Source organism: Lactobacillus sp. UMNPBX15, assembly GCF_002553785.1.
Classification (GTDB): Bacteria; Bacillota; Bacilli; order Lactobacillales; family Lactobacillaceae; genus Lactobacillus; species Lactobacillus crispatus.
Genome location: NZ_PCYV01000007.1, coordinates 1 through 57,671 on the forward strand (window position 1 = coordinate 1; position 57,671 = coordinate 57,671).

Here is a 57,671-nt window from a genome sequence, read left to right on the forward strand (position 1 = left end):
AGTCAAAGGCATGCTTATGAGCCATGTGGCTTCAAAAGGCATGCATCGAAGCATGTTTGGCTTGTTTAGAAAGCTTTTAACATATAAATGCGAATGGTATGGTAAAGAACTGATTATTGCCAACAAGCTATATCCATCAACGCAAAGATGCGCAGCATGCGGCTTGGTCAAAAAAGGCGATGAAAAGATCACGCTGCAGGGCAATAAAAAGCATGGCACCAAGCATAACGAGTTTGTCTGTTATAATCCTAACTGTCCTAATTACAATAAAAAGGTTGATCGCGATGAAAATGCCATGGCCAACCTAACGCTGCTAGTAAAGCATCCAGAGTTAAATCGAGCCTTATAAGATAATTGCGGGCGAGGCTACGTCCGAAAAGATGCCAAAAGAGCTAGTCAATGCGATTACTTCTAAATTGAAATATCGGAATACTAGCGTAGACGTTGGTAAGAGAAATGGAAAGCACGAATAGTCCAAAATGTATGAAAATAAAACATAGTCATACATTTGCTTACATTTTTCATAGCAGTACTTATGTACTCCTTTCTGTTACAACAGTCTTTAGTAAAAGACTGAAGCAGCATCTGCCATAGTTTCTATATTCATCAGAGCGAATTTATGCATAATAATCAACAACTTTAATCCATAGCATATTGCTATTTCTGAAATCTGTTAGATTGGCATTGTCTTGAATTACTTCTTAAACAATTCAATAACCATCTTCATCTGTCTCATTCGTGATAATCCTTAAAAAATGGTTTTAACCCAGTGTTCAATATCAAAATAAGTATGCAATAAAATATATCTTAATTCCATGCCAACAAGAGCCATATCTATCAATTAAAAGAGACTTCAAGATTTTGAGTTTGATCAAATCTTATCAACTTGTAAAAAGTATGTTCTTTGCTTTAAATATTCCTCACTTATATTTTTATTAGTGACTTATACACCATAATTTTTAACTCATTTACTTTATTCTCCAAAAGACAATTTTTTATCTATTATACTTGTAAACTTCCTAAAAATTCGGTTCTTAATTGTATTATATGTAACCTCAAGAAAGATTCAAAATCAATAAGAAAAGCCTCTATAATCTTTCTAAAACTATCCTCTAGTAGTAAACAAATCCATGGTGTACTTGAAGCGTTGCGGATCCTCATCTGAGCCATCGCATTCAACAACTAAGAAGTAATTTTTGTTAATATCATATTGTGCGTCTTGAATTGTGATCGTGACGGCGATTGTGCGATCGGCAGCAGAGCCCTTGCGATCGGCTTCTATCGTTACGCTGTTAGAGATCAACTTGCCATCCTCATCAGTGAAGTAAACATGGTATTGCGTTGGTAAAACTACATCGCTGACTGGTGCGGTTTGATTGAACAATAAATTCATCTTCAAGTTATTAATTTTGAAGGTCGTTGCAGCAAGTTTAATTTCTGCTGGCTTAGCAGCGGATCTTCTTGAAGTTGCCTTAATATCAAGTACTGGAATCAGCATTTCTTGAATAGATGAACCACCGTGAACGTAATTTTTACTACCACTTTTGGCAACGAATTCGTTAGGACTTGTCGGATAATAAACATTGGTCTGATCGTTATTGCCCAGACTGACGCCCATTGTGGTGCCTTTCACACCCTTAACGTTAATCTTGTCTGGCGTAATCAAGTATCGTAAGTGAGCATTGCCCTCATAACTTTGATCACTCAAGTCAATCTTATCCGTATCTTGAATTGGTCGCTCTTGATAGATAAAACCATGATCGGCAGTAACGATAATATGGGCTACACCGTTAGTTCTCAGTGATTGAATTGCAGCTTTGATTTCTGCAATTGCCTTTTCAGTGGCATCAACCAACTCTTTGGTTGTCTTTAATTCATGACCTTTTGCGTCAATTTGATTGTGATAAAGATAAATTACTTTTTTCCCAGTAATAAACTGCTTGATTTCCTTGGAGGTCATTTCCAAAATATCTTTTAATTGAGCAGCCGAATTACTGTCATCAACGACCTTCAGAATCTTATCACGGTTAGGCGTTGTTTCCGCATTCTTGCCGTTTACTCTAACCTTGCCAGCTTTGACATCCCAAGTTAAAGCATCATGCGGCAACATCACGTTCATTCCCGTGTAAGTGACCGATGGCAATCCTGTCAAAGCATACTGCATCTTCATTGTTAAACGGTCGTTGCTGTTGAGTTCTTCTTCAAGTTCCTTAGCCACTTCAAAACGTAGCGCATCAGAGAAGATAACAACCACACGCTCACGAACATGTTTGACATAATTATGGTAAAAACGCTCTTGTCTTAATTTGGCAGGCACTTGCGCCAGATCGAAGGTTTCATTCCATTGCTTAACTGAACTGTTAAGTAAACCGTTGCCGTAGTAAAGATCAACCGTCTTCTTAATTTCAGCATATTCATCAGTGTCCGCAATTCTGGTATAAGCTAGCAAGCATTTACGATAAATCGTGTCAATCTGGTACTCATTATCAAGATATTCGCTCAGTTCTTTCTGCCAGTTTTCTACCAATGGCACCCGCAAGTTCAACAATTCAGCGGCATAACGCAAAAACTTATACTCATTCTCAGTACGGTTAGCGAAGTTATTGCGCGTCCGCTTCAGCATCTGATCAATGATCTCCAAAACTTGCTCATAGTCGGTAACTTGATTGCCAACGAATTTACTGCGAATTTTAGCTAAAATCAGATCATTAACTTCATCAAAAATTGTCACTTGCGTTAAATCGCTCAGTGCCTCTTGCACTAAAACGTCGTGCAACTCAAGATCAATCCAGACACGCGTTGACTCATTATCATAATATTCTTGATATTTGTTAGAATCGGCGAAGCGATCAATGAAGATTTGAACGTTGTCTTTATTCTTAAGCACCAATTCTTGCAGCTTGTGTGGCAATTTGCTGCTTAATTCATTAGCCAAATAAGTTACAAAAAGTCGGTTGAACAGGTCAAGAAGGCTAACATTCTCTTCTGTATCATAGCCAAAGTAGCTACCGACCATTTTCCAAAACGGATCCAAAACATTGTATTTAGCAAACGAGAACAAATAGCGATTATTAGAACTACCAGCAGCAATAATCTTCATGAGCAACTCGTTCATGTCTAGCTTTTCAGTCTTTGTAATTGCCGCAATAATGCCCTTTTCTGGATTAGATTCAAAGTCTTCTGACCAATATTTAGTAAAATCACTGCGTCTAGTTTTAGCACCAAAGTATGCGTGATATCGTTTTACAAAAGATAATTTATTCTCAGGTAGATTCAATTCTTCCAGAATAATTTGCGTTGCATCTGCGGTGAAGAGCTTAGAGTAATGCTCCATATCAGTTAAGTAATTCTCTTGGATCTTTGGACGCTTGTATGGAGCGTAGATCAAGTATTTATGTTGTGGATCATCTAAGAGGTTGATCTTAGTTTTAAATTGTTGATCCGCTTGTGCCTTGTAAAGCTTAGCTTCAGTTAATTTGCTAGCAATCTGATCAATGATGTCTTGGAATTGTTGCTTATCGTCATACCAAAAAACGTATTGATAGTCATCAGCGAAATAGTTATTAAGTTCTGAAATAATTTTATCGGTGGTTAATGTGGTCATGCATGTTCACTCCTACTATTGTTAAATAAATTATATCAGTAGGCGAGGATGCAAAAAAGGCAGATTTATCGCATACTAATTGACATTTCTGCCTATTAAGTACTATATGTAGCAGTTAAGTTTGCCGCTTAGTATACATGTTGTGTTTTTACTTGACATAATGATAATTTTGCTGTTGAATGTAATTGTCGATTAATGAAGGAGACATAATAATGGATAACTTAGGCAAGCGAATAAAGGATTTACTAAAGACAAACGGTATAACACAGAAAGATTTAGCAGAAAGAACAGGTTGCACTCAAGCTGCAATTTCGCATTATATCAAAGGTGACCGCACGCCAAGAGCACGCGTAATGACTAAAATTGCGAGTGCATTAAATACCACTTCTGATTATTTAATTGATGGTATTCCTCAAGATCAAAAATCAGAATTAGGTTATGCGAAAAAGCTTATTGCTCGTAACGCTAAAAATATGACTAAAAAAGAGAAAATGGATTTAATTAATATTTTATTAGGAGAAAAAGATGATTGACTATCCTCATAAGTTAACAGATGAAGTATATGAATACATCAAAGGAGAAGCTACACATGTTCTCGTACAAGACCACATTCGTCTTCGGCCTATTTTAGGTCAAGAAATTGCTATGAAAGAACATATTAAATTGATTCCTTATTCAACATTATCTGGAAAAAAACTAGAAGCAATCAAAGCACTTAGCAAAGACGGAGCATTTGAAGAAAACGGTAATGAAGATTGTATTTACTATAATAACTGTGACTGTCCTCAACGACAAAATTGGACAATTCTTCACGAGTTAGGACATTTCTTTTTAGACCATATAGGTAGAACTGATACTGAAGAAAGAGAAGCAGATTTTTTTGCTAAATTTATTATTGCACCACCTATACTTGTTTATAAAATTAAGGCTCAAGATCCTGATGATATATATGAAAATTTTAAAATTAGCAGCGAGGCTTCACAATATTCATTTAATTATTATCAAAAATGGCTACGACATTATAAGCAAAACGGTGAGTTAACCGATTATGAACAGCAACTTTTAGATTTGTATAATTTAGAAATTAATAACTTAATTGCTTCTTGATCGGCAATTAACAGCAAAGGAAGTGATGTCCATACAAATATTCCATTTTAGAAGAAAAATGTCATTTTATTTCGTAATTTGAGCAAAGAAAAAACGTATTAAATTGCTCAGGCAATAGCAATTAATACGTCAGCAAGTGTACGGAAATACAAGCTATATGATTCAGTTGTATTATCGCACATTTAGCTATGTTTCTCAAATATTATTGAAATGTTTCACCTTAAATGGTGTAGAAAGGAGCTAATTATGCCCCTAGCTATTAATAATATCGTAGATATTTGTCGATTTATGCAACAAATGCATGACGAATTAAAAGAGCAAATTGAATTCGATTCCGATGGTTGGCCTATTTTTCAAAGAACGAATTTTGTAAGTGAAGTTCCCGAAGAATTTGTAACTTTTGATTATCGTACCAATTCTTTAATTACTGCGCCTAGGAATAAAACCGTATTAGCTTTCTTTGAGCCCGATAGACGAATTTATCCTCGCTTAAGTAAAATCAAACAGGATTTGCCTATCTATAAGCAATATGCAGGAGTAGTATTCCCTGACATCACCATAACTACAGATATGGATCATGAATTACAAGAAACTCTCATTTTGGCTAATCATTTATTTGCGGCTTATCTTGTCGCCAATGGTGTTAAAGTTGTATTTAATACCCGTACTGCTGATATTACAACACTCGATACCTTTAAAAATATCCCTCAAGGAGTAATGTGTGCCTCTGGATTTTTAGGTTGTAAAAATTCAACTAATTTTTTTGAGGCATCTAAGTACACCAATAAGATTCTTAGAATCCTCCCTGAAACATTGCTTATTTACGGCAAGCATGACAAGAAAATTGACATGCAATTAGATACTTTAGGTATTAATTACTTGTATTTCCAAGATTTTCACAGTAAAAGCAAAATGGAGGTAGTAGCCTAATGAGCGATTATAAGACTAGATACTCCATTGCTTCAAATACTTATATTAAAAAAACGGTACCAGAAAATCATTTAGATCAATAGCGGTATCAAAGAAGTAAAGAACGGGAACGAAAATGGAATAAAGATTGGGTTAAACAAAGCGTGGATTTAAACGAAGTGGTTAATAAATTTATTCCAACCAACGATCCCAATCGACATATTAAAACAAATTCGGGAGTTAAATTTAGCTTTTACGGAACTAGATATATAGTAAAAGCTGACAAAGTTGCAGGTTATCTTAGAATTTATGATAAACAAGCGCGCAAATATTGCAAGATTGACGGTACCCCATCAAATAGTTTGCGATTAACTCACTTTAAAATTAAAAAAAGAAAGGAAAAATAATATGTGGTTACATGTTGCGTTAAATCCTACGGCTGTTAAATGTGATCCAGAATACCCTATCCCTTATGTGGACGGTGAACCATCAGATAATTATTTTTTTGACGAAAAAGTGGCTCAAGCATTAGAAAAGGATGGATTTCTGAGTGAAATGTGGCACAAATTTGATGCTACTTTCGACTGGGGAGATTATGATTACTTCGATTACAAAAAGTGTATTACATTTCGTCAATGGCTTATTGAGCGTCTAAAATCTCCAACAAACACCATTGTAAAACCAGTATATGATACTATGTTAGACTATGCGAATAAGGCTATTAAATATCATACTGGAATAGGTTTTGATTTCTAGAGGTGCTTTATGAAATCTACTTATAAACTATTGTCAATTCAATTAGATGGTCTGCCATTACCCAGTTGTCCTCCAAAGATTGTTTTTAGTCTAGATCTTAATTCAATTGAAGATCTTAATACTAGTTTCAATTTATTTGACTACGATCACTGTATAAGGAGAGTCAATTGTTCATCGTTATTAAAAACGAATTCATTCTCTGAAATTGATGCCGTTGTTAGCAAAGTTCCTGAATGTACTAAGCTAATTTTAGTAGCAGACGAATGCTGGTATGCTAAAGTAATGAATGAGCTTTACATCAGACGTGTTTTACAAGTTTACGCATATCTTGATAAAAAATATCCAAATCTTCAGCTTGAAATATATGTACCAAAAGATTCGACTCAAAAACTCTTTCCTATCCTGAAACAAATGAAATTTTCTTAGAATAAAAAGACGCGTTAATCTCACTGATTGACGCGTCTTTTTTTGGACTCTATAATCTATAACTTCGACAACAACTTCTCGCCTTGTTGCAGCTTATCATGATTTACCAGTACACCATCATCAAGATCTAAGTCGACAGGACTTTGAGACAAGTGATCTAAGATTTGATCGTACTTAACCATTTCTGCCATTTGCTTATTCAGAGTTGAAATTGTCTTACGATACTTGCTCTTGGCACTGGCAGTTTTTTCTTGGTCTAATAGGTTCTGGTCAACGTTGATCAGATCATTCATTGCTGGTTGCAGGTCATGAAGATAATGACGAACCATGGCAAGTTGATCTGGAGTATAGCGGTGCAGATACATTAGAGCTTTGAAACCTTTATTTCTGCCGGAACTGAATTCCCAGTAGATTGGTCTCTTTTGATAGATCTTAGAGTGATCCTTGTAGAAATCATTAAGGAAGTAATCTCTGATGATTTGCTCAGCGTTGGTACCTTTCTCAAATTTCTTTAGATCCAGAGTTTGAGCAATGAAATTCATATTATCTGATAAGTGATCTGGTTTGAAGGTCTTAGACAAGAATTCTTTCAGTCGAACAATGATATCACGACTATCTTCGAAGTATTGACGATCAGTTAAGAGAATAATGTTGTCTTGGTTAGGGATGAAAGTTTGATAATTAGAAGCATTCCAATCACCACCAGCAAATGCAAGACCATCTTTGTATAATGAATATCGACCGAATACACAACCAATGAAGTATGATAAAAACGCTTTGATATCACGGATCTGATCAGCCTTATGCACAGAAACTTCCTTTTCGTCTTCCTCAGGAATTAGTTCATCTTGTAAGCCGTATAGGTCGATGAAGATTTTGTTCAATTCTTCTTCATTTGACTTAAGTTGATTGAAACGATCTAATGACTCTTGGGACCAATTATTGTAGGATTGTTGAAGAGTTGATGCATCAGTAGTTAATAACGGATTACGTTGGAAATCCCATGAGGTTTCGAATGCATCCCAATCCAATTTTGATAGATCAATATTATTTTTAACTATAGGTATAATATTGATTTTACTTTCCTTAAATGGAAAATTGACAAAATTTCCAATTTGAAGACTAATAGTTGGATTTATCATTTTAAAAATATAATTTCCAATTTTCGCATTAACAGTACCTAAAATAATTAATAATTTATCGTTATTATCATTAAAAGCTGACATTCCCTTCACATCATGAATGCTGCCATAAGTACGATATCTTAAAGAAAAAATACCACTATTTACATCCGACCAAGTAATGGCAGGCTTAAAATATGAATCAGTATTTTGAGGACGTGATCTAACTTTTCCCCTATTATCTGTAAAATGTCTAATTTCATATCCATCATTTTGCCAATTTACAACATAGTCATAGTTTCCATACCATTTACGATAGGCACCGCCCTTATTATACGGAAACCATTTTTTCTTAGATTCTACAGATTCTTCGATACTACGAGAACTAAAGCTTATATTATCAATTTGCACTTCAAACCATTGACGTAAGAATCTTTTATTATCAGCTGTAGCTAACCCTTGCTTAGCATCAACTAATTGACCTAATGGTGTTCCCTTTTCAAAGTCTTTAAATAAATTTTGACTTGCCCAATAAGCAATCGGACTACCAGGAATTTTATCAAAATTATTTTGATTAACTTGCGCAAATCTATTTCCTTTAATTGGTAAAGAAACAACTTCATCATTAACAACATCTTTTAATTTTATTTGATTATATGTACCTTTAAATTCAGAATTATATGGTAAATGACTAATAGTAACAGCCGTACCAAACGCAATTCCCATGACGTTATTTTCCATATGCATAAGATTAGAAATAGTATAAGTATTAAGGAAATTTCTACGCATTTTTTCAAAACTAGATAAAAACATCCATGATTGCATAGTTACCATAGAACAATAACCATTCTTGTTAAGATGTTCATTCCAATCCTCCAAGAACATCGCAAATAAATCTGACTTGGAATCAGGAAAATTATCCTTAGCGAAATCAGATAATGCTTTATTCATTCTAGAAGATCCCATATAAGGAGGGTTAGTGACAATAACGTCATATTTTTGTCGTAAAATTTTTGCTATTCTTAAAAATAATCGTAAATATCTAAATATGATTGGCAACTCCAGGGAAGTTACAACTTTATGACTATCCAAGACAGCTTCAATTACATCATAATTAATGTTATTGACTAATTTTAATAATGAACCTTCCTCCTTGCCATGAGTAAATGAATTTATAAGAAGCATAATATTTTGAACTGTATTTTCATCAAAATAACTAGAAAGTACTTCTTTAACCTTTATTCCATGCAGCTCACTAGTAGAAGGAATTGCGTACACATTAATTTTTACATTATTTCTAAAAGCACGACGATTATATTCCCTATATTTCATCATTACTTCAAAATAACCTAATTGATAGGCACGATCATCAATATCTAGGCCATAAAGATTATTTTCAATAATATTCTTAGCTGCATCCCTTGTTGAGAAACCTTCACTTTCATATATTTGAATCATAACATCAAATAAATACGACAAAATGTGACCTGAACCCATTGCGGGATCAATAATTTTTAAGTCTTCTACACGGAAGTTCTCAAGATTTTGATTCTCTTCTTTTAATTGATTGGCTACATCCTCATCTTGCTTAGCATCAAGCATATAATATTTCCAATTAAAACCGGATACTAATTGTTTTTCACTTTTTTCAGGGTGTCTGGCTCTTAATACATTAATCCAAAATTTACCAAGAGAATTTTGAACCATATATTTTACAATCCAATCTGGAGTAAAAATTTGAGTTGCTTCTGCTATTTGTGATGCACGATACTTTTTAGACTTGGGTAACCCAATTACGTAATCCTTAGGCTCACTATTGTAATACTGATAAAGCCAACCAATAATCTGAACTTGACCTTCCTCATTTACGTCAAAGTAACTTTCCGGAATCTCATTAATCAAGTCCTGAATAACTCCGCGATCATAATGCGGTGTAAACAACAGCTTCAAATAATTACGCGTCTTTTCAAAAAGTCCAGGTAAAATTTCACTCAAAGCATCACATTGCTTAATGAACAACATCATGTAGAGTTGATCCATCAACTCTGGCGTCTTATCAGTCAAAGCGTTAGTGATTAACTCTTTTTCCTGATCTGAATAGCCACCAAGATCGTCTTCAATTTCCATTGCTTCATCAACAATGTCAGGTTCAGCCTTACCTTCTTCACTTGTTAACACTCTTACTCGACTTGGCAAGTAATTGTTAACTTCCATGAAGCGAAGCGCAATAATCCGATTAAACCATGTGTAAGCAACTTCTTCAACGAAGTCGTTAAAGGCAGTTTTAGGATCATTATCATAATCACGATTCTTTAATTCATTAACAATATCTCTGCGCCAACCAATTTGTGCGCCTGTTAATGCATTATTTTCGTTATCATCAACGTAATATTTTTTATCGGTGGTTGAGATCGGCAATTCATTGTTAATCTTATCAGCTGTGATGCCTAAGCCAGCTAATTTGACTTCAACCGTATCTCTTAAGTGTTGTCTTGCATTAATTGCAAACTTTTTAATTTTATTTTTGTCCATGAGATATCTCTCCAGTGCTTAATAATACCTGTTAATTATAACAAGAGACTTTCATTATTTGTGTTCCCTAGCAAAAAAGACTGATTTTTCGTCAGTCTTTTTAATATTTGCTTCTTTTATTTAAAATCGACATTCAAGATATCAGTATTTTTTAATTCAGCTTCTAGCTTGGATCTTAATTGTTCAAGATACTTATCGATATCTTTTTCACTTTCAATCTTCCAAGATCCCTCAGTGACTAAATCATTAATGTTTCTAAAGATTGTTCTCTTCGGTTTAACAATCGGTTCAGTTGGTTGCGGTGCAATTGGAGTTACTGATGGTTTAGTATCCTCATCATTCTGAACAGGTTTAGCAGGAATTGGTTGAGTGTTTTGCGTAGGTCTCTCTGCTAATTCACGACTAACTTCAGAAATCCGCTCCTTTAATTCACGATTGATACCATCGATCTTGTTCGTTAAACCAATCAAGTTCAAGTAAGCATCCCCATCATTACTCTCGCTATAGCCTTGTGCTTGAGCTGATAAAGAATCAAATTTATTATCGATCTCGTCATTTAACAACTTGGTTTCTTTTTCTGGGAAGCCAGTCTCCGTTACTTGTTGCTTAAAGACTTGCGTATTTTCCTTAATCTGCGCATCAATTTCGTCATATGCTTTTTGCATATCATCGTTATAACGCTTTGCAAAGGCAGAATTTAATTCACTCAACTTTGGAATTGATTTATTAAATTCATCCATTGCCAAGTATTTATCAAGATCGTTAGCTATATCTTTTAGCTCATTATCATTGACAAAGCCCTTCGCATGCTTGAAGCGATCAAGGTAATCATGTGATCTATTCCAGATTCTCTCTTGGCTGCTCTGTCCTTCAACATCGCCGTAGAACTGCAAGATAGATCGATCATCTATGTCATCACGCCAATCTTCAAAGTCATCTAAATGATCTGAAATAACTTGGAAGACACGATCACTATCATCAACTTTAGTAATTCGGCTTAATTCGTTAATTCCTTTTTGCAATAATTCATAGCCTGGATATGGTGTATTGAAGTTATACTTTTGTGTCTTAAGTAAATTCTCCAGAATGTTTACCGCTACCGCAGTCTTCTTTTGAATTTCATCAGCCATTTGCTCAGAAGTTGCATCCTCAGACAAATTCAATTGTGCTTCAAGAACATCGCTAACGAATTCACGCGCATCTCTCTTTTCACGCATTGAAATTTCTCTAACTGGCTTAATCGTCAATTTAGAGATATTGTTTTTACTAATGAAGTAACGCTGAACTGTCTTGGGATCTTGATGAGCATCATTCAAAGAAATTTGTGAATTATTGAAGTAAAGCTTCAATCTTCCGTCAGCAAAGGCCTCAGCAACCATCCATGCAACATCGATTTGCTTATAACCGTATGGGATATTGTTAAAGTGACTAACCACACTAGCAAAGGAAACATTGTTCATTGAGCCTGCTTGAACGCCAACGTAGTTAACTACTTCATCAACAGCGTGGGCATTTTCCTTAAATAAGGTAACATCACTCTTACCCTTTAAGATATCAAGTACATCTTGATCAGATTTAACTGAAGCTAAGTATTGCAAGTTGCGGTAACTGTTATCAATGATCTCTTTCTTAGCTTGTTCTAAACGAGCTTCAAAGTTACTGCCTTTAGTAAGAACATCATCTAAGACGTAAATATCCGCATCAATTAACCCATCCTTAAGCAACTTCTGTGTAGCTTTTTCAACCTGAATTTCTTCCGCATGGCGACTTGTTGCAATTAAGGTCTTCTTTGTATCAGAATGACTCTCAGGTTTCTGCATGAATTCATTAACTTTTTCGATTTCTCGATAGTTTTCAATATAACGATCATCATCTTTCAAGACAATGATAATATGCTTACCATCACTAGCTTGCTGTTTAAAGTCAATATCACGATAACTGCCCTCAAGTAATGGTGACACAATCTGGATATTGAGGTCATTACGTAATGGATTAAGCCCCATATCATCAATATACATGTTAAATTCAAAGATATATTGATTCTTCATCTTTGGGTACGTGTACTTAGAATCGATCAACCCTGAAGTAAACAAGTAAGCACCAATATCACGTGCAACGCGGCGGTCATCAACTTCAATCGCATTAATTGCTTCGTTAACTTCTTGCTCAGAGTCGGTCAAGAATTCGTAAGTATCCATCTTCTTTTGGATGTAGTTCTGTCTAAGCAAAACGTGAAGAGCATCTTTAACCTTAGCAGTCAATGCTTGACGATCTTCGTTAATATCATCTAAGAGCAGCGTTACGATGTTTTCTAAAGTTGATGGATAATTATCAACATAACGAACCATGAATAAGACGGCTAAAACTTGAATATTAAAGCCGTAATCACCATGATCACCGTTAACATATTTATCGCCAATTGCCTTATCAAATACAACTTGGTGGTCATGACTAAGGAATTCTTTCATCCCAATGAAGAAGGCAGAGAAGGGTACTAACTTACCCAAATTATCATTCTCATATCTTCTAGTAGCTTCTTGGAATGTTGCAAGCATTGAACGCTCACCATCAGACATGTGACTCCCGTTTGCACCCTTTTTACGAACTGCAGACAAGACATCCTTTAATAAACCGAATTGATATGGCACAAATGGGTAATTATCAACGAAAGATTGCGCACTTTCATATTTTTCACGCTTAATCGCATCACTAAAGTTAATCTTATTATTGATGCTGTATTCCTTCTGCGTGAATAAATCTTCTAGTTCTTCCTTAGCTAATGGAGTCTTAGCAAGCAAACGTTTACGAATAACTTCATCAGCGTTAGCAGAACTCATCGTAATTAAAGTATTGAAACGACCTTGAATCTTAGAGAAGTCACGCTCGTGCTTGGAGAAATTACCAGTAACTTCATCCATTTGCTGCTGCGAAGTTACGACAACCCACGCGCGGCCTTGGCATTGAACACCCAATTGTTCAACAATCGTTTGCAAGTTAAGCATACGATTATCATCGTCACCAATGAATTGACCTACTTCATCAGCTAGGAAGACGAAGTGGTGATCGTTACCTTTTTTATCAAGATAATCCTTCACTAAACTGGCAAAGCCAATAGCATCAATACTGAACTTCTTACTTTGCAAGCCATCAACATAATTCTTAGCATCCACTTCATTTAAGGCATCACTATTAATAAGCGCATTTTGAATACGAGTGGTCATAATGGCATAGTTTCTGCGAGTAGCTTCCCAAGTTGAATTATGTTTGATATCAAGTTTCTGGAAAGCTTCCTTAAAGGCTTCATACTTACCTGCATTATCAAGCCAGCGTTCCATATCCGCAATTTCCGCAATCGGTGAGTAACCTAATTGTTCATTGAAGACCTTAAGAAAAACATTAAGGATCGCGTTACTATCATTAGCCGCATTAGAATCAGCTTTTGAATCAATGTTAAACAAAGCCACATCCGTTGGGACACTAGTTGCCTTGTTAATAGAATCAGCTAAATGGTCATCATCAAACTTGCCGTCTTCCAAGAAATAATCAATTGCCTTACGACCAGCAACTGTATCATTTTCTAATAAATAGGAAAGAATCTTTAAGAAGTGAGATTTACCGGAACCGAAGAACCCACTAATCCAGGCGCCTATCTCATCAGTTGGATTATTAATGCTCTTGTCATAAGCATCAAAAAATCTGGTGAAATTATTCTTCAATTCATTAGTTACAACGTATTCTTCTAGTTCTTGCTTCTTGATCGCTTCACTGTCTTGACCAATCTTAATAACTCCGCGGATATCACGATTGATATCTTTTTGGAAGATGTCTTTAATCTGTGTCATATCTATATTCCTTAATCTATTCTGAATGCTCTGTAATAATTTTGATCTTTTACTTCACCGAAGGCTCTTAGGCTCATTTCATCATAATTACCCGGATAGAACATCACAACAGGATTTTTATCTAAAACTTGATGCATCGTGTTGAGAATCTTATGTGCTCTAATAATCGGATAAACTTTGCCCAATCCGTCTAAAAAAACGATGCATTGCTCTGGCAATCTTGACTGGATATATTGAACAATCAAATTATTATTTTCGCTCATTTCAAGAATATTGTTGATTTGTTCAATCAGTACATCAAAACCTTGCTTTTTTTCTATATTTTCAAGAATTGGAATGGGATCAGCACCAGTATATTCTTCTTGCTCTCTGAGTAACTTCATCATGACATCATAAATATCAAAAACACGTAAATTTACTCTAGAGGCTAAAGGACTGTCACTTATTTTGGCAATTTGCTTACGCACTTCCAGCTCTTGATCAGCTGGATAATCGAAGATCCAATAGCCGACTTCATTGGATAATCCTTCATTATGTTGAAACTTAGGATCAACCATTTTTTCCTTCAGATGGCTGAATCTAAGATTGATATCTTCAGTCATTATATTCCTCCTAAAGCAGCCAATTCATAATCTAACTTGGCATTTTTCATAATTAAGGCTACTTGTGTATCAATTAGTGGAAAAAGCAATTTATCTTCTTTTTTATTTTCAGGATTGATTTCCATTAAACCTGCATCCCGCAAAAAAGTTTTGAGTGCACCCTTAAGCCGCTTAAACGTATTCAAGGACCATTTTGCTATTTCAGGACTTTCAATTCGCTTTTGATTAAGAAATGCTTCAACTTCGTAATCCTGCAAAGTAGTTTCGTGCATCGTAACTTTTGGCCGATAAACGTCATAGACAAATTCATCAAGAATCCGACTCGTTAACATCACTGAAATTAATGAAACCAATTTTTGATTAGTAGTATTTAGATGCGGAAAAGCATCGATCATTGGCTCAGGTAAGGCTGTTATCCTGATAGCTAGGTTTCTTGAACAGCGCTTAGCACGCGCTTTTGTCGACATTTGAAAAATATTTTCGTCATCACTAAGTTGCTTTATTTCATTGACACTCTTGCCAGATTGATAAAGCTGAATAAATTGCGTAAATTCTGGCAACCAAATTGCGTATGAAGCAATCCCACCATTATAACTGTGTGACATGATTTTTCCCCATTTTCGTTAATTGCTTACATGTTTATACCAACATGTAATTCTACCTTATTTATTATATATGTTGTTTTATAATAGAAAAGAGAATTATAGTTTTTTCTGTGACTCCTTATCTGACTACATCCAAACAAGAAAAGCCCCGGAAGCACTTAACTTTCGGGGCTTTTCTAACTTAATTTTATCTAGAGGGAGAGAAAATTATTATTTATTAAGTTATTCATCAAAGCCATTATTATCACTCAACTGGCGATACCAATGGCCCGACTTTTTAAGAGTTTTAATTTGGGTATGAATATCATCTCGGATTAAGCCATAACGATTGCGATATGCGTTCATCCATGACCAGCAATCAATTCCTGTCCAGACAAAGTAACCATGACAGTTAGACCCTGCCTCAATTCCTTTGTGCAATTCTAACAGGTGATCTTTGATAAACTTAATCCGATAGTCATCTTGAACAACACCATTTTTGATAAAGCGTTCTTCGCGAGAGACACCCATCCCGTTTTCAGAGACAAACCAATCGATGTTGCCGTAATTATCACGAATGTTGATCGCAATATCGTACAAAGTCTTAGGATAAATCTCCCAGCCCTTATCTACATTCATTACCCGACCTGGCATCTCATAATTATCAAAGTAAATGTCGGGCATCCAGTCTTGCAAGCTCTTCGGAGAAACCTGTGGAGCTTGAACTCTTTCTGGATGATAGAAGTTCACACGCTGCTAAAATTTTAGGCTTAAAACAATACTTGAAGCGTAAGCCTGCTGCTTTATCTGGTGGTCAACGTCAGCGTGTTGCTTTGGGACGTGCTATTGTACGGGATGCTCCAATCTTTTTGATGGATGAACCTTTATCAAACTTGGATGCTAAATTGCGTGTAACCATGCGTGCTGAAATCGCAAAACTACATCAACAATTAAAGACTACTACTATTTACGTAACTCACGATCAGACTGAGGCTATGACCTTAGCCGACAGAATTGTCATTATTAAAGATGGTATCCAGCAACAAGTTGGTACGCCAATGGAGGTCTACAACAAACCTGCTAATATTTTCGTAGCCGGCTTCATCGGCTCACCTGCGATGAACTTCTTCAATGTTACCTTGAAGGATGGTATGATTATCGACAACGATCACCACGATTTTGAGATTCCTGTCCCTGAAGGTAAGCTTAAGATCTTAAAGGACAAAGGCTATGAAGGTAAAAAGCTAGTCTTTGGTATCCGTCCAGAGGATGTGCACACTGAGGAAGTATTTTTACAAAGCTTCCCTAAACAAGTTGTCACAGCTAAAGTTGTTGTTTCTGAACTTCTTGGTGCTGAAACTCAACTCTATTGTAAGGTTGGTGACACCGACTTAGTATCTAAGGTCGACGCACGTGACTTCACTAAGCCAGGTTCTGAGATCAAGATGGGCTTTGAAATGAACAAGGCACACTTCTTCGATCCAGAAACTACTATGACTTTAGATAATTAATTATTCTACCTTCCCCCTCTAAATCAAAATAAAACAAAGAGCGATAGTACCGCAATCGTTGGTACTATCGCTCTTTTTGGTTTATTAACTTTTATTTTTGAATATGTTTCAAAGCATCAGATACGGCTTCTTGAAAGGCATGACTAGTAACAGAAGCACCGGACACAGTATCTACATCAGTAGTATTGTTGGCAATCATTGCTTTGGTTAAAACTGGAATTGCTTTTCCTCCTAATGATGGTGATTCTTTCTGTTGCAGAGTTTCAATCTTTTTAAGTTGATTTTTATCATTAAGTGTTACTCTAACTACAATCGGTAAATCACTTATTCCATTTGAACTGATACCTATACCCTGATTTTTACCAGCATCAAAATTGGCTATCATAGTATGAGCATCGGATTTCAAATCAGCAACTTTAGAGGCACCAGTAACTGCATCTAATCCAACCTCTTGATCCTTGGGCTTAGCAGCATTCTCGCCAGCTATCTTTCCCGAAATTAATAAGTCAGCAATACTATTAGCACCGATATATTTAGTAGCAAAAATATCACCTAATTCACCAGCCTCATATAAATGAGGGATAACTTTGCCATTTAAATCAATTACTTCACAATTTTCATTTCTTTTAGCTCCACCATGAGTATGAAGAATATTATGTCTTACAGGAATTGCATAATATGGTCCTTTTCCAAAACTACGCATAGTATCAATTTTTCGATGAAGAAACATATCTCGCTTTTTTACATCAGTTAAGAAATTAAAGTCTGCAACTTCTTGCTTTAATCTAGGAGCGGATATATTTTCAGCAAGTTCTTCAATCGTATTTGCTTTAATTGCGTAAGAAATTAATTCTTTTATTTGACTTGCCTTCGCAGAAGTATCGTTACTCAATTGCTCATATTGTCTTTGATCCATTACAATATGAGGATGATTTTGGTTAGGAATCATTATCCAATTGCCATGATTATATTTATAACCATGACGATCTTCCTCATCTTCACGGAAATAACGTGTACCATCATCACCCGCCACAAAAATTGAGCCATTAAACAATGATTTCCAATTAATCATATAGGCAAACTTTTCACGTGGGTCGTTCTGTCTTAATGATAAACCGTGCGAATCATAGTTAGACATATGCCATAATCGTGCTCCTGCTTCGACAGCTAAATCAATTCCTTTGCCTTGATTATATAAAGAGCCTATTGGAGCCAAAGATCCTTGACCTAAAAAGTTTTGAATCATCGCTTGATTATTTTCAAAACCACCGCAGCTTAGAACTACACCATTTTTAGCAGCAACCAGTCTTTTATTGCCATTACGATTAATTACTACGCCCATAATAGTCTGATTTTTTGGCGACTGAATCAAATGCTCTACAGGAGAATCAAACCAAATATCAATTCTATCTAATCTTTCATAAACTTTCTTACGTAGCAGCTTCCAGAAACCGCCATTATACATCCCTTGGGTCATACTTTGCGATTGCATTGCATCCCCATGCCGATATTCAGGATATTCACCCTTAGGTCTTCTTCCTGTAGCTTTTGCCTCAATACCAAAATACTTTTTAGAATATTCTTTCATCTTAAGAACATTCTCAACAAAAGCATCTAAATCTTTTTCATCGTATTTAAATGGATAATAAGTTTGTTTGTAGTAATCTTTTAGATCATCAAAATTACTGCCCCAGGCAAAAGCACCACCAGCATATCTGGTATTACCACCTTCGCTACCTTCTGGAGCCGAATCCACTAGTAAAACATGAGCACCGTTATCTGCTGCAAATCTTGCGGCTCCTGCACCGGCACCACCAAAACCCACAACAATTACATCATAGACTTTGTCCCATTTTAACGAAGAATTATATATCATTTTATTCACCTATTTTTACCAGTATCCAATAACTTTAGTCCAAAGCAATCCGCCACCAAGCCAGATAATGTTGAATACCACACCAATAATTGCACTTAACTTCCAGAAGTCCTTATTAGAAATATATCCTGTTGAAGAAACCATTGCAGCAGGGCCCGCAGAATATGTAGAAGTTGAAAGATATACTGTACCACACATTGCTAGCATTAGTGCTGCCATAATTTTTGGCACTCCCGCACCTAGAGCAATTGATAAAAAACCAGCATACAAAGCTGAAATCTGAGTTGATACACTTGGGAACAAATAGTGTAAGTAGAAGTAAACTAACCACAGAACTACTAAAACTAATACCCAATTCATGCCTTTAAGTCCTGCACCCAATGTCTTTGAGAACCATGGGAAAAAGCCTAAAGTCATTAATTTTTGTGACATTAGCATAATAACTGAAAGCCAAGTTAAAATATTCCAAGCAAAACTTTCATTTAGAATATCTTTGGTATTAATTACTCCAGTAATTAAAAGTAATGCTACAGCAATAAAACTAGTTTCAGTCGCATCAATTCCAATATGTGGCCCCACTAACCAGAGCAAAATAGCTACTACAAAGACCACTGACATAATTTTTTCAGCAGCCGTCATTTTACCTAGTTCTGTTAACTTTTTATCTGCCCAAGCATGAGCATTTGGAGTCTCTTTTACTTCTGGTGGATAAACTTTATACAATAAAAATGGCACAACAAGTAAAGAAATCAGTCCAGGGACAATAGCAGCTAGGAACCATTCCATCCAAGAAATTTCAATTCCTTGTGTTTTTGCCAAACCTAACGCTACCATGTTACCTGCCAAACCTGTTAAAAACATACCGGAAGTAACATTGTTGATTTCATATTCATTAAACACTAAGAAAGAACCTAATTTTCTCTGTGTTCCCTTTTCAGGATCAGAACCCATTTCACGAGAAAGACCATCGATAATTGGATACATGATCCCATTAACACGTGCATTGTTGCTTGGAATACCTATTGCCAAAACAGTTTCTACAAATGATAAAGCATAAGCTAAGCCTAAAGTGCTTTTGCCAAAAGTTCTAACAAAAATATATGCAATTCTTTTACCTAAACCTGATTTAATAAATCCAGCTGCTAAAAACATACACATAGCAACCATCCAAGAGGTTGAATTACCAAATCCAGCCGCCACTTCTTTCATGTTAAATATACCGGTTAAGGTTGCTATCACAACTGCAATTAAAGTGGTAGCCATCATTGGTAATGGCTTAGTAATACATGCTGCAATAGTTGCAACAAAGATTGCAAATAAATGCCAAGCTGGCACACTAATATCTGTTGGCTTAAATGGTGTTACAAGCCACAGTACAATTCCAATTACTAAAGGAAGAATCCATTTCTTCCATTGAAATTTATCTAACATTTTTCTACTCCCTAAATTATTAATCAAACTTTGTAAGCACTTATCTTTTGTTGACGATTACAATTTATAACATTATTTCGTTAAATGCTAATTTGAATTTGTGAATAAAATGATTTATTTTTTTGCTTTAAATCTCAATATAATAAGTTTTATAATGATTGTGAAGTTCATAACTTATAATCAAAAAAGATCAATATATAAAATATATTTATAAATGGAGTTTATGATGAATAATCAAGACTTAATGTATTTTTGCAAATTAATAGAAACTGGTAGTTACACTAAAACAGCTACATTTTTTAACGTTACTCAACCAACGATCTCAGCAGCTGTTAAACGTCTAGCTAAGCATTTTAAAGATCCTTTAGTTGAACAGGTTAATCGAAAAGGCAAACTCAACACAACAACTGCTGGAGACTTGCTTTACAATAAATCAGTTAAGCTTCTACATGAAATTAATAGCGTTAATTATGATGTAATGCATGCCAGTGAGAAGAAAATACGAATCTCTTTTTCTGGTGTTGCTGGCAGCATGTATATTCCTGAGGTTATCGCTCAGTTTCATCACGCTAACATAATGTCAATGCTTGACACGCATCTAGAGCGATCAGCAGATATATTCGAAAGTTTAACCAATGGAGATATTGATGTGGCCATTTATTCTTGGATGGTGCCTATTAACGACTCAAATTACTATATTCGTAATTTAAATAAAACAGAATTAGTCATAATAACTGGTCTTAATGATCCTTGGGCTAATAAAGAGCAAGTTAAAATTTCTGAGCTGTCAGAGCGAGACTTTATTGCGCGTTCAGAAGGATATTTGACCAGAGAATGCTTAGATCAAGAAGCAAAATTAGGTAATTTTTCTCCAAAAATAATTTTTACAGCTAGAACTATGCAACTAATGATCGACTTAGTTAGTCAAAATGTAGGTATTGCTTTAGCAATGGAAGATACACTTAAAGATAGAAGAGATTTGCATATTATTCACTTGATACCAGATCAAAGGTTATGGGCTTATATGCAAATTGCTATGCGTAAGAGCTTTATTCCAAATGACTATCAGAAAAAAGGTATTGATATTCTAAGACATTTTCGTGAAAATTAGCTATTTGGCCTTCTTAATTGCTTTATTAACCGCCTCTTCAACTGCTCTAGTAGTCGTTGAAGCACCTGAGACTGCATCAATTTCCGTACTATTAGCCTTAACAATTTCATCAGGTAATTTTTGAATAGCTACTGCTCCAATTCCCTCAGTTTCATGATTTTCAAGCACTTCAACATTCTTAATCTTTTTATCTTTGTAAGTAACTCTAACCACAATTCGACCACCAATACCAGCCTCGGTAGAACCAACATATTGATCTGGACCTAGTTCTATATTGTCAATTTTATCCCCAGCTATTAAATCATTAACCGATGGCACAGCATTTTCTAGTTTAACTTCTTGTGTATCCGACTTCATCTTAGCTGCTTGCTCACCAGCAATCTTACCGAAAATCAAGCATTCAGCGAGATTACCGCCACCTTGATAACGATTGACACACATACCGCCCATTTCACCAGCACTGTATAGGTGAGGAATTGGTTGATCATTGTTATTCAATATTTCAGCTTTTTCGTTATGTTCTGCACCACCCTGAGTGTTCAAAACGGCTGGAGCTAATTTGAGAGCATAAAGTTTGTTAGTACTGATTTCATCCATCGAGTCTGTGGCACGACCAAATTCAAGATCCTTACCATTTTTAGCAAATTCATTGAATTGGTTTATTGTAGCAGTCAAGTTTTTAGCCGGAACATTCATCTTATCAGCTAATTCAGAAACGCTAGTAGCATTAATCATCTTATCAAATAACTTGTTGTAACGAAGCTTACCGCTTTCTTTTTCTTCAACAAATTTTTGGTATTGTTTTTGGTCAAAGACTAACCATGCATTGTCAAAAGCATGAGGCATGTTGTATTCGCCATGATCATAAATGTGACCGTGACGGAACTTAGCATCTTCTTTCATAAATCTTGAACCATCATTAGCAACAGCAATAACTGAACCAGACTTAACATTCTTCCAGCCCCCGATCTGACGACCACGAGTGCCCTCTTCTTCAGCGATCACGTAGCTTGGGATAATTCCAAGTGATTCGTAGTTGCTCATATGCCACATCTTTGCACCAACGCTTTGGACCATCTTTACACCATCGCCACGGTTATATAAAGTACCAAGTGGGGTCAACTTGTGAATATGTAAGTAATCTTGTTGCATTTGTGGATTATTTTCAAAACCACCAGTTGAAACAACTACACCGTTTTTAGCATGGATAAAGTATCTCTTATGGTTACGTTCAACTATTGCACCTACAACTTGATCAGTCTCTGGGTCTTGAATCAGTTCTAAAGCGCGAGAATTAAGCCATACATCGATTTTATCTTTACGATCTGCTACTTCCTTACGAATCTTTTTCCATAGACCAGCGTCAAAGTCGCGGTTATGCACTAAAGCAAAGTCAAAAGTATCTGAACCTTCAAATTCTGGGTATTCACATAAGTGATCCTTGTGATCTAGGGAATCACCTTCTCGGAAGTCATCACCCCAAATAAATGGCTTAATACCAAAATATTTTTCAAAGTATTCGGGCATATTTACAAAACCGTCTAGATAAACATCCATGGTCTTCTTTGAATATGAATATGGTTCTGCTAATTGATCAAAGTACTTACCAATCTTTTCACGATCATGAGCCATGGCTACATGTTGAGCAGAATATCTAGTATTACCACCCTCATGTCCATAAGGAGCTACATCAACTAACAGAACATGAGCATTATTGTCTGCTGCAAATCTAGCAGCAGTACCGCCTGCTCCGCCAAAGCCTAAAACCAATACATCATAACTTGCATTCCACTTAATATTTTTTACATTTTTCATTTTTTGATCTCCCATAAAAATCAACTTGTCGTGTATTAAATATCATGTGAAAAACTAAAGTGCAAGCATTATTTTGTAAGCGCTTTTTCACAAAATAACCTTTTTGTCTTATTTCATAGAGCTTTAGACATGTGAAAAGTAATCTAAAATAATCAAATTTATATTTTTGTGAATTGATGATAAGCGATATATATATTTCGATAAATTATATTTATGGAGTTTAGTTAATGCTATAATCTATAATGTATTTGTGAACGGTTAATTTATATGTCCAATAATAGATATTTATTTAAAAATGGAATTCAGAGATTTAAAGTATTTTCAAAAACTTGTAGAAACTAAAAACTATAATAGAACAGCTGAATTTTTCGGAGTAACTCAACCAGCTATTTCTTCAATGGTTAAGCGACTTGAAAAAGAAATTGGTACCCAACTAATTTTTCAGGCCCACAATCACAAAAGAATGACTATATCACCCGCTGGCTTAGTTGTATACCGTAACGCAAAAGGGCTAATTCAGAAAGAACGATCAATTATTTTAGAAGCCAAAAGAGCAAACGAAAACAGTTTTCGTTTAGGCTATTCTGAGTTAGCTGGTAAAGAATGGCTAGCTTCCGTCATCACTCAACTTAACCAAGGACATTTGCTAGCTTCAGTTGAAACGCATGAAGAAAATTCTCATTATTTAGAACAACATCTTCGTGAAGGAAGATATGATGCCATTGTTTTTTCTCGTCTTGACAATGAAAAACTCCCTGGAATTAAATTAACCACACTTGAAACCTTCCAATACAATCTCGTTGTTCCCAGCAATAATCCGCTCGCAAAGCAAAAAGAAATTGATCTATTTCAAATTGCAGATATTCCTTTAATTATGAGACATAAACGTTTTCTATCTAGAACTGCCCTGGAACAAATTTTTACTAACACAAATTTTAAACCAAAGAAAAAATTAGTTGTTGATAGTATCGATGCTACTTTGCAACTAGTCAAACAAAATATGGGTGTTGGTTTCTTAATGGATATAGCTGCCAAAAACTATCCCGGAGTAAAATCTATTCCATTAATACCCAGCCAGCAGATTTATTGCTACTCTACTTTAGGGATTCGTGAGGATTTTATGCCAAACAAAATTCAAGCAAAATGTCTCTCCATTTTAAAAGGTTTTTAATTTCAAAAAAAGCGATAGTACCGCAATCGTTGGTACTATCGCTATTTTGGTTTATTAGAAGATTAGCTTTGCTTCAAGAAATCCTCTAACTGCTTATCGGAGAAAGTATTGCCATACTTTTGCTTAAGCTGTTGTAAAATATTTTGATTGTCTTCACCATAATCACGCAAAACAGAAATCAAGTTTTGCACTCCGGTGATCAGGCCTTCTTTCTTGCCTTCTTCCATTCCGAGCTGCTTTGCTGCTTCTGCGACTTCTTCCGTGTTCATGACGTGTTTCCTCCATTCTTCGGTTCTGCGATAATTATTCATTGTCTCCTTAACTCGGCTAATGAACTTACCATTTGAAGTTGGCTTGCCTTCAATCAAGCGATAAAGATCGTCAAGACCTGGTTTCACTTTACCTTTGGTTCCCTTGGTGTTTAAGTATATTATCTCAGATCCATCATTTAGTTCAACTGATGGGTCTTCTTTGGCAGTATAAACAAAACTATACCGCTTCAAGCCTTTTCCTTTTGGGTCAAACGGCAAGATGAAGATCACATAAGCCGCATGCAATTCTTCATATTCTTGTCTTCGCCGCAAAAAGCCATCCTCCATTAGCTTAAATAGATACTGTCTGGCGCGCTTATCCATGTCTCTTTTGTTGGCAACCTGCATCTCAACGTTGTAGCGCCTGCCCCGGCTATCGGTGATCAAAACATCAAGAATCGAAACCTTCTCCAGCCATTGAATGCGATCCTTTCCTGCGTGCGGACCGTTAAGTCCTTAATGTCCAAGTGTGGCAGCACCTCATTCAAGAACATACGGCAAATTTCTGGATCCTTCATGACGTTCTGAAACATCAGATCATCAGTAAAGCCCAATACTTCCGCGACATTTAGTTTTTTATCTTTGCTCATGCAAAGTCCTCCTAGAAAAATTTTTTGAGGATGTTTAACCCTCTAATATTTATTACGCAAAAAAGGCGCCAAATTTTTTTAGAAGTTGAAAAAAGGACAAACACCATAAAAATGTTCGTCCTTCGAATATTATTTGAAATTTTTTCATTTTAAAACTGCTTGCAAACCAGCTGCTAAAACACCACCAACAATTGGCCCCACCATTGGCACCCAAGCGTAGCTCCAATTAGCTGACGACTTATTAGGAATAGGTAAAACTGTATATGCTAATCTTGGCGACCAATCACGAGCAGGATTCAATGCGAATCCAGTAGTTCCGCCAAGAGCTTGACCGACAACCATGATCAATAGACCAACCGCAATCGGCTTTAATCCTTTATCAAAATCACCTAAGTTAAGTAACGCAAAAACAAAGATAAAAGTTGCTATCGTTTCACTTAAGAAATTAAATAAATTGTTCTTAATCGCTGGTGCAGTAGCAAAAATCCCAACATTGTTTCCTGCTTCTGATGTTTTAGTGGCCTTAAAATGAGGATAAAACTGAATTGCTACTAAAGCTGCACCGACAAAGGCACCTAAAAATTGACCCAGCAAGTATGGTCCAACTTCGCTCCATGGGAAAAAGCCAAAACTAGCAAAGCCAATGGTAACCGCGGGATTCAAGTGCCCCTGTGAACCAAGACTGGCAGCAACATAAACACCGAATGTAACCGCCATGCCCCAAGCAATAGTTACATAAAGCCAGCTAGCGCCTTTAGCATACGATTTTTGCAAATTAATTGCAGCACCACAACCAGTGCCCAAAACAATTAAGACTAAAGTTCCAAAGAACTCTCCTATGAATCCTGACATAATGCCCTCTTTCTATTAATCTTTAACAATTAGTGGTTTAAGTTGCTTTTCAATATCGTTTAAGCCCACACCTGCTTGAATAAGTGATGCAGCTGTATAAGCTCCCTCGATAAAAGCAGCATCATAGAGATGAACCTTTTTATCAGTCATTTCCATTGCCATCTCAAGGTTCATTTTCGCACTGCCTAAGTCATAAAAAGCTAAAATTTCATCTGCAGTGTTTTCATCAAACGCTGTCATAATCTTTTCCATGCTAGTGCCAATATCATTGTCGTTTGTACCACCTGCGGCAGTAATCGGCACATCCTTTGCTACTTGATTAAGCAATTTAGGTAATCCGTTAGCAATGTCTGGTACATGAGAAACCAAAGTTATACCTAAGCTCATAGCAAGCCCTCCGTCTCAAGCATTGCTTCAAAAAGATACCCGCTTGATTGAGAACCAGGATCAATGTGTCCCTTGGACCGTTCACCTAAATATGACGCTCTACCTTTTTTAGCAATCATATCTTTAGTAGCCTCAACAGCATCTTTGATTTTTTCTTCAGTTAAATTGCCACTCTTAACCTCTGGTACTAAAGTGTTCCAGACATCTACCATGGTCTTATCGCCTGGTTTAGCGCCACCACGCATTTCAATTCCAGCTAGCGCAGCATCAAACAACTCACCAATATCATCAGTTGAGGCACTCTTCTTGGCCATTTCTAGAAAAGCCGTTCCATACAACGGGCCAGATGCACCACCAACTGTTGAAATTAACGCCATGGCAATCGTCTTAAAACCAGAAGTTAAATCAGCTGGTTTAGTAGCTAATTTTTCTTTAACTGCAGTCATCCCGCGATCCATATTAAAGCCATGATCTCCATCACCAATTGGCGTATCAAGATCACTTAAATATTGTTTATTTGTATTAACCTTGTCAGCGAACTTATTCATCCAAATAGTTAGTGTATCAGTAGTTAATGCCATTGTTTTTCCTTTCTACCAAGCAATTGTTTTAACTGGATAATTCAAATAATCTAGCCATTTATCATCCTGAATTTCAAAAAGCGTAAGTGAAATACCGGCCATATCAATTGAAGTCATATAATTACCGACCTTCATAAAACTAGGTTCAATATCAAAAGTTTCTAATTTATTTAAGACATCGTTTGAGAAAATATATTGTTCCATTAATGGAGTAGCACCCATGCCGTTAATTAAACAAGCGTATTTCTTGCTACTATCAAGATGCATTTCATCGTTCAATTTACCAATTAATTCATCAACTAATTCTTTTGAAGGCTTAATTTTTTCACGACGATAGCCCGGCTCACTATGAATGCCAACACCATACTCAATTTCATCCTCTTTCAGGATAAAGCCGGGTTTACCAACTTCTGGATTAGTTGCTGCAGAAAGAGCTACAGCAATTGTCTTGATATTTGGTAAAACCTTTTTAGCTAAAGCTTCAATCTCATCAAGACTAGCTCCCTGTTCAGCAGCTGCACCAAGAATCTTATGCATGAAGATCGTTCCAGCTACTCCACGTCTTCCCTGAGTATAAAGGCTATTTTCAACAGCAATATCGTCATCAACTACGATTGACTTAACAGGAATATTATCCATACTTGCTAAATCCTTAGCCATGTCAAAGTTCATGACATCACCTGAATAATTTTTAACAACCATGAAGACGCCTTTACCCCGGTTAACAGCTTTAATAGCTGCATATATTTGATCTGGCGTAGGTGAAGTAAAGACCTGACCGCAAACAGCTGCACTGAGCATCCCTTTACCGACAAAACCAGCATGAGTGGGTTCATGACCCGATCCGCCACCACTGATAATTCCGACTCTATCTTTCATTGATGCTTTATCTGCGCGAACAACAGCTTCAGTTCCTTCAATTTTTTCAATATATTGCGGATATGATCTAGTCATTCCATCAACCATTTCTGGCACCACATCGTGTGGATCATTAATAATTTTCTTCATCAAGTACCCTTCTTTCTTTGTTTAGATTTTTAATCTACTTTTACAGAAATCGCTTACATAAATATTATAACTAAATTCTTCTCATTAGTTTAGTTTCTCGCTTATGTGCTAATATGTTATTCTCCAAAAAATGTACTTTGAAATCGTTAAGCTTATTCGTCATAGACAGAAGAAAATTCAAAACAAACTACAAGCACAAAAATAGTCAAGCATTGCAAAATTACAATACTTGACTATTTATCTGTATTTCTAACTCACTACAGTTTTTCGTAACTTAGCTTTTTTAGTAACAGTATTAGCCACTTTTACAAATTGACCATCAGCTAATTTGTAATATAACCTACCCTTGATTACATATTTATCTGCATTGTTCAATGCACTAATCCATTGATTCTTCTTAAGTAAAACTTTCTTGCCATGCTTTTTGACAACATTACCTTTTTGATCGTAAACATAAGCATTGTGAGTCAGCTTGAGTCTCTTAGGTGCTTGAAGAACAGTATTTGCCGTTTTAACAAAAGTATTGTTGCCTACTCTATAAAACTTAACGCCATTGATAAATGTTACTTTAGCATTATCCAATGCAACGATTGTCTGTCCTTTTTTGAGCAAGCTCTTAGCATTCTCAACATCAGTCAAAACAACTTCACCATTTTGATCATAAAGATATGCATTATGCAATAATTTAAATGATTTACCTACTAAAGGATCAATTGGTTTTGTTTCAGTAACTCCATCTGTGTCACTCGTGCTAGTGTCAACTACTACATCTGTATTGTCTGTAGGTACAACATAGTTAGGATCAAAATGCACAGTTAGCTTCTTGGTGACGGTATTTCCAGCCTGATCTACTACATTAACAGTAAAGATATGAGTAGTCGGTTGATCATTATTATCGTTAAGATTTTCAACTTGCTCAAATTCATGATCGCCATATGGATTTGTAAACTCTGTATCAGTATTCAAACCTTCTAAACGATTATAACCTGAGTTTAAGAATTCACGATAAATGTTATTACCATTAACGTAGAGTCTATAACCATCCAAGTTATCATTTACCTTACCTGATAAAACAAATTTAGGATTATTAGTCCAAAGCTCAAGTTCATTACCATTAACTTGGTTGACTTCAAGAGTTGGTTTTACTGTGTCTAAGATAAGATTTAATGTACCACGAACAGTTTGACCGTCCTTCGTCCTATAAAGATAAGCAATTGGACGTTGACCAGTACTATTTGCAGTCACGGCAAAGCTAAACTTACCATTTTGATCTAGTTTAACTTGATTTGCAGGGTCATTTTCATTGGAACTATCACTCAAGACAGTTAAGCTAGTTACATTATCGTCTACATTACCAGTTACCGTAAACTTCATTGTAGTGGGATCATAGTAACCCTTTAATACTGCGTTTTGACCAAAACGAGTGGTATCATTATCATTCATATAATCAAAATGAATGTTTGGATTAGAAGCTGTTCTAGTTGTTAAATCAGATGGAGCATGTCCTGGATATGCTCCTGGACCAAATGTATCCACATTTGCTGCCTCGTCTTTTACTTCAACACCTAGCTGATTACGGTTAGTATAAACTGGACGATCAGCTGCATCTACTTCATAGTAAACACCTAGGTGATTTGAACTTGCTACGCCTCTTTGACTAGTTTCTTGCTTATCATTATAAGATGGTCCATTAACAACAGTCCAACCAGTTAATAATGCACGCCTGCCACCATTAATTGAAGTATGTACATGGAAAGTTGCTACTCCATCGTTAACTTCACCTGTATATAATTCACCTGTAAAGTAATCTTTGGCAAAAGCTTGGATATTTTCGCCTTTAGGTACAGCAGCTTGAACAACTACATCATCTTTTCGATTAGTTTCAACAGAGTTGATTGAAACACCAAAGTTACCTGCAAAAGTGTCAGTAACTTGCCAATTAAAGAATGCTTTTGGAGTTACAGTTGAGAAATTCTTTAACACATTTTTACCAGCAGCATCAGTGCTAAATACCAAGTTAGTTGAATTGACATCAACGGGAACAGAATACTGACCATTTTGAACCTGAACTAATTTACCATTCAAATAGAAATCTTGATTTGCTCCACCAATTAACGTGTAAGTCTTAGTATCATTATTGTAACTAGTAGAACTTTGATCAAATGCTAATCCATTAGTAGCATTCCAAACACTGACTGCAGGTTCATTAATATCTTTTCCTGCTACATCAACACTGTAAACTGCAGTATTATCAGCCACATCACTCAAGGCAACACTTACCTTATTTTCAGCGTTTGATAACGCAGCAACCGCATTCTTGTCCAAAGCAAAACTGAAATATCCTTTTGTCTTTTCAGCATTATCAAAAGCCGACTGGCTATCACTAAGTTTATAGCCGAAGACTTTATCGTTAACTGTAACTGTCGCATATGAATAATTAGTAAAGCCAGCCCCAGTATCTTGGTATTCACCGCTTAAAGTATTCGTGGCTTCATCATATTTCACATTAGACAATGTTGGTGCAACAGTATCAATTACTACAGGGAAATCTGCAGTTTGCACTTGATGAGGTCCTTCATTCCAAAATGTAGCTACTAATCTATAAGTATAATTACCATCTTTAGCAACTTCCATTTGACCAGTTTTACTATTATATACCTTGCCGTCCCATTCAAACGCATCAGGATTATCTCTCATTGAAACTGATAAGCTTGTATCTTTAGTTACTCCGTTTTCATCATAAGACTTATCTACACCTTGCACATCTGCAACAACTCTTACGACATTACCTTGAGCGTCAAGGACCACAGCTTTTAAATCCTTAACATTTTGTTTCAAATAAGTATATGGTTTAAGAAGATCACTCTTATTGTCGTTATTTGGTGAGAAAGCTACCTTTCCGCTTTCATACAATTTTGCAACTTCTTGCCAGTTGTAATCTCCTTCTACATTAACAAGTTGCTTTAATGATTCTTGATCAGCAACACCACGAGGATAGTTTTGCTCATTAACGAATCGATTTTCCTGGATGTCGGAGTGTGCTTCATTAGCATTTTGATCAAAAACATTTTCACTGGTTAAGTCACCATAGTAAGCTAAATATGGTACTGAAACCGTAGATTTATCATTAGTATTGGTGAATCTTAAAAACCCTTCTACTAATTGATTGTTGTTTAAGCCATTTAGATTTAAAGAATACGTAACCTGTTTAGTTTCTTTAGGAGCTAAACTAAATGAATTTTCACCATAAACACGTGCACCCGCTAATTGAACATCATGATAAACTCCAGTATTGCTATCCCTTTGTTCAGTATATCCACCACCAAAGTCATCAAAAGTATAAACTTGTTCTTGGTCCGTTAGATTATGGAAAGTTAAAGTAAATGGCGTGTTTTCTTTAACTTGATGAAGTGAGACTGAACTTGTTCCATCATCAGCAATTACATAAACTGGATTCGAAGTCGCAGCACCAACATCGATTTGTCCGGCACCCTGTCTACGTGGAGAAACAGGTGTAGTATACCCATTTTGCGTTTGAGGTTTAGCACTGTTCATTAAAAGAGCTTTAGTAGCAGCAACCAACTGCGCTCCTTTTAATTCAGGATTAGTCTTCTTTAGCCGTTGCATTACCAGTGCAGCACTTGCTGCTGCGAATGGACCAGCCATTGAGGTTCCACTCATTGTTTGGTAATTATTATTGTTGACGGTAGAAACGACTTGATACCCTGGAGCAGCCAAATCAGGTTTTAAAGTAAAGTCTTGTACCGGTCCCCAAGATGAAAATCCAGCCATGTCACTATCTTTACCAGTAGCTGAAGTCTCTGCAGCAACTGTTAATGCATTTTTAGAGGCACCAGGATTGGCCACTGTACTTGAATTAAGTGGTTCATAATTACCATCTGCACTTCCAGATTCATAACTTTCTACAGAAGTCACATTACTTGTATTATCAACTGAACCTGAATGACCATTATTTGATGCAGAAATTGAAACAAACACACCATGATCAATTGCATATTGAACAGCTTTTTGTTCAATATTAGTTAATTGCTGATCTGCAACACCTTGACCAAGGGACATTTGAATTACATCCGCACCTAAATTAGTAGCATCGTAAATAGCCTTAGCAACATCATCAGTTTTTTCATCTGAAAACTGACCGAAAACACGCAATTGCATCAATTGAGCTTCTGGAGCAACACCGACAACGTATTCTTTATTACCATCTGGTTTTCCATCAGCAGCAATGATACCTGAAACGTGTTGACCATGAGGAGAATCATTTGAGTTAGTGTCATCAGAAGTAATGTAATCATTGTCTCTATCGGCATAGTTATAAACATATGGGAACTTTTCATTTACGTACTTCCCATACCCCTGCTGTTCAATCTTTTTTTGAATATCATCCTTTGAAAGCTTAGGATTTTCAGGCATTGTTTGAAAATCCTTATGGCTTGGATCAGCTCCTGAGTCAATAACAGCTACGACAGTACCTTGACCTTTATACCCTTGGTCCCATGCAGATTGAACATTTCCTTTAACATGATCAGCCTGATTGGCCGGTGCTTGTACTTGATTATTATTTTCCGGTGTATTGTTCTGATCAGCTGTATTAGTTTCTTGATTACTTTGTTGAGATGAATTAGCCTGCACTGTAGCATTTTGTTCAGTATCATGGCTATTAGCTGTATCTCTAGCTTGCGTCTTATTCTCTGTTGTGTTTTGATTTTGTGCTGTTACCTGCACTTCAGAGTTAGCATCTGAAGTTGCAGCATTAGCAGTATTACTAGTTAATAAAACGGTAGATCCAGAAGCAAGAGCAATCATGGCAGCAGCTACCCACTTCTTGCGAACACTAATAATCGTATCGGCCTTCTTTTGTGTTTCTAAAGCTGCCAATCGATCCACTGATTTAAATAAAAACGACAGATCTTTATGATCATTTGGATTTGTTAAATTGCTCATACTTGCATCCCCTATCTAATTTTGTAAGTTTTATTAAATCTCGTTAAAGAAATTTAACAAATAATATCATCTATTTTTTAGATAAGCAATATTTATTTTATATTTTTTTAATTTTACTAAAATAACAAAAAAGCCAACAATCAACAATATCATTAAATTGTTGATTTATTGACTTTTCTAAAATGCCCACTTGTTCGCACGAACAAAAGTTTATATAATATAAATGTGCGCACGTTAGTTCGTGCAGTTTACTAAAGGCGGACGGTATTATGTATGATTTCAAGTACGAACCTCATCGTATTATTTTTATGATTGATAACAAAAGCTTTTTCGCATCATGCGAAGCCCTACGATTAGGCCTTAATCCTATGAAAGCTTGCCTAGTGGTTATTTCAAGACAGCCAGATGCTCCCTGGGGATCAGGCTTGATTATGGCTGCTTCTCCTCTAGCTAAGAAAAAATATAACCTACACAATGTCATGAGAGCTAGAAACTTACCCTCTAAAAAAGAAGCACCAGACTTAATGCTAGTTGATCCACATATGAATCTTTATATCAAACGCAGCATGCAGGTACTCGATATTTTTCGTAAATATGCAGCTGATGAAGATATTCATATGTACTCAATCGACGAAGGCATGATTGATATGACAACCTCTTGGAAACTATTTGGTAATGATCCATATAATGTTGCTCATAAAATTCAAAAAGATATTCACGATACTCTAGGGCTTTATACAACTTGTGGTATTGGTGAAAATCCCTTATTAGCTAAACTTGCCATGGACAATGAGGCTAAGCACAATAAATCTATGGTTGCCTTCTGGCATTACATCGATGTTCCAGATACGATCTGGCGTATTCCAAAATTAGAAGACGTTTGGGGCATTAATACTCGCACTGCTAATCATTTACGTAGAATTGGCATTAATAATGTCTACCAACTGGCGCACACTGATCCAGCCATTCTCAAGAAAGAATTTGGTATTATTGGTGAGCAGCTATTTGCGGAAAGCTGGGGCGTTGATCGCAGTATTATCAGTCATAAGTATCACCCAAAAACTAAAAGCTATGGCAACTCACAGGTTTTACAAAGGGACTATTCTCAGCAACGAGAAATCGAAATTGTCATTCGAGAAATCGGCGAACAAGTTGGAGCTAGAATTCGAGCACATAATTTGTGTGCAGGCAAGGTCAGTCTTTATATTGGCTTCTCCCTTTCAGAACTAGATTATGATAATGATCGTGATGGTTTTAATGTTCAAAGAAAAATCACTCCAACTAATGTTAATCATGAACTTGTACAAACTTTACTAGCTATTTTTAGAAAAAATTGGCGAGGTGAAGCTGTACGCTGTATTGGCGTTAGCTATAGCGAGCTCGTTCCCGACCACAGTATGCAGTTAAATATCCTGGAAGATCCAGAACTACAGATCAAAAGATACAAGCTTGACCATGTAGTAGACAAATTGCGTAAAAAGTACGGCTTTTCGGCAGTAGTTAAAGCATCCAGTCTATCCAAAGGTGCAACAGCTATCCAGCGTAGCAAATTAGTTGGTGGACATAATGGTGGTAATGCTTATGAATAAAAATGCATTCGACCAAAAACTAGATGAGTTCTTTCGTAATTATCAGGATTCTGGCATGAAGAAATGGTCTGGTTTCTTTTTGAGTGATCATACTGTAAAAATTAGCAAGAGCAATATTGAAAGAAATACTAATTATTTTAAAAAGTCTGAAATGACTGTCGATAAAATTAGTGAAATTCTGCTAGATTCCTTTTGTAATCATAGACTGATCTCACTTCAACTAAAAGACCTAGATGAAAATGGTAATTTATCACCTGATATTAAAGGCTTTGTGGAAGGTTATTACGATCAAGAAACAATTATTGTATCAGGATCTAAGTTGCCTTTGGAAGCAATAAATCATGTGCAAATTATTAGCTAAAATATTAGTAAACCAAAAACCAGCATAGGTTAACTTACCTACACTGGCTTTCTTAGTTGATCGATATTGCGATGTGACTTTACTACTGCATCGTAGTTAGAATTTTTGGTTCTATGATAAATCTTGTTGATAGATTTCTATGATATTCTATCAATAGGATTTTTTGCATTAAAAAAGAGGCACAAGCCTCACTGCATAATGTCCTTTGATACCACTCTTTAGAAATTAAGGTGAATTGCTTATGTCCTCTTGCAATGATTGTATTAAATTTTCTCTGAATATTAAAGACCCTTTGTTAGAATTTTTGGATATCTCAACTGGCAAATATCGTAATCGTGAAGCCAAGTTCTACCACGCTATTGTACATTTAGACCATTGCTTAAACTGCGGCTCAGATACCATCGTACATAATGGTCACCTATATTCAAATGTGCGTTATCCTGCTTTAGATGCTAGTCTACCTGGCTTTATCAGAATAGCTAAAGAAAGAATTATCTGCCGTAATTGTCAGACGAATTCGATGGCTCAAACGGAACTAGTAGATAAATACTGCTGTATTTCTAATGCCACCAAGCGTAAAATTATTGGCTCTTTAACCGAAGACTGGTTCATGAAGAGCATTGCCAGACAAACTTCAACTTCAGCCAATACCGTGCAACGCGTACTAGAGAAATATAGTCCGTCTTCCTTTGAAGATACCGACTGGCTGCCGGAATACCTGGCTTTTGATGAATTCAGAGGCGTTGACAGACAGCTGCACTTTATTGCCATTGATGGTCACACGCACAAAATAGTTAAGGTACTGCCTACCAGATTAAAAAAAGATATTATCAATTACTTTAAACGTTTCCCAATAACCGTAAGAAACAAGGTTAAGACTGTAACTATGGATCTTAATTACTATTTATGACATTATGGCTAAGGAGCTTTTTCCTAATGCTCAAGTAATCCTCGACCGTTTCCATATCGTTCAGATGCTTAACCGTTCCTTTAATTCCTGTCGCATTCAAGAAATGAAGAAGCACAAAAAAGGTTCATGGGAATACAACCTGCTTAAATATTACTGGAAACTTTATCTTAAGCCTTTTGATGACCTGGAAAAAGTTAAGCCATGCTATCAATCCAGATTAAAAGATACCCTAACTCAAGAACAAATCGTGGCTGATGGGCTTTCTTTAAACAATAAGCTTGAAAATACTTATAACCTTATGCAAGATATCAGTAAAGCTTTAAAAGATAGAGATACCAAGAAGTTACGAAACCTAATTCAAAGCAAAGATCATGTTGGCAATATGATGCACACCACTTTAAATACTTTCAAACGTAATCTACATGATATTCTCAACGCTGCTAAGTTCGATGAATCAAACGGTTGCCTTGAAGGAACCAACCGTAAGATTAAACAGATTGAACGTACTGCCTACGGTTACGCTAACTTCAATCATCTAGTAACCAGAATCAAGCTAGAAGAAAAGGATGCCATTATTAAAGAAAAAGCATCAGACTACTATTTAGCAGCCTAATGCCTTTCCCTATTATTTAATTTTTAATTGACTTTTATCAACACCATTTGACAAAGAGCCTATTTTATTCACTTTTAATACTGTAGATCGCTAAATTGCTTGTTGGAGTTTTGCTTAGCCAAGGCTTCGCTCTTCCAGTAGACAGCATTAGTTGTTCCCTTAGAGTTAGCTGAAACAATTACACTTTGACCATTTTCAGTATGCGGTGCCAAATATGTACTGCCTTGACCTGGTTCTTGACCCATATTAGTAAAACTATAGAAATTAATTCCATTAATAGTAGCTTGTTTCATATAGCCTGAACTAGTTGATGAACCTGAATTTTTAGCCTTTACATCCATGCTAAAACCAGCTTCATCATTGATCTTATTAGCAGTTACAGTCAAAGTATCGATATTGCCATTGCCAGTATCTGCAGTGTACCAAGTACCTTGCAAGCTTGATGGAATTACGGCACTAGCAGATTCCTTAGCACCAGCTGCATTGTCATTATCGCCTTCAAGTTTAACATCTAGTTTGGCATTTTTAGCCAAGCTTTGAACTAGATCAACATCATTATTTTTATTAATGTAATCAACTACATCTTGTAAAGTTACAGTACCAAGGTTTCTTTGCTTAACAAAAATAGTAATTTTCTTTTGTGCTCCATCTCCGTTTAGCATGTAACGAGCATTACTGCTTTTACCGGTACCGGAGACCTCATAAACATATCCTGAGTTATCAGAAGTAATACCTGTTGCGGCTTTGGTTCTGAACGCAACACCTAAATTACCATTTTTGGCAGCATTAACTGCAATTTCCCAAGTGTCGCCATACTTTTGTGCAGCATAGACAGAGATTGCACTAACCTGCGTCTTATAGTCCATATTCTCAGCAGATAATTTTGCTGAGTTTTGACTGTTACTTGATTCTGAGGTGCCAGTTTTTTCTGAGTTACTCTTAGAAACTTGACTTGATTTTTCTGACTGTGATTGTGAATTACTATTACCTTGTGTACTTTGGCTACATCCTGCTAAAGTTAAAGCAGCTGAAATTGCAACCAAAACAGTTAATTTACTTTTCAAAAGGAATCCCCTTTTCTTTCAATAATTCTATCTCTTTGCTTAATAGTATTATAAAAAATACGATCCGCCAACTTCTTACATGATTATTTTACAAAAATTATACTTCTTGTTCATTGCAATTATTTTAATACTTCTTTACAAATATTAATTTAAAGTCTTAAATTCTGCATTTCGGTGTTCCTTGGCTATCTTGGTGCTCTTCCAATAAGTAGCCGTATAATGACCTGTATCAACGCTATAAGTTACTACTGCCGTATTGCCATTATCTTTTTGGACAGAATAAAGTAAGCCAAAATCTTGGGCATTCAATGTTTGAACATGATAGCAATTTAATCCATTAATATTTTCGATCCGAGCTCTAGCCCACTTTTTCGTTTGATCTAAGGATTCTGCTGCTACACCAGAATTAGAAATATGATGAATTTCTTCACCATTAACAGTATGATCAGTAATTACTAACTTCTTTCCTTTATAGTTGTACCAAGTACCCCAAAGTCTCGTTGGAACTAATGCTAGGCCATCGTCACCCTTAACCCCATATTTGTCAGATGTAACTTCAGCAGCCAAAGTAGTCTTAGTTGCTAATTTTTCTACAGCTTTTACTTGATTATGTTCATTTAAATATGAAGCTATTTCAGATAAACTTGCTACACCTAAATTTTTCTTCTGATTATAAAAATATACGGTTTCACTTTTCATTGTATAAAAAGCATTATTTTCTTGACCATTGCCAGTTACTTCATAAATGTAGCCTCTACCTTTTTTTATCCAATTAAAACCAGTTCGATTTTTTACACTAATGCTCAAACGATTTTTCTTGGCATCACTATATGCAGTCTTCCATGCATCCCCATATTTCATCGATCCATAAATTGAGATTGCACTAGATTTTTCAGTATCTGACATACTCTTAACAATTAATCTTTTGGGAGTCTGTTTCTGAGTCACACCAGATTTTTCAATAGTTTGGCGATTATTAGTCTGCTTTTGCGATTGGCAAGCAGTTAAATTGATCATTGCAGCTATCAAACAAAATGCTACTAATGTCTTATTTCTCATTCCATCGACTCCAATACATTCTCATTAACACAAAAGTATCCCTAAACTAATTAGGGATACCAGTCCGGTCATTATTACAATTATATAGCAGTTTGCTCTTCTTTGAAGAGAATATTTTTTGATTTTTGGTAAAAGTTTATCCTACTAGATTTAAAAACTTATCCATAAGTTCACTTATCTAATCGTAATTAGACTAATTACGATTAGATATGCTTTGGAAAAATCTATACTTTACAAAAAAATCTCGTGGCCTCAATCACCACGAGATTTTCCAATTACTTATTTATTTTTACCAGTTCATGTAACGTTGACGTTCCCAATCTGAAACTGATTGTGAGTACTTAGACCATTCTAATTCCTTTGATTCAATGAAGCTGTGCATTAAGTGATCACCTAATGAGCTCTTAATTAAATCATCTTTCTTGAAGGCCTTAATTGCGTTGTGAAGAGTAGTTGGTAATGGCTTAATACCATGTTCTGCTCTTTCTTCTTCAGTCATTTCAAAGATGTTTTCTTCAACTGGCTTCATTGGCATCTTTTGTTCTTTAATACCATTCAAACCAGCAGTTAAACATGCAGCAAGTAACAAGTATGGGTTAGCAGTTGGATCAGCTGAACGCATTTCCAAACGAGTATTGATTTCACCAGCACTTGGAATACGTACAAGTGGTGAACGGTTCTTAGCAGCCCAAGCAATGTAAACTGGAGCTTCAAAACCTGGAATTAAACGCTTGTATGAGTTAACGGTTGGGTTACCAATTGCAGTAATGGCACGAGCATGTTCCAAAATACCATTCAAGAAGTAAAGAGCAGTATTTGAAAGGTGGAATTCGCCATCCTTGTCATAAAAGACGTTCTTGCCATTCTTAAATAATGACATGTTGTTGTGCATCCCGTTACCAGCTTGACCTTGAACAGGCTTAGCCATAAAGCTTGCAAACAAACCGTGCTTTCTAGCAATTGCACGCGTTACCATCTTAAAGGTTTGGCATCTGTCAGCAGTAGTCAAAGCATCATCGAATCTAAAGTCGATTTCTTGTTGACCATCACCTACTTCGTGGTGAGCTGCTTCAACTTCAAAGCCCATGCCCTCAAGAGTTTCAACGATTTCACGACGGCATCTTGCACCTTCATCGTCTGAAGTCATGTCAAAGTATGAAGCATGATCTGGAACTTCAGTAGTCCAATTGCCATCTTCGTCTAACTTGAAAAGATGGAATTCCATTTCAAAACCAATATCAAAAGTGTCGAATCCAGCTTCATTCATTTCACCAAGAACACGCTTCAAGTTATTTCTTGGATCACCAGCAAATGGCTTGCCATCAGTGGTGTGAACTGAACAAATCAAACGACCAATCTTACCACCGTGTTCGTCACCCCATGGCAATACTGTCCAAGTTGAGAAGTCTGGATATAAAACCATGTCACTTTCTTCAAGACGAACAAAGCCATCAATTGAAGAACCATCAAAGCGAATGTCATTAGTCAAAACTTTATCTAATTGACTCTTAGGTACTTCAACGGCCTTTTCAGTACCGTTAATATCAGTGAAGGCCAAGCGTAAAAATCTAACGTCCTTGTCTTCAACTTCTTGCTTAATTTCTTCTGCAGTATATTGTTTACTCATAGTTAATTCACCTATAAAAACAAAAAATATTAAATTGGTATGGTCCTATGATTTATTCTTATCTCCTAGAACTGTTTAATACAATAGCAGACCAATTTTAAAAAGTCAAATTGGTCTAGTGATTATTTTTAAATTTTATTTTTTGTTAAAAAAAGTATCACGAACCGCGTTAATAATAGCTACTTTGTCATGCGCATAAGTCAAGCCACCCTGCATATAAACCGCATAAGGTGGTCTAATTGGACCATCCGCTGAAAATTCAATAGTTGAACCCGAAACAAAATTACCAGCAGCCATAATAATCTTATCTTCGTAGCCCTCCATATGCACAGCTTCAGGCGTTACAAAGGAATCAATCGGTGAGTTTTTCTGTACTTCTTGCACAAATTTAACCATCTTATCAGGATCACCAAAAATAATTGTCTCAATAATATCGCTTCGCTTCTCATCCCAAGCTGGGGTAACATTCAAGCCCATTTTGGCAAACAAAGCAGCCGCAAAAATCATTCCCTTTTCAGCCATACCGGTAACATTAGGAGCCAAGAAAAAGCCTTCATAAAAGTCATGCAAATTGCCAATAGTGGCGCCCTCATCGGTGCAGCCTGGAGCAGTCAATGCAAGTTTTGCATTTTCAACCAGGTCCTTTTTACCAACAATATAACCACCGGTCTTAGCTAGACCACCACCAGCATTCTTAATCAGCGATCCTGCCATTAAGTCAGCACCATACTCAGTTGGCTCATGTTTTTCCGAAAATTCGCCATAACAATTGTCAATAAAGACAATACTCTTAGGGCTGACCCGTTTAACAAAGGCAATCATGTCCTTAATCTGATCAACTGTAAAGGTCTTTCTGGTGGAGTAGCCACGTGAACGTTGAATGGCAACGATCTTAGGCTGATCACGTTTAAGAACCTTTTCAGCCTCGTCATAATCAACTAACCCATCATCGGTTAACGGCACATATGAAAAATGCACGCCGCGCTCGACTAAAGTACCACGCTTATCATCAGTCAAGCCAATCACTTTTTGCAAAGTATCGTAAGGCTGTCCAGTTAAATAAGTTAGCGTATCGCCGTATTTCAAGTTACCTGCTAGAGCTACAAACAAGGTGTGCGTACCTGAAACAAATTGAGGCCGAACTACCGCATCTTCAGTTTGAAAAACTTGAGCATAGATCTTATCTAGCTTATCTCTTCCCATATCATCGTCGCCATAGCCATTAGCCCCATTCAAGTCAGCTTCAGCGACATCATTAGCTTGGTAAGCCGCCAAAACTTTAGCCGTATTATAAACAATTTGATCTTCAATCTCAGCCAGTTTAGGTGCGATCTGTTGATCAACTTCTTTAACAATTTTTTGTAATTTTTCTGGCAAATTATTCATTTTTCCATTCCTTGACTTTCTTCAATATCTTTTGTTCGCAACCCGGATCATCTAACGGATCAAACCAAACTACTGGTAATTTATTTCTAAAATAAGTCAATTGACGTTTAGCATAGCGGCGCGAAGCTGTCTTTAAATCTTCAATGCAATGCTCTAGCGTCTCTTGCCCTTCAAAATAAGGGAAAAATTCCTTATACGCAATTGCTTGCAAGACCTGATACTCTCGTGCTCGATTTTGATAAATAAATTTTGCTTCATCGAGCATCCCTTGCTCCATCATCTTATCAACACGCAAATTAATCCTGCGATATATCTCTTGACGGTCAGAATTCAAGCCAATAATCAAGTAATCATAACGCGGCTCGATCTGCTTTTGTTGCTCTGAAAACTTTTTGCCTGTACGCTCAATCACAGTCAATGCTCGCATAGTTCTGCGACTATTGGCTACTGGTATTTTTTCTGCCGCCTTAGGATCTTGCTCATTCAAGACCTGCCACAATTTTTCTGCGCCTTTTTCCTTGAGGTAGTTTTCCCACTTTTGCGAAACGCTACGCTCTTCTGGAGTTTTCTCGCCTAGCTGCATCTTATTCAATAAAGCATTAACATAAAAACCTGTCCCGCCTGCAATAATTGGTAACTTACCTTTTTGGCTAATCTCTTCAATCGCTTTTGTTGCTTGATCCACAAAATCTTTAACTGAATACTCGTCAAAAACGGATTGCGTATCAACTAAGTAGTGTTTCACTTGCGCCTGTTCCTCTGCAGTTGCCTTTGCAGTTCCCACTGCCACTTCTTGGTAAACCTGCATGGAATCGCCAGAAATAATCTCGCCGTTCAACCTTTTAGCTAAATCAATCGCCAAGTTTGTCTTACCGATAGCTGTTGGTCCTACAATCGCTAGTACCTTTTTCATCCCCATCACCTTTCTTAATTTTGATACAAAAAAAGAGCGCATTAGAGTTACCCCCCTCCAAATGCGTCTTCTTTTCATTTAATATTTTGACTTCTTAGTTCTACCATCCCAAGCTTCAAAGCCATCTTTAAGCCAATGGATAGAAACAAAACCCTTTTTCTTTAAAAAACGGGCAGCTCTCAAAGTAATGGTCTTTGAATCTGAGTAAAGATAAACTGGCAAGTCGCTTCTAAGCTCAGTATATTGATACTTAAGCATGGTATATGGCAAGTTGCGAGCGCCATCAATATGCTTGCGTTTAAACGGTTCTTTTTCACGCAGATCAATAATTTGTGCCTTACGCATGCCTTCTTTAAATTCTTCATTAGTCAATTCGCCACCGATTGATTTAGCTTGAATTTTATTCCAAGCCCAGATACCAACCATGACTAAAATAATGACTAATAAAACTAAATCTAAGACAATTAAAAAACTCGACATAAACTAAATCTGCCCTTTCATAAAAAACTTACATCTATTATGATACCGCTAAACTAATTTACTGGCTATCATTTTTCGGATCTTTGAGCGCCTTTTTTTGTTCATTTTTGACTTCAATTCGATGTTCTCGACTCAAAATCATCTTGGCAATCAAATAATCATGTTGGTCAATCAGACCGGCACGATTGATATTGTCGAGCTCTAAAGCCATTAATTCAATATCCCAAATTCTTTTGCCAACATGAACCAAAATTCCGTATTTTTCTAATAATTGTTGTACATCGTAGAGAGTTTTCATTAGAAATTAATTATCATTCCTGTTCTAACCGTCCAAACAACATATACGACTAACACTGCAGCAGCCAATACGCGCCACTTAGGATTGTAGGTCTTCATTACACGATCGCCCAAGATAATCGCTAATAAGAAGCCAGCAATTAAGCCACCAATATGACCCCAGATATCAATCTCAGGCACAAAAATATCAAGCGCTAAGTTAATCAAAGCTAAGACAAAGGCTTGTCGACCTAAAAAAGCAATCATTGGATTATGCAAATTGCGCAAGCCAATGGCAGTCATTGCCCCAAACAAACCAAATAAAGCTGTTGAGGCACCAGCACTTAAGCCGCGATCAGCACTGAAAGCCAAGCTCATTAGATTGCCGCCGACCCCAGCTAAAAGATAAGTCACTAAAAAGCGCACATGTCCCATTAAGGGCTCCATATACTGCCCCATGTAGTAAATAATAATGGCATTAGAAACCAAATGCATGATGCCAATATGCAAAAACTGGGCCATAAATAGGCGCCACCATTGGTGTCCAGCCACCACGGCAAAATTATTCATGGCTCCCATTTTCATCAAGACATTGGTATTCTCTGAGCCACCTAAAAACACTTCAACTAAAAAGACTATTAATAAAACTACTAAAATTCCTAAAGTCACAAATGATTGTGAGAGGTTAATTTTTCGTTGAGTATTCATTTAATCCCCCTTATCTTCGTCATTGTGACTATTTTAATAAATTTTATCAGGAGTAACAATTGTTTGAACCGGAATATCGGTTTTTTCGATAGGCCAAATGCTAGTATCGAACGTCATCTTGCTATTGGCTAAAGCAACAGTTTTAGGATCATGCTTAGCCAAAAAGCGATCATAATAACCTCCACCAAAGCCAAGTCGAATATGCGAATCTAAGGCAAAGGCTAAACCTGGCACAATGACTAAATCCAAATCATTATTGATTTTCGCATCTTCATCGGCGACTTCTTCCACACCGAATTTAGATTTTACCAATTTGCTCATATACGTATAGCGTAAAAAGCCTAAAGTATGATTTTGATCGCTTCGTGCCTTTGCCAGATAAACTTCTTTTCCTTTATCCCACAAACGAGCAATTAATTCAGAAGTATCTACTTCTAGTGGTAAAGAAGCAGTTACCCCAATCGTCTGACTTCTTCTAATTAGATCTGTCGACATTAATTTCTCTAATAAAATCGCATCTTCTGCTCTTTTTTCTTTAGTATTGGCAAATTCTTTTAATTTACTGATTTGTTCTTTTCTTAATTCTGATTTTTCCATCTTTTTGTCCAAAAAACAAAAAATAGCAGGCACGTAGCCTGCTATCTTGGTTTATTACTTAGTTTCACGGTGAAGTGTTGCGCGTCTTTCAACTGGGCAATACTTCTTTAAGGATAAACGTTCCGGATGCTTACGCTTGTTCTTCTTAGATAAGTAACTTCTATCGCCACATTCGGTGCATTCTAAAATGATGTTATCTGCCATTTTTTTCACCACCTACACTTTTATTCTGACTGTACTAGAATAGCATTTTTCAAGCTGTTTGACCAGTATTATTCTTTATTTTGTTGAATGAAGTTTGAAATAATCTTGTACCATTGCTTTGGCAACTTGCAATGTGTATGTTCCTTCACCATCAGGGTCTAATCCTGGGAAAACAACCGCCACTGCTAATTTTGGATTTTTCGATGGAGCATAGCCAATAAAGGTTGCGTTAATCAATTCGATATTGTGCTTTCTATTAGGGTGTTCAGCATCATAGTAGAAAGTTTGTGCAGTACCAGTCTTACCAGAAATTGATGGCTTAACATTCTTCAATGGGTGAGCAGTTCCCCAACCATTCGTACCGTGAACAACACGATAGAACCCTGTTTGAACTACATTAAGTTCCGCAAGCGTCCAAGGAATTACTTGTTGGACATTTGGCTTCTTATTGTAGCTAATGTAAATCTTCTTGCCATCTTTGCTAGTTTTACCAACTGATTGCACAATATAAGGTTGCAATCTCTTACCACCATTAGCAATAGTTGACACATATTGAGCTAATTGAATTGGTGTATAAGCATCATAGTTACCATAAGCTAGGTCAAGTACAGAACCGGAAAGAATATTACCCTTGTCATTAAATGACTTACCTTCAATTCCTGACACTTCACCAGGTAGGTCAACGCCTGTCTTTTGACCTAAGCCAAACATAGCAAAATTACGCCGTAAAATGTCAAAGGCATCGTTTGGCATACGAATGTAGCTCTTCGGTACATAACTAGCCTTAACCCATTTCATTGCTAAGTGCATCATGTAAATATTACTGGAGACTTCCAGCGCTGTTTCAGCATCCAATGAACTGAAAGTACCAACTGGATAAACTGACTTTTTAACTGGTGAACCTGGCAAATAAATTGCCGTATCAGGCAAAGTATTGTTTTCGGGAGTAATAACCTTATTAATTAATCCACCACCAACAGTAGCCCCCTTAACAACTGATCCCATAACAAAGGATTGGTTAATTACACCTAAAGCATTATCAGTCGTTTTACCAGTGTTCGTGTTTCGATTAATCCCGGCTACAGCTAGCAAAGCACCAGTCTGAGGATTCATCGCCACGGCATAGGCACCATTAGAGTATCTTGCTGCACCGTTACCAACAGCTGTACTGTAAACCCGTTTCAAAGTAGCCTGTACTTGCTTTTGATACTTAGCGTCAATCGTTAACATTAAGCTGGCACCGGCTTGACCATTATAAACAGTCTTAGTCTGCTGGATATTACCATTCGATTTAGTAATAACCTGGTTAGTCGACTTAGTTCCCTTCAAAAGTGGTTCATATTCTTTTTCAAGATATGAAGTACCTACCCGGTCGTTACGTGAGTAACCATTTCTTAAGTAGTACTGCAAGCTATCACTTGGTAAACCAGATTTTTCAGTTGAAACCGAACCAATGATACTTTGAATAGATGAACCATTTGGATAGGATCTTTGCCAGTCAGTTCCGATACCCACACCAGGAAGCTCTGATAAGTGCTCACCTACTTGGGCAATTTCACGATCGGTTAAGCCTTTATTCTTGATATAAATCGTGGATAAAGTATAAGCCCCTGAAATCTTATTAAAGATTAAAGCCGCTGTTTTTTGCCGAGTGGTTAGTTTAGGATTCATTTTTTCAACATAAGCCAATTCCGCTTGATAGATTTCAGCTGAAGTCTTCTTATTGCCATCAGCATCAATCTTGGCTGACTTCGGCAAAGCATTAGATATCTTAGTATTATTATCTTCATTAGCTAAATAATAATCTGCTGCCATTTGCTTTGTCGGCTTTTCATCGCTAATCTTGATATAATTACTCAAGGCATTAGATATCTTGTAAATATCTGCTGTTGTAGTCGAGGCACTCTTAGTATAAGTAATAGCATTGGTTGCTTTATTACCTACTAAAACGCGGCCTTTGGAGTCATACATGACACCACGTGGCACTTGATGCAAAACAACAGTTGAATCAGTTTTTTGCACTTCTGCCTTGAAACGTGAACCATAAACTAGTTGCAAATAAGCCAATTGCCCAATTAACATGGCAAAGAGGACTAAAATTACCCCTAGAATGATTCGCATTCTAATTGGAGTTGAGGAATGCTTGTTTGAGCCAGTCCCACTATTTTTTCTAAAATAATTCACGTAAATCACCTTTATTAAAACTAGATGTATTTTAACAAAAAGTAAACATCAATTCTACAATTCATAAGGGAGCTTATATAATTTTTAATGATGCTTAAATTTCTTAACTCACGACACATTGCAATTAATCGTAAAAATATTTTTTTCTGGCTTAGTTTTTTGCTACCGGCTTTGATTTTCTTGAGTTACTTTTTCTACAGCAAAAATGGAGTGCTCACTGTCGACTTAGGTCAACAATATGTTGATTTTCTTGCCTTCTTCAGGCGAAATTTGTTCTCCCATCCCTTGCGCTTAATCTATTCCTTTTCTAATGGTTTAGGCGGTTCAATGCTAGCAACTGACGCCTATTATCTCTGCAGTCCTTTCAATCTACTCTTATTTTTATTTCCGCAACATTTTTTGCCACAAGCAATTTTAATTATTATCGCATTAAAAATTGGAGCGGCAGGACTATCTTCCTACTACTATTGGAAGCAAAAAATCACTAATCACTTTTACGCTTTAGCGGCTAGTTCGGCTTATGCCCTTTCAGGCTACGTTATTGGCAATCACTATAATCTGATGTGGCTTGATTCTGTGATTTTGCTTCCTTTATTGATTAATGCCATCGACCGCTTGCTGGCCCAACGAAAAAATAAGTTAATTTTAATTACCTTTTTGCTTTGGTTCACTAATTTTTATACCGGATTTATGGCATTAGCCTTTGGTTTGCTTTATCTGTTAAGCAAAATTTTCTTCATCAATAAGCAGGAGCGCCTACGCCTTAACTGGATTTATTTAAGAAAAAGTATCGCTGGTTCATTTTTAGATGCCTTTATGCTCTTCCCCGTTCTGGTTGAAATGTTGCAAGGCAAGGCTAGTTCTACTGCCTCCTGGAATTTGGGCTGGCAGTTTTCTCCAGTTGAACAGCTGACTAAGTTAGCCGAAGGGGCCTATAACTTTCATGAAATGCAGGAAGGGATGCCCAACATTTACCTGACAATGCCTTTCTTGTTGCTGACAATTTTATATTTTTTAAGCAAAAAGATTAACTGGCAGCGTAAATTAGCAAACGGAATTTTACTCATTTTCTTAATTGCTTCTCTTTTTTGGACACCACTGGTTTTACTCTGGCATTTAGGCCAATTCCCTGTCTGGTATCCTGGTCGTTTCAGCTTTGTGTTGATCTTTTTTGCGCTAAATCTAGGCGTTATTGCATTAGAACAAAAAGAACGTATAGCTTACTGGCAGACCGGACTTCTGACTCTATTTTCTTTAGGTTTAATTGTTTATATAGTATTTAATGCCTCACATTTTGACTTTCTAACTGAAGATGCGCAGATTGCCACGGGAGCTTTTCTAGCCCTCGGAATCTTGTTTATTGGCTTTATTTATCATCAACACAGTTTTGCCGCGCCATTTTTCTATTTAGTTATCGAGCTTGAGTTAATCGTCAACCTAGTACTATCTCTAGGCAATTTAGCTTATCAAAAAAATAGCGATTATCAGAACTTTACCACTAATGTCAGCCAAGCAGTACAATACGCAAATCAACATGATTCTAGATTTTACCGAACTGAAAAGACTTTCTATCGTTCTGATGATGATCCTTTTAGCGCTGGTTATTACGGTTTAAGTAATTTTAATTCGATTTCTGATCAAAAAGTACTCAACCTGATCAGCAACCTGGGATTTCTAAACAATAGTAATTCCTACACTAATTTTGGCGGAACTACTTTGACAGATGATTTACTTGGAATCAAATATTATCTTTTGCCCAATGATGAAATCACAACGCTCAAGTCTGGTAAGCAAATGAAGTATGACAATTCCAACCACCGCGTTGACGCCAGCGATTATCATTTGCAAAAGCGCTTTGCCCAACTATATCTAGTGAAAAATAATGCCGCTTTGCCCCTACTCTTTTTAACATCACAAAAAACGCAAAAAATCAATTTTAACTCTTTAGATATTACTGGCAATCAAACTAAATTCCTTCAAGCAGTTACAGGGTCAAAAGTGCAGCCGTTTAAGCAGATCAATTGGCCTAAAGCAAAATTAATTAATGTAACTAGTATGAAAAACGATCAACTACAATATAATCGTAAAAACAATAAGCAAATCGCACGCATCATTTTCAATTTCAAACCACAGACTGATGATTCTTACTACATTGAAATGCCTGGTGAGATCGATGATAATGCCATTTCAATGACAGTTAATGGTGCTAATATTAATCTGGCAGTACGTGATCAAAATGCCCGTCTCATTAATCTAGGTAGCCACCAGCGTGGTCAACGGTTGCAAGTTACTTTTGAACTAAAAAAAGATAAACTAGACCTTAGTGGCATTCACTTCTGGCGCTTAAACACACAAAAGCTCGAGCAGATTATACATCGTTTTAAGCAAAAACAACCAAACTTTAAACAAACATCTGCTTTGATCATCAAATCTAATCATTTCACAACGAAGAAGATGATGACATTGGCGTCAACTATTCCTAATAACATTAACTGGTTAGTTTTAGATAATGGCAAAATAATTAACAAGAATAAAACCTTGTTCATGAATGCTTTTTTAAACTTCAAGTTGAATCCAGGAAAACATCAAATTACATTAATTTATGTACCATGGGTTCTTCTACTGGGGATGTTGGTTAGCTTAATTAGTTTAACAATTTTATTAATTTGCAAGAAAAAAGCCGCTGTTAGCGCTAACAGCAAAACTTTTACTAGACCTACTGTATAAAAATATAATACAATGTATACGTTATCATTCGGATAAATTAATATAGAAAGAAGATTTACAACATGGCTCTTAAATACCAAATTGGTGTTGATGCAGGTGGTACTCACTCAACTGCAATCGCATATGACGAAACTGGCAAGGAAATCGGTCGTGCAGAAGGCGGCCCAGGCCAAATTAACGCTGACTACGAAGGCGGAATTAAGAATATCTCTGACACTATCAACGAATTGATCGACAAGGTTGATGGTGACTGCATGCGCGTTCTTGTTGGTATTGCCGGTCTTTCAGTTGTCGGTAATGCTCCAGAAGTTGCCGCAACTATTTCATCAAGAATTAACAACTTACCTACTCGTGCTATTACTGATTCACTTTTAGCACTTTACGCTGGTCTTGAAGGTGATGACGGTGCCTTAGTAATTGCCGGTACTGGCTCAGTTTACAACGGTTTACAAAACGGCCACTTAATCGCAGTTGGTGGCTACGGCAACATCTTAGGTGATGAAGGCTCAGGTTACGCAATTGCTCGTTCAGCAATGCAATCTGCTCTTCTTAGCTGGGACAAGCGTGAAGACAACGCTTTGATTCAAATGTTTACTAAATTATTTGGCGTTGAACACATGGATGAATGTAACGCTAAATTCTACAAGATGTCTAACCCAGAAGTTGCAGGAATGGCTGTTCACGTTGCACAACTTGCTGATGAAGGCAGCGATGATGCAATCAAAGTTATTAAGAAACAAGCTCATCTGTTAGCCCGTGACATCATCATCGGTCTTGACCGTTACGAAGATCCTAAGCCAATGAAGATTGCTTTAACCGGTTCAGTTTTAGCTAACAACGAAATGCTTAGAGGATTGGTAGAAGATGAAGTTAAGAACAAGTACCCTGACGCTATCTTCTCAATCTCCAACGGTGAAAACGCTCGTGCCGTATTGTTCGACAAGAGTAAGGACTACCGTTACTTCACTAACCACGAAGACCGCTAAATTATCTTTTCTGAATAGTTACAAAAAGCTCGAAGTTACTACAATTTGTAGAAGCTTCGAGCTTTGTTTATGTTTAAATTTCTGCTGGTGTATTACGATTAAAGATATAAATGTCACTTTTAGTTTTTTCCCCTAGTATTCATAATAAGACTACCTATAATCTTTTAAAATTCTTTTAAAAGCAAACGCTAAAAATTGATATTTTGTATTTATAGTATATAGTACTATATAGATAAAGTAATACATTTTGTGAATAGAGGTTGTACTATGGCTCAAATTAGTGTAAAAATCGATGATAAATTAAAAAAAGAAGCTCAAGATATTCTTGCTTCATATGGGGTTGATATATCAACAGGAATTAGAATGTATTTCAAAGCTATTGTTAGAAGTAATGGCATTCCTTTAGAACTAAGACCCATGACAGAACTAGATGAAGCGAACTATGAAGCTGATAATCACATTTATCATGGAAGTTATAGCTCTTTTGAAGAATACAAAAAGGCCATGCGGAAATAATCATGCAAGTTAATCCTACCAAGCGCTACTACCGCGCTTACAAGAGATATGAAAGAAAACATTATCCAATGGATTATGTTGATGATTGTGTTGAAGCAATATTAACCAATGACAAAGAATTTCTAGCCAAACATAAAGATCACCCTGTAGGAAAAAATCGCGAAATGCACGTTAATCGTCAATATAATGACGATTGGCTATTGTACTACCGGATTGATAAAGAAACACATGAACTAATCCTAGTTTTGGTTGCATTAGGAACACATGATGAACTAGATCGATTTGCCAATATGTAATAGCATGCGTTGTATTGAATAAAAACAGATTAATGCAGAGCTCGAAGTTACTACAATTTGTAGAAGTTTCGAGCTTTATTTTGTTCCAATCACGCTAATGATGTTAATAATAATTTTTGCAACTGTAACTTAGCTGCATCTTGGTTAGCCTGTTCTGGTTGCTCATGATTCAATTGACAATTCTCAAGATAATCATCAATACCCGCTTTGAAATCTTTCTTCAACTCTGCCAGAGAATTTCCTTCATAAGAAATAAAAGTATTTTCTAGACCTAAGACTTCGCCAAATAAAGTATCATTTTCAACTTCGATAAGTACCTTGGTAACCTTTATAAGTTAGTAGGCTCATAGTCTTATACCTGCCATTCTTAATCCATTCTTCAACGTTCTTAATTGATATTGTTTAAGCATATTTCGAGGATGTGATTTGTGTAATTAAAGATTATTCACCTCTCTTATATATTCCATCACTGTACAAAATTTGGAATTCAAAATTTAGGCTTGTCTCCCATCATTTATTACGCAAAAAATGTCTAAATTTTTTGAAAAAAGTTAATTTTTCAAATCAAAACAAAAGAATCATTACATGAACTACATTTTTGATAGCGAATACAATATTTTTCGCTTCAAATACATAGAATTTCTTTCCTTTTTAAAAAAATTCTTTAAAGAGGCTGTTTCCCCTTGTAAATACGCGGATTACTGTTAAAATAAGTAATCGTAGTTTATATTAAAAGAGGTATTTTTCATGGAAACTATTTCTAAGAAACAATTAGTAGATCAAATCGCTGCAAAGACTGATGCTACTAAGACAGACATTAACACTATTTTGGACGCTTACATCGACGTCGTTAAGAGCAATGTTGCTGAAGGTAACAAGGTTCAATTGGTTGGCTTCGGTGCCTTCGAACTTCGTCACCGTGCTGCTCGTAAGGGTCGTAACCCACAAACTGGTAAGGAAATTGAAATTGCTGCATCAAACGTTCCAGCATTCAAGCCAGGTAAGAGCTTCAAGGATGAAGTTAACAAGTAATAATTTATTATTACAAAAAAGACCGCGAGTTTTCTCGTGGTCTTTTATTTTGCCTCAGAACCTGCCATTAACAAGACTTTTCCCTGCTCAGTTTCGATCATCTCGCAATCTATGCCAAAGTTTTGCCTAATCGCCTGCGCCGTAATTACCTCTTCTGGCCTGCCCTGCTTTTGAATCATGCCTTGGTTGAGCAAAATTACCTGATTACTATATTGCAAAGCCTGATTCAAATCGTGCAAAATCATGCAAATCGTCAAATTCTGCTTTCGATTCAATTTTTTCACTAAATCCAAAAAGCGATACTGAAAATGCAAATCCAAGTATGTTGTTGGTTCATCTAGAAAAAGATATTCTGGCTCTTGCGCCAGTGCTGTAGCAAGCCACACACGCTGCTGCTGACCGCCAGATAATTGCGCTATAAACTTATCTGCCAAATCAGCAATCTCTAGCTCCTGCATAATCTGTTGAAGGCGAGCAGATCCATTTTCTTCATCCCCCATCAAGGAATGATACGGCAGACGCCCCATTTTAACCAGTTCCTTGACAGTTATCTGATCATACAATTGATTCTGCTGGTGGACAATTGCTACCTTTTTGGCAAAATCCTTCGCAGCTAGCTGCCAGATATCTTGCCCATCTAGCGTAATTGTCCCCGCAGACGGCCTTATTGCCCGTGTAAGCAAGCGAAACAAGGTTGACTTGCCAGATCCATTAGGACCAATTAAAGTCGTAATCTGGTTCTCCTGCAGGCTCAGAGAGAATTGATTAAATAATTGTTTTGACCCATATGAAAAATCAATCTGCGACGCTTTAAGCATTTTTCTGCCTCTTCCATAAAATTAAAATCATAACTGGACCACCAACAATAGCCAAAATAATATTAGCCGCAATCTCGTTTGGCGCTGTAATCACCCGGCCGATGGTGTCAACGAACAATAAAAACCAAGCTCCAGCAAAAATCGAAAATGGAATGATTTTTTGATAATCATATCCAAAAAGCAAACGAGCAACCTGTGGCACAATAATTCCGATAAAGGCTAAAACACCAATGCAAGCCGTTGTTGTTGCGGCCAAAACCACTGCAATTAGCATCAAGACTAAACGCAGGGTTTTAGCAGAAACACCTAAAGACGTCAGCTCTTCATCATTGATCTTTAAGTAATTAGCCCAATTCATAAAACAAATCGCGCAAATCAGCCCTATTATGCCAATAACCAATAAATACATTGTTGATCCCCAACTACTTGTGGCCAGGCTGCTGCCACTATTTTGATTATTAGTGAAAACTTCCTGCATCCCCGTGAACACCGCATTCAATGCCACTCCGATGATAATTAACTGATAAGGCGTCATCTTTTTTTGGAATAATAAAAGAAGCCCAAACGCTAGCAGTCCGCCAATAATCGCGAAAATAATTTTACCAAAGAAAATTTCTGGCAAAATAATAACCGCTAGCAATTGACATAAACTGGCTGCACTAGAGATCCCCATAATTCCAGGTTCTGCAATCGGATTGCGCAAAGTTGCCTGAAAAAAGGCACCACTAACAGAGAGGCTAGCTCCTGCTACTAGTGCCGAAATAATCCGCGGGACACGGATATTAAACAAAATATTCAATTGGCTGTTAGTCATCTTTTGCATTGAAAAATTGCTTGCTCCGTGAGTTAATGCAAAGAAAATCGTACTGATTAACAAAACTGCTAAAATCAAGTTTATCCAAATTACCTTTTTCTTCATTTTGATCACTTTCCAGGGTACAACCAGTTGCTTAATTTATTCAATGCTTGAGAAACATTCATGTTAGCTGAAGCATTAAAGTCTGGTTGCTGTAGGTCATAAACTCTGCCTGTCTTTACGGCTTTCATCGTCTTCCAAACAGAATTTTTCTTAAACTCTTGCTTAAATTGTGGCAAAGTTACATTTGGTAAAGCATGTTCTAATCGCAAAATGACATCTGGATTTTTAGTAGCTAGCGAGTCATTACTTGGTGACAAATAAATCTGACTATCAGAGTGATAGACATTTTCCCCACCAGTTATTCTGACCAAATCACCTAAATATGATCGATTAGTTAGAATCATGTAATTAGCGCCAGGCAAGCCCATCAAGATCAATACTCTAGGCTTACGACCGTGAACACGTGCTTTAGCCTTTTTAACGGCTTTTTTGATTAAGCCAATCTGATAATCAGCCTGTCTCTGCCGGTAATACTGCTTGCCTAATGAACTCAGTGTAGCTTCAAGGTCAGCTACTGAATCCAGCTTCAGATATGTAACTTTAACGCCTTGTTCTTTAAATGATTGATCATACTGATCTTTTAAAGTTGAGACTGCATAGACACGAGTGGGATTCAAAGAAGCAATCTTTTCAACACTTGGCTTCATTGGACTCCCAATCTTGGGCACCTTTTGATAGCGTGCTGGTAACTTAGCCTGCGTCTTTGGAACCCCTGCTAAATTAACGTTCAATTTATCAAAAATTTCAGTAATCGCTGCACTTGTGGCAACAATCTTTTCATTATTGGCAACTTTTTGATCAATCAATCGTTTAGCACCAATTGCCACTCCGATGATTGCTACTAAAAATATAATTAAACCAATAATTAATCCTTTACGTTTTTTCATTTACTTTTTCTTTCCTTGGCATTTACGACAATCAAAACAGCAACGCCAATTAAAATTAACGAACTAAGCACTCCAGCCAAAATAACATAATAAAAATTTCGCTGCCTTTGTTGATTAGCACGTTGATTGCGTGCATTCTGTGCTATTTGCCTGTTAGCTATTGCCGCTTGCTTCTTTTGTGCCAATTGCTCCTTAGGCTTAACACTCTTGTTTTTCACCTGTGGCGCGCTACGTTTTATCGCACTTTCTGCATGACTTGCTCGCTCTTTTTTATTTGTTAACTTAGGCAATTGCGTAGTGTCAAAGGCAAATGTAATATTGTGTGTTGCTTGGTAAACATGTGGCACATCTATTTTAATTTGACTAGAAATATCACGTTTTAAATTATTAGTGCGAAAACTATAGCGATAATCATAGTCACTGCCATGCCGCGTTTTTACTACGTTTAGCGGTGCTTGTCCATTAATCGTTAACACCCGAACCGGATAGGGACTTAGATCTTTCTTAGTGCGAATTGTCATCGTTACCAGGTACTGATTGTCGTCTACCACAACCTGAGCAGGACGCGCATAGTAGCCATCAGCCATCGAGGTCTGATGCGTGCCATACTTGTAAGTACGATAACTCACGCTTTGTGCACTAACAGTCACACCAAAAATGGCGGATTGTAAAATCAAATTGAACACTTCGTTCAAATATTAAAAAAAGTCCATTTGGACTCTTTGATAGAATGTAATTAACCACAAAAACTTCTAGAAAAGAGATTCAAATGAACTTATTACATTCTATCACAGACACTCATACTAAAGGCAAGCATCTTTCTTTTGAAAACAGAGTTGAAATCCAAACTTTGCGCAAAGAAGGCTATTCCATGCGTGCTATTGCACGCAAGCTTAACTGCTCTCCTAGTACGATCAAATATGAAATAGATCGCGGTACTGTCACTTTGTATAACGGCAATGTCAAACGCTATCACGCTAAAGCTGGTCAAGAGGCTTATAATCGTCACCGCTTGAATTCTGGACGTAAGCCGCACTATCTGCTTAAGAAGCACTTCATTGATTATGTTCAAGAACATTTCTTTAACTCTGGCTGGTCTTTGGATGCCTGTGTTGGCCGCTCCCTGGCAACGGGACTGTTTACCAGGAATCAGATTGTCTGCACCAGAACTCTTTACCGCTACGTAGATTCAGGCCTTCTCCAGATTCAAAATACTGATCTGCCAGAAAAACTTACCCGCAATACCAAAACCAAGCGTATTCGTGCAAATAAAAAGAAACTTGGCCGCAGTATTGAAGACAGGCCCAAATATATTGATCAGCGCAAAGAGTTCGGTCACTGGGAATGTGATCTGGTCTTAGGGCATAAAACCAAAGACGATGAAGTTCTGCTGACCTTGTATGAGCGAATGACCCGTAAGTTCATGATAGTTCCAATTCCTGACAAGACAGCTGGCAGCGTAATGACGGCCTTTAACAACTTGAAGGCTCAATATCAAGAACATTGGAATGAAGTCTTTAAAACGGTAACTACAGACAACGGTTCTGAATTTGCGGATCTTTCCCAGCTTGAGGATATCTCAAACACTTTAGTCTACTATGCTCATCCTTATACTTCTTGTGATAAAGGCGGGGTTGAATGTCATAATCGTTTAATTAGACGCTTTATTCCTAAAGGTGAGTATGTTAAGAATTATAGCTTGGATGACATCTTCTCAATTGAGCTCTGGATTAATGATCTACCTAGAAAAGTATTGAGCTACCATACTCCAGATGAACTATTTGAAAGAAGATTAGATTCAATATACAGAATTTAATTTTCAAAAGTGTTCAATTTGAAATTGCAATTTTCGTAAAAATTTATTTCAAGAAAATAAAAAGACGGGCGTTGGCTCGTCTTTTTTGTTTGGATTGTTATTTGAGAGAAAATTTCTATTTAAACAAAAATATCCTTAAAATCAGCTACCACGTCTTTATTCTTTCTGCCAGGAATAACAGCGTAAATCAAAGTGGAGATGCTTGTCGGAGTATCAAAGGCCTCCTGCCACATTTTTGCGACTTCTTTTGCGTTAAAGCCAAAAACTCCTGCACCCCAGCCTTTGACCACTTGATTTATCTTAGTAAAGACTAATGATAGAGTTTGAGCAACTGCTTTATGGCGACTCAACAATTCTCTAATCTTGTCATAAAGCTTGGCTTTACGGTCGTCTCCCGGCTTTGCTTGCCAGTTTTCGCCCGTTTTCCAGAAGGTAAAGCCTAGGAAATTGCTCTTCGTTGGTCTAACTACTTTAGTTTTAGTAGTGTTAACTTTTAAGAACAGTTTTCTTTCTAGCCATGATGTAATTGACTTCATCACGCGCTTAGCCGATTTACCACTCTTGACGAAGATATTGCAGTCATCGACATAGCGAACAAAGCGCAAGCCTCT

The 57,671-nt window shown here is 36.5% G+C and carries 48 protein-coding genes and 4 pseudogenes (1 of these 52 running past the window's edge); 19 read left to right on the forward strand and 33 right to left on the reverse strand.

From position 1 onward, the window contains the following. A partial coding sequence (locus CP366_RS03070) for a zinc ribbon domain-containing protein (protein ID WP_143469300.1) occupies positions 1-349 on the forward strand: 349 nt, incomplete at its 5' end. 756 nt (positions 350-1,105) lie between these two features. Here the strand turns inward: CP366_RS03070 and pglZ are convergent. Next, positions 1,106-3,604, reverse strand: a complete 2,499-nt coding sequence (pglZ, locus tag CP366_RS03075; RefSeq protein ID WP_089147832.1) for a BREX-1 system phosphatase PglZ type A — start codon at positions 3,602-3,604, stop codon at positions 1,106-1,108. 212 nt (positions 3,605-3,816) lie between these two features. Here pglZ and CP366_RS03080 point away from each other — a divergent pair, with 212 nt between their 5' ends. From CP366_RS03080 to CP366_RS03105, 6 genes are all read left to right on the forward strand, one after another. Continuing rightward, positions 3,817-4,137, forward strand: a complete 321-nt coding sequence (locus CP366_RS03080) for a helix-turn-helix domain-containing protein (protein WP_089143240.1) — start codon at positions 3,817-3,819, stop codon at positions 4,135-4,137. Next, positions 4,130-4,711, forward strand: coding sequence for an ImmA/IrrE family metallo-endopeptidase (locus tag CP366_RS03085; RefSeq protein ID WP_065989563.1), 582 nt, complete (start codon positions 4,130-4,132; stop codon positions 4,709-4,711). The genes CP366_RS03080 and CP366_RS03085 overlap by 8 nt, the downstream gene beginning before the upstream one ends. Before the next feature lie 246 nt (positions 4,712-4,957). Further along, entirely contained in the window at positions 4,958-5,641 is a 684-nt protein-coding gene (locus CP366_RS03090; protein ID WP_065989565.1) for a DUF4417 domain-containing protein, read from the forward strand. A gap of 143 nt (positions 5,642-5,784) precedes the next feature. Then, complete coding sequence (locus CP366_RS10745; RefSeq protein ID WP_199162861.1) at positions 5,785-6,027, forward strand: hypothetical protein; 243 nt, start codon at positions 5,785-5,787, stop codon at positions 6,025-6,027. Between the two features lies 1 nt (position 6,028). Beyond that, positions 6,029-6,376, forward strand: coding sequence for a hypothetical protein (locus CP366_RS03100; RefSeq protein WP_065989569.1), 348 nt, complete (start codon positions 6,029-6,031; stop codon positions 6,374-6,376). Positions 6,377-6,385: 9 nt separating this feature from the next. Further along, positions 6,386-6,802: a hypothetical protein gene (locus CP366_RS03105; RefSeq protein WP_089147457.1), complete on the forward strand. Its 417-nt coding sequence runs from the start codon at positions 6,386-6,388 to the stop codon at positions 6,800-6,802. Positions 6,803-6,858: 56 nt separating this feature from the next. Here CP366_RS03105 and pglX read toward each other — a convergent pair whose 3' ends face one another. The 5 genes and pseudogenes from pglX to CP366_RS03130 form a co-directional block, all read right to left on the reverse strand. After that, on the reverse strand, positions 6,859-10,455 hold the full coding sequence (gene pglX, locus CP366_RS03110) for a BREX-1 system adenine-specific DNA-methyltransferase PglX (RefSeq protein WP_089147833.1): 3,597 nt from the start codon (positions 10,453-10,455) through the stop codon (positions 6,859-6,861). 116 nt (positions 10,456-10,571) lie between these two features. Beyond that, entirely contained in the window at positions 10,572-14,297 is a 3,726-nt protein-coding gene (gene brxC, locus CP366_RS03115; protein WP_089147834.1) for a BREX system P-loop protein BrxC, read from the reverse strand. Between the two features lie 11 nt (positions 14,298-14,308). Continuing rightward, positions 14,309-14,899 carry a DUF1788 domain-containing protein gene (locus CP366_RS03120; RefSeq protein ID WP_089146190.1) on the reverse strand — a complete coding sequence of 197 codons (591 nt, stop codon included), beginning with the start codon at positions 14,897-14,899 and terminating at the stop codon, positions 14,309-14,311. Beyond that, a complete protein-coding gene (locus CP366_RS03125) occupies positions 14,899-15,504 on the reverse strand; it encodes a DUF1819 family protein (protein WP_065989575.1) in 606 nt (201 codons plus the stop codon). The genes CP366_RS03120 and CP366_RS03125 overlap by 1 nt, the downstream gene beginning before the upstream one ends. A gap of 222 nt (positions 15,505-15,726) precedes the next feature. Next, positions 15,727-16,233: pseudogene (locus CP366_RS03130) on the reverse strand (family 1 glycosylhydrolase); the annotation flags it as partial. On the opposite strand from CP366_RS03130, the pseudogene CP366_RS03135 reads away from it, so the two are divergent. Beyond that, positions 16,215-16,994: pseudogene (locus tag CP366_RS03135) on the forward strand (ABC transporter ATP-binding protein); the annotation flags it as partial. The pseudogenes CP366_RS03130 and CP366_RS03135 overlap by 19 nt on opposite strands. 91 nt (positions 16,995-17,085) lie before the next feature. Here CP366_RS03135 and CP366_RS03140 read toward each other — a convergent pair. Both CP366_RS03140 and CP366_RS03145 read right to left on the reverse strand, forming a co-directional pair. Further along, positions 17,086-18,870 carry an FAD-binding protein gene (locus tag CP366_RS03140; RefSeq protein WP_089146189.1) on the reverse strand — a complete coding sequence of 595 codons (1,785 nt, stop codon included), beginning with the start codon at positions 18,868-18,870 and terminating at the stop codon, positions 17,086-17,088. A 15-nt stretch (positions 18,871-18,885) separates the two neighbouring features. Continuing rightward, positions 18,886-20,301 carry a DASS family sodium-coupled anion symporter gene (locus CP366_RS03145; protein ID WP_005723335.1) on the reverse strand — a complete coding sequence of 472 codons (1,416 nt, stop codon included), beginning with the start codon at positions 20,299-20,301 and terminating at the stop codon, positions 18,886-18,888. A 226-nt stretch (positions 20,302-20,527) separates the two neighbouring features. Between CP366_RS03145 and CP366_RS03150 the strand changes: the two genes are divergently transcribed. Continuing rightward, positions 20,528-21,412, forward strand: a complete 885-nt coding sequence (locus CP366_RS03150; RefSeq protein WP_060464190.1) for a LysR family transcriptional regulator — start codon at positions 20,528-20,530, stop codon at positions 21,410-21,412. Here the strand turns inward: CP366_RS03150 and CP366_RS03155 are convergent, their stop codons facing one another. Further along, the gene (locus CP366_RS03155; RefSeq protein WP_233186494.1) at positions 21,413-23,227 is read right to left on the reverse strand and encodes an FAD-binding protein; all 1,815 of its coding nucleotides are present in this window, start codon (positions 23,225-23,227) and stop codon (positions 21,413-21,415) included. A 295-nt stretch (positions 23,228-23,522) separates the two neighbouring features. Between CP366_RS03155 and CP366_RS03160 the strand changes: the two genes are divergently transcribed. Further along, entirely contained in the window at positions 23,523-24,398 is an 876-nt protein-coding gene (locus CP366_RS03160; RefSeq protein ID WP_060464188.1) for a LysR family transcriptional regulator, read from the forward strand. Positions 24,399-24,460: 62 nt separating this feature from the next. On the opposite strand, the gene CP366_RS03165 is transcribed toward CP366_RS03160, so the two are convergent. The 7 genes from CP366_RS03165 to CP366_RS03190 form a co-directional block, all read right to left on the reverse strand. Beyond that, positions 24,461-25,096 (reverse strand): Rpn family recombination-promoting nuclease/putative transposase, encoded by a 636-nt coding sequence (locus tag CP366_RS03165; protein WP_232783887.1) that lies wholly within the window; start codon positions 25,094-25,096, stop codon positions 24,461-24,463. Beyond that, a complete protein-coding gene (locus CP366_RS10875; RefSeq protein WP_225520358.1) occupies positions 25,093-25,299 on the reverse strand; it encodes a hypothetical protein in 207 nt (68 codons plus the stop codon). Before CP366_RS10875 ends, CP366_RS03165 begins: the two co-directional genes overlap by 4 nt. A 144-nt stretch (positions 25,300-25,443) precedes the next feature. Beyond that, positions 25,444-26,151 (reverse strand): MIP/aquaporin family protein, encoded by a 708-nt coding sequence (locus CP366_RS03170; protein ID WP_005723341.1) that lies wholly within the window; start codon positions 26,149-26,151, stop codon positions 25,444-25,446. A gap of 15 nt (positions 26,152-26,166) precedes the next feature. Then, the gene (gene dhaM / locus CP366_RS03175) at positions 26,167-26,538 is read right to left on the reverse strand and encodes a dihydroxyacetone kinase phosphoryl donor subunit DhaM (RefSeq protein WP_061204855.1); all 372 of its coding nucleotides are present in this window, start codon (positions 26,536-26,538) and stop codon (positions 26,167-26,169) included. Further along, complete coding sequence (gene dhaL / locus CP366_RS03180; protein WP_023488668.1) at positions 26,535-27,119, reverse strand: dihydroxyacetone kinase subunit DhaL; 585 nt, start codon at positions 27,117-27,119, stop codon at positions 26,535-26,537. Before dhaL ends, dhaM begins: the two co-directional genes overlap by 4 nt. A 12-nt stretch (positions 27,120-27,131) precedes the next feature. Continuing rightward, complete coding sequence (gene dhaK / locus CP366_RS03185; protein WP_089146187.1) at positions 27,132-28,127, reverse strand: dihydroxyacetone kinase subunit DhaK; 996 nt, start codon at positions 28,125-28,127, stop codon at positions 27,132-27,134. 249 nt (positions 28,128-28,376) lie between these two features. Next, positions 28,377-33,092: a S8 family serine peptidase gene (locus tag CP366_RS03190; protein WP_089146186.1), complete on the reverse strand. Its 4,716-nt coding sequence runs from the start codon at positions 33,090-33,092 to the stop codon at positions 28,377-28,379. 269 nt (positions 33,093-33,361) lie between these two features. Between CP366_RS03190 and CP366_RS03195 the strand changes: the two genes are divergently transcribed. The 3 genes and pseudogenes from CP366_RS03195 (at position 33,362) to CP366_RS03205 (ending at position 36,565) form a co-directional block, all read left to right on the forward strand. Then, a complete protein-coding gene (locus CP366_RS03195) occupies positions 33,362-34,681 on the forward strand; it encodes a nucleotidyltransferase (protein WP_089146185.1) in 1,320 nt (439 codons plus the stop codon). After that, positions 34,674-35,042 (forward strand): hypothetical protein, encoded by a 369-nt coding sequence (locus tag CP366_RS03200; protein WP_054833006.1) that lies wholly within the window; start codon positions 34,674-34,676, stop codon positions 35,040-35,042. The genes CP366_RS03195 and CP366_RS03200 overlap by 8 nt, the downstream gene beginning before the upstream one ends. A gap of 241 nt (positions 35,043-35,283) precedes the next feature. Beyond that, positions 35,284-36,565: pseudogene (locus CP366_RS03205) on the forward strand (ISL3 family transposase). 74 nt (positions 36,566-36,639) lie between these two features. On the opposite strand, the gene CP366_RS03210 reads toward CP366_RS03205, so the two are convergent. From CP366_RS03210 to CP366_RS03260, 11 genes are all read right to left on the reverse strand, one after another. Further along, entirely contained in the window at positions 36,640-37,629 is a 990-nt protein-coding gene (locus tag CP366_RS03210; protein WP_089146184.1) for a hypothetical protein, read from the reverse strand. Positions 37,630-37,773: 144 nt separating this feature from the next. Then, positions 37,774-38,688, reverse strand: a complete 915-nt coding sequence (locus CP366_RS03215; RefSeq protein WP_089146183.1) for an ABC transporter — start codon at positions 38,686-38,688, stop codon at positions 37,774-37,776. Between the two features lie 289 nt (positions 38,689-38,977). Continuing rightward, positions 38,978-40,315 (reverse strand): type I glutamate--ammonia ligase, encoded by a 1,338-nt coding sequence (gene glnA, locus CP366_RS03220; RefSeq protein WP_005719812.1) that lies wholly within the window; start codon positions 40,313-40,315, stop codon positions 38,978-38,980. Positions 40,316-40,450: 135 nt separating this feature from the next. Further along, positions 40,451-41,701, reverse strand: a complete 1,251-nt coding sequence (locus CP366_RS03225; protein WP_060462017.1) for an aminotransferase class V-fold PLP-dependent enzyme — start codon at positions 41,699-41,701, stop codon at positions 40,451-40,453. Further along, complete coding sequence (gene miaA, locus CP366_RS03230) at positions 41,694-42,614, reverse strand: tRNA (adenosine(37)-N6)-dimethylallyltransferase MiaA (protein WP_013086631.1); 921 nt, start codon at positions 42,612-42,614, stop codon at positions 41,694-41,696. Before miaA ends, CP366_RS03225 begins: the two co-directional genes overlap by 8 nt. A 78-nt stretch (positions 42,615-42,692) precedes the next feature. After that, the gene (locus CP366_RS03235) at positions 42,693-43,094 is read right to left on the reverse strand and encodes a rhodanese-like domain-containing protein (protein ID WP_005719815.1); all 402 of its coding nucleotides are present in this window, start codon (positions 43,092-43,094) and stop codon (positions 42,693-42,695) included. Positions 43,095-43,152: 58 nt separating this feature from the next. Then, positions 43,153-43,392, reverse strand: coding sequence for a YqgQ family protein (locus tag CP366_RS03240; protein ID WP_005719816.1), 240 nt, complete (start codon positions 43,390-43,392; stop codon positions 43,153-43,155). After that, positions 43,392-44,078: a rhomboid family intramembrane serine protease gene (locus tag CP366_RS03245; protein WP_089146182.1), complete on the reverse strand. Its 687-nt coding sequence runs from the start codon at positions 44,076-44,078 to the stop codon at positions 43,392-43,394. The genes CP366_RS03240 and CP366_RS03245 overlap by 1 nt, the downstream gene beginning before the upstream one ends. Before the next feature lie 33 nt (positions 44,079-44,111). Next, positions 44,112-44,675 carry a 5-formyltetrahydrofolate cyclo-ligase gene (locus CP366_RS03250; RefSeq protein ID WP_089146197.1) on the reverse strand — a complete coding sequence of 188 codons (564 nt, stop codon included), beginning with the start codon at positions 44,673-44,675 and terminating at the stop codon, positions 44,112-44,114. Between the two features lie 54 nt (positions 44,676-44,729). Then, positions 44,730-44,879, reverse strand: coding sequence for a 50S ribosomal protein L33 (rpmG, locus tag CP366_RS03255; protein WP_003548272.1), 150 nt, complete (start codon positions 44,877-44,879; stop codon positions 44,730-44,732). Positions 44,880-44,954: 75 nt separating this feature from the next. After that, a complete protein-coding gene (locus CP366_RS03260) occupies positions 44,955-47,063 on the reverse strand; it encodes a penicillin-binding protein 2 (RefSeq protein WP_089146181.1) in 2,109 nt (702 codons plus the stop codon). A gap of 90 nt (positions 47,064-47,153) precedes the next feature. Between CP366_RS03260 and CP366_RS03265 the strand changes: the two genes are divergently transcribed. From CP366_RS03265 to CP366_RS03280, 4 genes are all read left to right on the forward strand, one after another. Beyond that, positions 47,154-49,790 carry a YfhO family protein gene (locus tag CP366_RS03265; protein WP_180707095.1) on the forward strand — a complete coding sequence of 879 codons (2,637 nt, stop codon included), beginning with the start codon at positions 47,154-47,156 and terminating at the stop codon, positions 49,788-49,790. Positions 49,791-49,852: 62 nt separating this feature from the next. After that, positions 49,853-50,776, forward strand: a complete 924-nt coding sequence (locus CP366_RS03270; protein ID WP_005719826.1) for an N-acetylglucosamine kinase — start codon at positions 49,853-49,855, stop codon at positions 50,774-50,776. Between the two features lie 267 nt (positions 50,777-51,043). Continuing rightward, positions 51,044-51,292: a type II toxin-antitoxin system RelB/DinJ family antitoxin gene (locus CP366_RS03275; protein ID WP_005719828.1), complete on the forward strand. Its 249-nt coding sequence runs from the start codon at positions 51,044-51,046 to the stop codon at positions 51,290-51,292. A gap of 2 nt (positions 51,293-51,294) precedes the next feature. Further along, positions 51,295-51,588 carry a type II toxin-antitoxin system YafQ family toxin gene (locus CP366_RS03280; protein WP_013086638.1) on the forward strand — a complete coding sequence of 98 codons (294 nt, stop codon included), beginning with the start codon at positions 51,295-51,297 and terminating at the stop codon, positions 51,586-51,588. A gap of 89 nt (positions 51,589-51,677) precedes the next feature. Here CP366_RS03280 and CP366_RS11050 read toward each other — a convergent pair whose 3' ends face one another. Next, complete coding sequence (locus tag CP366_RS11050) at positions 51,678-51,812, reverse strand: hypothetical protein (RefSeq protein WP_005719831.1); 135 nt, start codon at positions 51,810-51,812, stop codon at positions 51,678-51,680. 523 nt (positions 51,813-52,335) lie between these two features. Between CP366_RS11050 and CP366_RS03285 the strand changes: the two genes are divergently transcribed. Next, entirely contained in the window at positions 52,336-52,620 is a 285-nt protein-coding gene (locus CP366_RS03285; protein WP_005719832.1) for an HU family DNA-binding protein, read from the forward strand. 44 nt (positions 52,621-52,664) lie between these two features. On the opposite strand, the gene CP366_RS03290 is transcribed toward CP366_RS03285, so the two are convergent. Genes CP366_RS03290 through CP366_RS03305 form a run of 4 tightly spaced genes read right to left on the reverse strand, consistent with a single transcriptional unit; the run spans position 52,665 to position 55,921 of the window. Then, positions 52,665-53,438, reverse strand: coding sequence for an ABC transporter ATP-binding protein (locus CP366_RS03290; protein ID WP_089146179.1), 774 nt, complete (start codon positions 53,436-53,438; stop codon positions 52,665-52,667). Continuing rightward, on the reverse strand, positions 53,431-54,357 hold the full coding sequence (locus tag CP366_RS03295) for an iron ABC transporter permease (RefSeq protein WP_089146178.1): 927 nt from the start codon (positions 54,355-54,357) through the stop codon (positions 53,431-53,433). The genes CP366_RS03290 and CP366_RS03295 overlap by 8 nt, the downstream gene beginning before the upstream one ends. Positions 54,358-54,362: 5 nt before the next feature. Further along, positions 54,363-55,244, reverse strand: coding sequence for a heme ABC transporter substrate-binding protein IsdE (gene isdE, locus CP366_RS03300; RefSeq protein WP_065989602.1), 882 nt, complete (start codon positions 55,242-55,244; stop codon positions 54,363-54,365). After that, on the reverse strand, positions 55,241-55,921 hold the full coding sequence (locus CP366_RS03305; RefSeq protein ID WP_089150841.1) for an NEAT domain-containing protein: 681 nt from the start codon (positions 55,919-55,921) through the stop codon (positions 55,241-55,243). Before CP366_RS03305 ends, isdE begins: the two co-directional genes overlap by 4 nt. A gap of 92 nt (positions 55,922-56,013) precedes the next feature. On the opposite strand from CP366_RS03305, the gene CP366_RS03310 reads away from it, so the two are divergent. Further along, positions 56,014-57,060, forward strand: coding sequence for an IS30 family transposase (locus CP366_RS03310; RefSeq protein WP_065991187.1), 1,047 nt, complete (start codon positions 56,014-56,016; stop codon positions 57,058-57,060). Positions 57,061-57,335: 275 nt separating this feature from the next. Here CP366_RS03310 and CP366_RS03315 read toward each other — a convergent pair. Continuing rightward, positions 57,336-57,671: pseudogene (locus CP366_RS03315) on the reverse strand (reverse transcriptase domain-containing protein); its annotated part runs 84 nt beyond the window's last position; the annotation flags it as partial.

Coding starts and splice junctions, on each gene's coding strand:
- CP366_RS03090 (WP_065989565.1), top strand. CDS start 4,958: ATGCCCCTAGCTATTAATAATATCGTAGATATTTGTCGATTTATGCAA.
- dhaM (WP_061204855.1), bottom strand. CDS start 26,538: ATGAGCTTAGGTATAACTTTGGTTTCTCATGTACCAGACATTGCTAAC.
- CP366_RS03155 (WP_233186494.1), bottom strand. CDS start 23,227: ATGAAAAATGTAAAAAATATTAAGTGGAATGCAAGTTATGATGTATTG.
- CP366_RS03145 (WP_005723335.1), bottom strand. CDS start 20,301: ATGTTAGATAAATTTCAATGGAAGAAATGGATTCTTCCTTTAGTAATT.
- rpmG (WP_003548272.1), bottom strand. CDS start 44,879: ATGGCAGATAACATCATTTTAGAATGCACCGAATGTGGCGATAGAAGT.
- CP366_RS03240 (WP_005719816.1), bottom strand. CDS start 43,392: ATGAAAACTCTCTACGATGTACAACAATTATTAGAAAAATACGGAATT.
- CP366_RS03215 (WP_089146183.1), bottom strand. CDS start 38,688: ATGAGAAATAAGACATTAGTAGCATTTTGTTTGATAGCTGCAATGATC.
- CP366_RS03285 (WP_005719832.1), top strand. CDS start 52,336: ATGGAAACTATTTCTAAGAAACAATTAGTAGATCAAATCGCTGCAAAG.
- miaA (WP_013086631.1), bottom strand. CDS start 42,614: ATGAAAAAGGTACTAGCGATTGTAGGACCAACAGCTATCGGTAAGACA.
- CP366_RS03120 (WP_089146190.1), bottom strand. CDS start 14,899: ATGACTGAAGATATCAATCTTAGATTCAGCCATCTGAAGGAAAAAATG.
- isdE (WP_065989602.1), bottom strand. CDS start 55,244: ATGAAAAAACGTAAAGGATTAATTATTGGTTTAATTATATTTTTAGTA.
- CP366_RS03195 (WP_089146185.1), top strand. CDS start 33,362: ATGTATGATTTCAAGTACGAACCTCATCGTATTATTTTTATGATTGAT.
- pglZ (WP_089147832.1), bottom strand. CDS start 3,604: ATGACCACATTAACCACCGATAAAATTATTTCAGAACTTAATAACTAT.
- pglX (WP_089147833.1), bottom strand. CDS start 10,455: ATGGACAAAAATAAAATTAAAAAGTTTGCAATTAATGCAAGACAACAC.
- CP366_RS03295 (WP_089146178.1), bottom strand. CDS start 54,357: ATGAAGAAAAAGGTAATTTGGATAAACTTGATTTTAGCAGTTTTGTTA.
- CP366_RS03310 (WP_065991187.1), top strand. CDS start 56,014: ATGAACTTATTACATTCTATCACAGACACTCATACTAAAGGCAAGCAT.
- CP366_RS03105 (WP_089147457.1), top strand. CDS start 6,386: ATGAAATCTACTTATAAACTATTGTCAATTCAATTAGATGGTCTGCCA.
- CP366_RS03265 (WP_180707095.1), top strand. CDS start 47,154: ATGCTTAAATTTCTTAACTCACGACACATTGCAATTAATCGTAAAAAT.
- CP366_RS03245 (WP_089146182.1), bottom strand. CDS start 44,078: ATGAATACTCAACGAAAAATTAACCTCTCACAATCATTTGTGACTTTA.
- CP366_RS03290 (WP_089146179.1), bottom strand. CDS start 53,438: ATGCTTAAAGCGTCGCAGATTGATTTTTCATATGGGTCAAAACAATTA.
- dhaK (WP_089146187.1), bottom strand. CDS start 28,127: ATGAAGAAAATTATTAATGATCCACACGATGTGGTGCCAGAAATGGTT.
- CP366_RS03170 (WP_005723341.1), bottom strand. CDS start 26,151: ATGTCAGGATTCATAGGAGAGTTCTTTGGAACTTTAGTCTTAATTGTT.
- dhaL (WP_023488668.1), bottom strand. CDS start 27,119: ATGGCATTAACTACTGATACACTAACTATTTGGATGAATAAGTTCGCT.
- CP366_RS03125 (WP_065989575.1), bottom strand. CDS start 15,504: ATGTCACACAGTTATAATGGTGGGATTGCTTCATACGCAATTTGGTTG.
- CP366_RS03250 (WP_089146197.1), bottom strand. CDS start 44,675: ATGGAAAAATCAGAATTAAGAAAAGAACAAATCAGTAAATTAAAAGAA.
- CP366_RS03140 (WP_089146189.1), bottom strand. CDS start 18,870: ATGATATATAATTCTTCGTTAAAATGGGACAAAGTCTATGATGTAATT.
- CP366_RS03225 (WP_060462017.1), bottom strand. CDS start 41,701: ATGAATAATTTGCCAGAAAAATTACAAAAAATTGTTAAAGAAGTTGAT.
- CP366_RS03200 (WP_054833006.1), top strand. CDS start 34,674: ATGAATAAAAATGCATTCGACCAAAAACTAGATGAGTTCTTTCGTAAT.
- CP366_RS03150 (WP_060464190.1), top strand. CDS start 20,528: ATGAATAATCAAGACTTAATGTATTTTTGCAAATTAATAGAAACTGGT.
- CP366_RS03280 (WP_013086638.1), top strand. CDS start 51,295: ATGCAAGTTAATCCTACCAAGCGCTACTACCGCGCTTACAAGAGATAT.
- CP366_RS03080 (WP_089143240.1), top strand. CDS start 3,817: ATGGATAACTTAGGCAAGCGAATAAAGGATTTACTAAAGACAAACGGT.
- CP366_RS03275 (WP_005719828.1), top strand. CDS start 51,044: ATGGCTCAAATTAGTGTAAAAATCGATGATAAATTAAAAAAAGAAGCT.
- brxC (WP_089147834.1), bottom strand. CDS start 14,297: ATGACACAGATTAAAGACATCTTCCAAAAAGATATCAATCGTGATATC.
- CP366_RS03270 (WP_005719826.1), top strand. CDS start 49,853: ATGGCTCTTAAATACCAAATTGGTGTTGATGCAGGTGGTACTCACTCA.
- CP366_RS10875 (WP_225520358.1), bottom strand. CDS start 25,299: ATGAGCAAAGATAAAAAACTAAATGTCGCGGAAGTATTGGGCTTTACT.
- CP366_RS03235 (WP_005719815.1), bottom strand. CDS start 43,094: ATGTCGAGTTTTTTAATTGTCTTAGATTTAGTTTTATTAGTCATTATT.
- CP366_RS03085 (WP_065989563.1), top strand. CDS start 4,130: ATGATTGACTATCCTCATAAGTTAACAGATGAAGTATATGAATACATC.
- CP366_RS03190 (WP_089146186.1), bottom strand. CDS start 33,092: ATGAGCAATTTAACAAATCCAAATGATCATAAAGATCTGTCGTTTTTA.
- CP366_RS03100 (WP_065989569.1), top strand. CDS start 6,029: ATGTGGTTACATGTTGCGTTAAATCCTACGGCTGTTAAATGTGATCCA.
- CP366_RS03160 (WP_060464188.1), top strand. CDS start 23,523: ATGGAATTCAGAGATTTAAAGTATTTTCAAAAACTTGTAGAAACTAAA.
- glnA (WP_005719812.1), bottom strand. CDS start 40,315: ATGAGTAAACAATATACTGCAGAAGAAATTAAGCAAGAAGTTGAAGAC.